The organism is Catellatospora paridis (assembly GCF_009720365.1).
Taxonomy (GTDB): domain Bacteria; phylum Actinomycetota; class Actinomycetes; order Mycobacteriales; family Micromonosporaceae; genus Catellatospora; species Catellatospora paridis.
Genome location: NZ_ML769323.1, coordinates 31541 through 88433 on the forward strand (window position 1 = coordinate 31541; position 56893 = coordinate 88433).

A 56893-nucleotide genomic window follows, 5' to 3' on the forward strand; every position below is an offset into this window, starting at 1 on the left:
CCTCGCCACCCCGGCGGGGGCCCAGGCCCCGTGTTGGGGCCCGCCGGGCGCCCCTCCAGGGGCACCGGGCGTCCACAAAAACGGATCATCCGGCCCGACCGACGGCGACCACGGCGACGGGCCGGTTCGCCATGGAGAGCAGGACCGCAGGCCGCCCGGTGGGGGCGCGCCCGGCGGTGGGCTGCGGCGCGCGGTCAACGTCTGCCGGGCGTACCCGAAGGTGGCGGTGTTGACCGCGCCCGGCAGCGGCCCGGCGGAGCTGGGCGCGGCGCTGGCCGGGTGGCCGCGCACGCTGGTGGTCGCGGAGCGGTTGGGCACGCCGCAGGAGCGCCTGGTGACCGTCGAGGCGGCGCAGGCGCACGCGGCCGACTGGGCCGACCCGAACGTGGTGCTGGTGCTGGACCCGGCCCGCCCGGACGTGCGGCCAGGTCCCGGGTGGATCGCCGGCGCAGGCCCCGGGCCTGCCGGGTGGGCGCTGCCGGAGGCCGCCTACGCCCACCGCGACTCGATGATCACCAAGGCGGAGGTACGCGCGTACGTGCTGGCCCGGCTCGGCCCGCGCCTCGGCGACCTGGTCTGGGACGTGGGTGCCGGATCCGGCTCGGTCGCCGTGGAGTGCGCCCGGTTCGGCGCGGCGGTGATCGCCGTCGAACGCGACCCCGCGGCCCTGCCGCTGATCAGCGCGAACGCGGCCGGCCTCGGGGTGTGGCTGGTCGCGGGCGACGCGCCCGGATGCCTGGCCGGGCTGCCCGAGCCGGATGCCGTGTTCGTCGGCGGCGGGGGCCCGCCCGTGCTGGCCGCCTGCGCCGCGCGGCGGCCGTCCCGCCTGGTCACCGCGGTGGCCGGGCTCGAACGCGTCAGCCCGGCGCTGGCCGTGCTCAGCGCGGCCGGGTACCGGACGGAGGGCGTACAGCTGCAGGCCTCGCGCCTGAGCCCGCTGCCCGATGGAAGCCATCGGCTCGCCGCCACCAATCCTGTCTTCGTCGTCTCCGGGGAGCTGCCATGACCATCGGCCTGATCTGGGCCACCGCCGCCGGCCGAGCCGCCGCGCAGCGGCTGGCCGCCGCGTGGCCCGGCGAGTGCACCATCCACGAGGGACGCGTCCGCGACCAGCTCACCCGCGCCTGGTCCGACTCCGAAACCGTCGTCGCCTTCCTCGCGACCGGCGCCACCGTCCGCCTCCTGGCCCCCCTCCTCACCGCCGACGCCGCCGGGCCAGGCGATCCCGGCCCGCAGTTTCACGGAAACTGCAGTTCAGGACACCCTGATTCGTGCACTTTCCCCGAAAGTGCAGCAACTCCCGGCGGGGCGGTCCCCGCGACGGGGCGTGGCTCGGACGTGGCCCGTGGCAAGCACGCGCAGCCCGGCGTGGTGTGTGTCGACGAGGCGGGGCGGTGGGCCGTCGCGCTGCTCGGCGGGCACGCCGGTGGGGCCAACGCGCTGGCGGCGAGGGTGTCGGACGTGCTGGGGGCGTCGCCCGTGGTGACCACGGGCACCGACGCGACCGGGCTGCCGGGGCTGGACACGCTCGGATTCGCCGTCGCGAACCCGGAGGCGGTCGCGCCGGTGTCGCGGGCGCTGCTCGACGGCGAACCGGTGCACTTGCGGTCTGATCAGGTGTGGCCGCTGCCCGCGCTGCCCGCCGACCTCGGCGACCACCCCGATGCCGCCCACCGGGTGCTGATCACCGACCGCGACACGGCCTGGGACACCGGCTCGGCCGATGGCTGTGCGCCACAGGGCCCCGCGGCGGTCGCCGGTGTCGCGGCTGCGGTCCGGTCGGTGCTGGTGCTGCGTCCGCCGTCGCTGGTGCTCGGCATCGGTGCGAGCCGGGGCGTGTCCGCCGGCGAGATCGCCGAGCTGGTCGCGCGGGTGCTGGCCGAGGCGGGGCTGGCGGCGGAGTCGGTGTGCGCGGTGGCGACCGCCGATGTGAAGGCCGACGAGGCCGGGCTGGTCGCGTACGCCGCGTCGCGTGGCCTGCCGCTGGTGACGTTCCCCGCGGCGGAACTCGCGGCAGTGGCGGTGCCGAACCCGTCCGAGGTGGTCCGGGCCGCCGTGGGCACGCCGAGCGTGGCCGAGGCGGCGGCACTGCTGGCCGCGCGGGCCCGGGGACGTGACGCGGCGCTGGTGGCGGGCAAGACCGCGTCGGCGATGGCGACCGTCGCGGTGGCCCGGCTGGTGCCGGCGGGCCGGCTCGTGGTGATCGGCCTCGGGCCGGGTGCGGCGGATCTGCGCACGCCCCGGGCGACGGCACAGCTGCGCGCGTCCTCGATCGTCGTCGGCCTCGACCAGTACGTGGACCAGGTCCGGCACCTGCTGCGCCCCGGCACCCGGATCGTCGACTCCGGACTGGGCGCGGAGGAGGAGCGGGCGCGGTCGGCCGTGGAGCTGGCGCGGCAGGGCCACGCGGTGGCGCTGATCGGCTCCGGCGACGCGGGCGTGTACGCGATGGCCTCCCCGGCGCTGGAGTTCGCCGGGGACGACATCGAGGTGACCGCGGTGCCCGGGGTGACCGCGGCGCTGGCCGCGTCGTCGCTGCTGGGCGCGCCGCTGGGGCACGACCACATGTACCTGTCGCTGTCGGACCTGCACACGCCCTGGGAGGTGATCGAGCGGCGGCTGGAGGCGGCGGCGCAGGCGGATCTCGTGGTGTGCCTGTACAACCCGCGCAGCGCGCGGCGTACCCGGCAGCTGCCGGCGGCGCTGGCGATCCTGGGCGCCCACCGGCCGCCGGGCACGCCGATCGGGCTGGTCCGCGACGCGTCCCGGGCCGGCGAGCGGATCGCGCTGACCACGCTGGAGGCGGTCGACCCGGCCGACGTGGACATGAACACGGTGGTGATCGTGGGCGCCAGCACCACCCGCACGGTCGCCGGGCGCATGGTCACCCCGCGGGGGTACGCGTGGATGGCGCGGTGAGCCCGGTCCGCTTCGACGGCTGCCAGGGCTGCGGCGCATGCCTGCTGACCTGCCCGACGCACGCGATCCGGCCGATCGGCGGGACGGGCCCGGCCCGGCTGTACGCCCGGCCGGACCTGTGCACGGGGTGCGGCGAGTGCGTCGAGGTGTGCCCGGTCGACGCGGTCGTCCTGGTCGAACGGGAGGCGCGATGACGGTGGTGCGCAGATCGGTGCACCCGATCGAGGCGGAGTCCTACCGCATCCTGCGGTCCGCGGTGGACACCTCGGGCCTGCCGCGGCACAGCCGGGACGTGGCCGAGCGCATCGTGCACACCACCGCCGATCCGGACTGGGCCGCCGACCTGGTGCTGGACGAGGCGGCGCTGGCCGCCGGGGCCGCGGCGCTGGCCGCGGGCGCGCCGCTGGTCGTCGACGTGACCATGGTCGGCGCGGGGATCACCCGCTACCCCACGCGCTGCCTGGTCGCCTCGTCACGCGCGGCGGAACTGGCCGCGGCCGAGGGCGTCACCCGGTCGGCGGCGGCGGTGCGGCTGGCCGCGGCCGAACACCCCACGGGAGCGGTGTGGGCCGTCGGCAACGCCCCGACCGCCCTGTACGAGCTGCTGCGGCTGGCCGCGGCCGGGCGGCTCGTCCCGGCGCTGGTGGTCGGCCTGCCGGTGGGCTACGTCGGCGCGGCGGAGTCGAAGGCGGCGCTACGGGCGTCAGGACTGCCGCAACTGTCCAACGTGAGCGCCCGCGGCGGCTCGGCCGTCGCTGCGGCGGCCGTGAACGCCCTGCTCTACGGCGACCCTCTGGCACTTGCGGAACCCTCGCTCGACCTGGAAGCCCAGGAACCCTAGGCGGCCCGGCCGGCTCCGACGCCACTTCGACGACCCCTGGAGGGAAATACCGTGACCACCACCCCGCCCGCGCTGCTCATCGCCGGGCACGGCACGTCCGACACGGACGGTGCCGAGCAGTTCCGCGCGTTCACCGAACGGGTCGGCAAGCGCCTCGCCCCGCGCGGCGTGACCGTCGGCGGCGGCTTCATCGAGCTGTCCCCACCCCCGCTGGGCGAAGCGGTGGCGGAACTCGTCGCGGGCGGGCACCGCCGGCTGGCGGCCGTGCCGCTGATGCTGGTCGCGGCGGGGCACGCCAAGGGCGACATCCCCGCGGCGCTGGCCCGCGAGCAGTTGCGGCACCCCGGCCTGGCGGTGTCGTACGGCCGCCCGCTCGGCGCGCACCCGACCGTGCTGGCGCTGCTGCGGGAGCGGCTGGCCCAGGCGGAGGCCGCTCCGCCGGATTCCGATCAGAGCGTGACGGTGCTGCTGGTCGGCCGCGGCTCCACGGACCCCGACGCGAACGCCGACGTGGCGCGGGCCGCCCGGCTGCTGGCCGAGACGGCCCGAGTGGGCGGCGTGGAGTACGCCTTCGTCTCCCTCGCGTCCCCCGGCGTGCCCGCGGGGCTGGACCGCTGCGCGGCGCTGGGCGCGCGGCGGATCGTGGTGCTGCCGTACTTCCTCTTCACCGGGGTGCTGCCGCGCCGGGTGGCCGAGCAGGCCGCGGCCTGGGCGGCGGGCCGCCCCGACGTGGACGTGCGCTGCGCCGACGTGCTCGGCGACACCGACGCCCTGGCCGACCTGGTGATCGAGCGCTACGGCGAGGCGCTGGCCGGGGACATCCGGATGAACTGCGACTCGTGTGTGTACCGGGTCAGCCTGCCGGGCTTCGAGGACCGGGTCGGCGCCCCGCAGACCCCGCACCACCACCCGGGTGATGCCGGGCACAGCCACGACCACAGCCATGAGCACGGCCACAGCCACGACCACGGCGTACTTCACGCGGATATTCACCATCGTCACCCCTGAGAAGGTTTGACGGCCGGCGAGCGTAGCTGGCATGGTGAGGGCAACAAGTTCACATCAGACGACGGTGCGCAGGAACCCAGTGAGAATCTGGGACGGTCCCGCCACTGTGACCGGGGAGCGCCCCGCACGAGCCACGGCCGCCGCAGCGGCTGGAAGGCGCGGCAAGCGCGACGAAGTTCCATCCACCCGGGAGTCAGGACACTGACCCGTCGTTGTCCAGTTCGGGGCGGTGAACCCCGAGGAGGAGGTCTGTCATGGGTGCGTTGTCGACGCCCGCGGTGCCGTCGCAGGAGACGGCCTCAATCGCGGGGCGGCTGCGGGATCAGGTCATCGCCGGTGTGCTCGTCGCACTGGCACTGTTCATCCTCTACGCGGTGTTCCTGGACCAGGGCGCGCTGCTGTCCCCGGTATACGGGGAACTCTCCCGTAGCGCCAACTACCTGCACGAGCTGTCCCACGACGGGCGGCACCTGTTCGCCGCCAACTGCCACTGAGCGGGGCGGACATGTCCCTGCTCTCGCTGATGGGGCGGGGTGGGCTGGCCGGCGCGTGCGCCGGGGCCCTCTCCGCCGTGGTGTCCCTGGTGCTCGCCGAGCCGGTCATCGACCGGGCGATCGCCCTCGAACACGCCAACGCCGGTGAAGGCCACGGCGCGGAGCTGTTCAGCCGCGACACGCAGCACGTCGGCATGCTGGTCTCGGTGATCCTGGCCGGGATGGCGATCGGGCTGCTGTTCGGCCTGGTGTACGCGGTGCTGCACCGCCGTGATCCCGGGGCCGATCCGTGGGGCCGGGCGCTGCGCCTGGCCGGGGGCGGCTTCCTGGGCGTGGCGCTGCTGCCGTTCCTGCGCTACCCGACGAACCCGCCGGGCGTGGGCAGCGAGGCGACGCAGCAGGCGCGGACCGCGACCTGGCTGGCCGCGATCGCGATCGGGCTGGCCACGGTGTCCGCGGCGGGCCTGCTGGCGGGCCGTCTCGCCGAGCGCGGGGCGGCGCTGCCACTGCGCCAGCTGGCCCCGGTCGGGGTGGTGCTGATCGGGCTCGCCCTGCTGTTCACGCTGCCGTCGTCGGGCGACGAGATCAGCACGCCGGCCGATCTGCTGTGGTCGTTCCGGTTGCTGTCGCTGCTGGCCTCGGTGGTGCTGTGGGCCGGGATCGGGGTCGGATTCGGACTGGCCGGGCTGCGGGCCGGTGCGGTCGCGGACACCGCCGCCGTGCGGGCGGCCGCGTGAAGGCGAGGGTGACGGTGTGCCGCGACTGCTGTTGCGGCACCGCCAAACACCCGGACACCGATCATGAAGGCCAGCTGCGGCAGCTGGAGAAGGCGGGGGTACGGGTGCGCATCGCGCAGTGCCTGGACGTCTGCGAGCACTCCAACGTGATGGTGGTGCACCCGCGCCCGACCGGTCGCCGCGAGGGCGGCCGCCCGGTGTGGCTCGGCGGCGTCCTCGACGAGTCGACGGTGGAGTACGTCGCCGCCTGGGCCGCGGCGGGCGGTCCGGGCGCCGCCGACCTCCCGGTCGCCCTGATCCCTTACGTCATCGAAGCCCCCGGCCAGACCTGACGGGGGCATGCTCCACGCTCCACGCCGCACGTTGATCGTCCGACTTGCCAGGCACCTGTGCGTATCTTGAGCCCGCATTCGCCCATGTGCCTGGCAAGTCGAGTGACCTTGGTGCGCGCCGCGCCCGGATGGGCGCGTCGGGCAGATGGGCGCGGCGTCGGGGCGGGTGGGCGCGTGGGCCTGGCGGTCAGGGGCGGGTGGGCAGGGCGGTGGAGGCCTGTTCGAAGGACTGGGCGGGGGCGCCGCGGCGGTACATGACCAGCAGGATGATGGCGAACAGGGGCATCAGGATGTCCGACGGCAGCGCCCAGACGTTGGCCGGCGCGTGGTTGTCGTGGAACACCCACTGGTTGAAGTGGCCCCAGGCGTCGCCCCAGAACGAGATGGCCAGCGCGGTCACCGCGGCGGTCAGCCAGGTGCCGCGCAGCCGCCGCCAGGCGCAGCCGATCGCCAGCACGGCCACCGCGATGTCGCCCCAGCCGACCTCCCACTGGAACATCGACTGGGTGTAGCCGATCTGCTCGGCGGTCTGGTCGGACGTCGGGCCGATGTGGCTGAACCCGCCGAGCAGGCCCCAGATGCCCGCCCCGACCACCATGATCCACAGCAGGGCCAGCTCGACGACGCGGTGCTTGGTACGCCGACCCGGGTGCTTGTCCACGGCGACGTGGATCAGCCAGCCGACGACGACGGTGAACCAGATGGCAGCGAAGAACGGCATCACACACCTCCGGACGGCTCCGACGCTACGCCGGGGCCGTCCGGAAGAGGTCTTGTCCTACGATTTCACCGCGCCCGGTCAGGACACTCCGTAGAATCGCCGCGCGCCGGGGTGCAGCTCCAACGGCGACACCAGCGGCGCGATGTCGCGGCTGAAGTTGCCGCCCTCGGGGTGCACTGCGGCCAGTTCTTCCTGGTGGTCGAAGAGCAGCTGGGTGAGCCGGTACGCGACCTCGTCGGGCATGTCCACCGACACCACGACGAGGTTGGGCACCGCGATGGTGTCCACGTCGGCGGTCAGGCCGTACATGCCTTTCGGGATGGTGCCGGGGGCGTAGATGTCGGGGTGCGCCTTGCTGACGGCTTGGCCCAGCTCGTCGAGCGGGACCAGCATGAACACCCCCGGGGACTGGTCGAACAGCCCCTGGATGCCGGTGGTCGGCAGGCCGGCCGAATAGAACATCGCGTCCAGGTCGCCGGTGCGCATCGAGGACGTCATCTGCGACAGCGACGCCGACACCTGGGTGATGTCGCGCTTGAGGTCCAGGCCGGCGACGGTCAGCAGCCGGACGGCCACCTCCTCGCTGCCGGAGTTCTGCGGGCCGGTGCCGACCCGCTTGCCCTTCAGGTCCTTGATGGACTTGATGCCCGAATTGCGACGCACCGCCAGGTGGGTCTGGCCGTTGAAGACCCGGGCCAGCGCCCGGAACTGCACCGGCTTGCCCTCGAACAGGCCCTTGCCGGCGGCGGCGTCCGCGGCCACGTCGGCGAACGTGAACGCGATCTGCACGTCGTCGATGGCCAGCCGCTGCAGGTTCTCGCCCGCGCCGTTGGTCGGCGGGGCGAGCGCCTCGTAGCCGGGCAGGTGACGGTTGATCAGATCGGCGTAACCGCCGCCCACCTGGTTGAACACTCCGTTGGTGGGGCCGGTGCCGATGGTCAGGGTGCCGCCGTGCCAGGCGGGTGCCGCCGCTTCGGCCTCCGCTGTGCAGGCGGCGAGCGCCGGGGCGAGCAGCACGCAGAGCAGCAGGGCCAGCCGGCGGCGCCTCACCACTGGCCGTCCACCCGCGCCTCCGGTTCCAGCGCGTACGCCACGCGGTGCGCCAGCAGCGCCGTCTCGTAGCCGATCTGGCCGAGGTCGCAGCCGGGCGCGGCCACCACGGCGAGGAACGCCCGGTCGCGGACCGCCATGATCAGGAGTACGCCCTCGTCCATGTCCACCACCGTCTGGCGCACCTGGCCGCTGCTCAGGCAGCGCGCCGCGCCGATGGTGAGGCTGGCCATCCCGCTCGTGATGGCAGAGAGCTGGTCGGACAGATCCTGACGCAGCCCGTCCGAGTGGGCGATCGTCAGGCCGTCCACAGAGACGGCCAGCACGTAGGTGACGTCGGCGATCCGTTGGGCGAAGGAGGTCAGCAGCCAGTCGAGGCCGCCGATCTCGTCGGCGCCGGCGAGCTGCGCGGGGTTCTGAGTCATCGAGTGCTTTCCTTCGTTGCTGGCGGGGCTGACAGGCGCTGCTCACGAGCCAGTTCGCGGTGAGCGGCCGCGATACCGCCGGCCAGACCGGACAGCCGGGCCCGGACCGCTTCGGGGTCCAGCAGTCCGGAGCTGTCGGTCCGGGAGGAGGTCGTGGCCGCGCGGCCGGGCGACGCGAGGTCGCCGGGGCGTCGCTGGGGCAGGCCGGAGGGCAGGAGCGGCGGACGGTCGGGGGGTGCCTGCCGGACCGCAGGGATCGCCTGGGTCGGCGCGTCGGCGGCCGCCGCGAAGGTGGCGGCGGGCACGGGCGTGGACGGGACGGGGGAGAGGACGGCGGGTGGTGGGTCGGTGGGGGTAGGGCCGGACGGTGGTGCGGGAACGGGGGGTCGTGCGGTCATGGCCGATGCGCCGGCGACCGGGCGGGCGCCAGGCCGTCGGGTGCGCAGCGTCTCGCCGTCGGGCAGGTCTCCATTGCCGGACGTGACGGTCAGCCTGCTCACCGCGCTGTGCGGCGGGGCGAGCAGCGCCGTCGGCAGCAGCACCAGCGCCACGGTACCTCCGCCGGGGCTGCTGCGCAGCTGCACCGTTATCCCGCGGCGGGCGGCGATCCGGGCGACCACCAGCAGGCCCATGGTGCGGGCCAGCTCACTGGTCAGCATGGACGGCCGGATCAGCCGCTCGTTGATCTCCTGCAGCTGTCCGGGCGGCATGCCGATGCCGGCGTCGAAGATGTTGATGGTGAGACCGTCCACCCCGCGCCTGGTGGTGACCAGCACGCGGCTGTTCGGCGGGGAGAAGTCGGTGGCGTTCTCCAGCAGCTCGGCCAGCAGGTGCACGACGTCGCCCACGGCGTGCGCGACGACGCACAGGTCCGCGATGGAGTTGGTCTCCACCCGGGGGTACTGGTCGATCTCCGCGGCGGCCGCGTGCACGACGTCGACCAGCAGCTCGGCGTTGACGAAGCGGCGGCCCGGCTCACCGCCGGCGAGCACCAGCAGGTTCTCCTCGTTGCGCCGCATGCGGGCGGCGAGGTGGTCCAGGGCGAACAGCTTGGCCAGCGACTGCGGGTCGGTCTCGCCGCGCTCGAACTCGTCGATCAGGTGCAGCTGGCGCTGCACCAGCGTCTGGCCACGGCGGGACAGGTTCACGAACATCTGAGAGATGTCGTGGCGCAGCATGGCCTGGTCCGCGGCCAGGCGCAGCGCCTGCTGGTGCAGGTTGGCCAGCGCCGCGCCGACCTCGCCGATCTCGTCGTTGGGCCCGGCCAGCGCCTTCTCCGCCTGCTCGTTGGAGGCGCGCACCAGGCGGCGCACGGTCTCGACCCCTGGCGCGGAGGAGACCTCGGCGATCGCGGTGGGCAGCTCGCCGCTGGCGATGTCCATCGCGGACCGGCTCAGCCGGCGCAGGCCGCGGCTGGTGCGCACGGACAGCAGCACCGCGATGCCGAGGGAGACGACGATGACCAGGACGGATGCGCCACCGCTGGTCAGCGCGTCACGTTCGGCGGCAGCGTGCTGCCGGGTGGCCTCGGCCTCCAGCGAGCCGATGACCTCCAACTCGAACAGGTACAGCCGGCGCAGCGCGTTGGACTTGGCGATGAACCAGGCGTCCGGGTCGACGCGCAGGCCGGCCGGGGTGCTGTCGGCGGTGAGCGCTCCTTCGAGCAGGGTGCGGGCCCGGTCCACGTCGGCGCCGCGGACGACCTCGCGGTAGCGCGCGGTCAGCTGGGGACCGGACACCCGCTCGAACTGCGCCACCCGTTCGGCCTCGGCGCCGTGCAGCTCGCCGAGCTCGGCCAGCTCGCCGTGCTCGAAGCGGCCCCGGGCGAAGACGGTGCGCAGCAGCCCGCGCTGCTCCGCGGCGTGGTGCTCGACCGCGTTCAGCGCGGCCACCGTCTCGGTCAGCGCGTTGAGCCGGGCATCGGTGGGGGCGGCGGCCAGCGCCTCGCCGACGGCGAACATGGCATGGGTCAGCGGGTCGTAGACGGTCTCCGGGGAGGTCTTGGCGGCAGGCTGGCCCTCCGGCGGGAACTGCGCCGACTCCCGCATCCGGGGCAGTTCGGCGAGCGCGGCGTCGGCGTCGTCGACCAGCCCGCGGATCTCCGGCGCGGCCTGCACCGCGACGGGCACCGTGGCCCGGTAGCGGGCCAGCGCCTCATCGGTGCGCCGCCGCTGCGCGGTGAGCAGCAGCTCGCCCGCCTTGCCACCGCGCTGCAGCAGCGCCTCGGTCTCCGACAGCTCCTGTTCGAGCTGGTGGTTCAGCTTGACGGTGGCGGTCAGCGCCTGTGCCACCGCACCGGACGACTCAGCCTCGCGTGCCTCGTCCATGGCGGACGACGTCTGCACGCCGCCCAGCACGCCGACGCCGATCGTGGCCACGGCGATGGGCAGCAGCAGGCGGAAGCCGATGGAGCGACGGCGGCGGCGTCGTGCCGTGACCATCGGAACATCGGCTTCCTGGACGTACTGGGGTGCCCACGGCGGTGCGCCGCCGGTGACTGCCATCGGCTGTGCCTCTCGACTGATCGGTGGGACTCCCATGAGAGTTACGGGCAACAACCTTCACCACAACCCCCGAAACGTCCACCGGATGGACACATAGGTGTCACATAACGACACGTTCAGCCCTCGACAGCGTTGTCGGCCGTGGTTGCAGCCTCAACTTAGTTATATCCGAATTGGATTCATATCCTCCGGATGGGCGTGTTCTGGCGCGTTTCACCTGTGGAATGTCCCGCGATCACTACGCTTTGTGCCAACTTGTCGGATCCGCCAACGGGGTGGCACCAATGTTCGTACGCCGATTCGCTCTGCTCGCCGCCGTGATCACCGCAGGGGCCCTCGGGGCCTGCGCCGAGAGCACCACCCCGCCCGCCGGGGCGGACGTGGGGGCCGCGGGTGTGTCCGCCGCCCCGGCGGCCGCCTCGCCGTCACCCGTCCGGGCCGCGGTGCGGATCGCCAATGTGGGCGGTCGCAAGGCGCTGGTCGACCAGCAGGGCCGCACGCTCTACGTCTTCCTCAAGGATGCCAAGGGCAAGAGCGCCTGCCTGGACAAGTGCGCGGTGACCTGGCCGCCGATGGTCGGGGACGCGGTCAACGGGGACGGGGTGGACGGCTTCCTGCTGTCCACGCACACCCGGCCCGACGGGACCGTGCAGACCACCTACCGCAACCTGCCGCTCTACCGGTTCCAGAACGACAAGCCGGGCGACGCCCACGGGCAGGGCATGGACGGCACCTGGTTCATGCTCGACGAGAACGGCGAGATGTACCAGTGGTGACCGCCGACCCGACCCTGTGAGATCGCTGCCAACCTGCGCGACGCCGGGCGTGTAACACGCGCCGCCCGGCGCCGTGCCGGTAACCTTGCCCGAATTCGCCGACTTGTCTGCGATGTGGGGAAGATATGAAGAACAGACGCTTTCTGGTCACCGCGACCGTGGTGGCCGTCGTGCTGGCCGGCATCGGCTACCTCTCCTTCCGGCAGGCCTACAGCAGCGGAGCGCCGCAGCCGCCGCCCCGGCCGGTGCGCACACTCGGCACGCCGCTGCCCGGCGCGCCCGCCGTCACCGAACCGCGGGCCGACGGGCACCTGGTCAGCGGTGCCGACGTGCACATGGAGAGCGCCCCGATGCCGACCCGCAAGGACGGCAAGAAGGTCAAGCACGTCTGCACCGAGTGGGAGATCTGGTCGGTCGAGCCCGCCGAGCGGGTCTGGCACTCGCCCTGCGTCGACGGCCCGCAGCTGGTCCACGCCCACCTCGGCGACGGCGAGTTCGAGAACTCCTTCGCGGCCCGCCGCGACCTGGCCGCCGACCGCGAGTACGACCTGCGGCTGCGCTACCGCGACGACAGCAAGGTAAAGGCGAAGCAGTGGAGCCCCTGGGGCTACCGCGCGTTCCGCACCCTCCCGCAGCGTGCCCCGCTCGCCGGGGCCGGCACCTGGCACGTCCGCCAGGACGGTTACCGGGTCGAGGAGGTGGCCGGCGGCTTCCAGCTGCCCGTGCACCTGGCCATGGCGCCGGGGCACACCGGCGACCCGGCGCAGCCGATGTTCTACGTGACCGAGCTGTACGGCCAGATCAAGGTGGTCAAGGGTGACCTGAGCACCCGCGTCTACGCGAAGAACCTGCTGAACTTCAACCCGCGGGGCACCTTCCCGGGCACCGGCGAGAAGGGCGTCACCGGCATCGTCGTCGACCCGAACAACGGCGACGTGCTCGCCTCGGTGCTCTACGAGCGCGGCGGCGTGCACTACCCCAAGGTGGTGCGCTTCTCCAGCAAGGACGGCGGGCTGACCGCGTCGAAGCAGACGACCCTGCTGGACATGCCCGCCGAGGCCCAGTCGGCCGCGCACCAGATCTCCCAGCTCACCATCGGCCCGGACGGCAAGCTCTACGTGCACATGGGCGACGCCATGCTGGCGTACACGGCCAAGGACCTGAACTCGTTCCGCGGGAAGATCCTGCGGGTGAACCTGGACGGCAGCGCGCCGGCCGACAACCCGTTCTACGACGCCGCGGACGGCATCACCGCCCGCGACTACGTCTACGCCTCGGGCTTTCGCAACCCGTTCGGCGGGGCGTGGCGCACCGACGGCAGCTACTACCAGGTCGAGAACGGCACCGCGATCGACCGGCTGTCGCGGGTGGACAAGGGCGTCGACTACGGCTGGGACGGCACCCGCGACAGCATGCTCAAGCCGAAGCTGCACATCTGGTCGCCGTCGACCGCGCCCACCTCGATCGCCTTCGTCGACCCGGACGTGCACCACGGCTCAGGCTTCCCGAAGAGCAAGCACGGGCACATGTTCGTGGCGGAGAGCGGCCCGACGTTCGCCAGCGGCCCGCAGGACAACGGCAAGCGGATCGTCGAGTTCACCTTCGACGGCGGCAAGGTCGGCAAGCCGAAGACGCTGCTGGAGTACAACGGCACCGGCAAGGCCACCGTGGTCGGCCTCGCCGCGGGCCCCGACGGCCTCTACTTCACCGCCCTCTACCCCGACGCCGACACCGCCGCCCCCGACGACCCGAACGCCAAGATCTACCGAGTCCGCTACACCGGCGCCGAGTAGAAAGCAAAGGAAGGGCACCTTCACAACGCTTTGCGTTGTAGAAGGTGCCCTTCCTGACGTGCGTTCACGAAACGTGCAGCTCAGGGCAGGACGACGAACTCCACGCGGCGGTTGACGGCCTGGTTGGCCTCGCTGGTGTTCGGGCGGGCGGGACGGCTCTCGCCGTAACCCTCGGCGCTCAGCCGGTCGGTGGCGACACCCTGCTTCACCAGGAAGTCCAGCACCGTCTTGGACCGGGCCCGGCTCAGCGCCAGGTTGTCCGCGGTCGAGCCGTTGCTGTCCGTGTGGCCCTCGATCCGCACCTTGACCTGCGGGTTGGCGGTGAGGATGCGGGCCGCCTGGGCGAGCGCGGCCCGACCCGCCGCGGTCAGCGTCGTGCTGTTGTCCAGGAAGGTCACCGCCGGCAGCTTGACCAGCTCCTGCTGGACCTTCGCCACCTCGATGCGGTCGACCACGGTCGCGCCGGCCTCGGTCGCGGCGGCCGCCACGGCGTCCTTGGCGGCCTGCGAGGCGACGGTGCCCGCCAGCGACAGGATGCCGCCGCGCAGCTCCACCGACACGTCCTTGGCGCCCTGGCCGTACGCGGAGACCGCGTTGGCGACGGCGTCCAGCCCGGCGTCGGTGACGCTCGGGTCGACCTTGAGCTGGTCGTCCACCGGGCCGGTGCCGGCCAGGAAGGTGGCCGCCTCGACGAGCCGCTTGCGGGCGTCCTCGCCGGGCACCGTGCCGGTGAGCGTGGCACGCCCGCCGGACAGGGTGACCACGACCGTCGGCGGGGTGGCCGCGGCGGTCGCCGACGGCGACGGAGCCGGTGCGGCGACCTCAGGCACATCGGCGACGGCGACGCGTACGCCCTCCAGCCCGCGCACGATCTCCAGCGCCCGGTCGGCCTCGGCGGTCGAAGCGGCCTTCAGTGTGCCGTCCCGCCCGATGAAGTCGACCTGCACCGAGGACAGCCCCGCGGCCTGCAGCGCCTGCTCGGAACGGGTCGTGAGATCGTCCTGGATGTTCTCCCGGAAGGGCAGGTGCTGCGCGGTGACGATGCCGGCCAGGCCGAGCACCGCGACCGCCACCCCGACCACCGGGTGGAACCTGCGAGCGTTGTCCGCCATGCTCATTCCCGTCCCGTGTCGCGGCCGGCGACGAGGCGGCGCTGCAGGTCGGCCAGCCCCTCCTCGTCCCCGTCGACGAGCAGCTGGGCCTGGCGCGACCAGCTGAGCAGCGCGGGCGCGAAGTTGAGCCCGCCCGCCTCGATGGCGTTGCGCAGGGCGTCGTTGTCGGCTGCGGCGACCGCGGCGTACGTGCCCATCCCGGCGGCCGTCAGCGCGGCCTCCATCTTGGGTCCGATGCCCTCGATGCGCTGCAGGTTGTCGCCCGCGGCGACCAGCATGTTCTCGATCGGGGTGAGCGTCGACGCCTCGACCTTGAACGCCTTGTCCTGGGCGGCCTCGACCGCGGCCTCCACCGCGTCGTCGGGCTCGTCGGCGACGGCGACCGGCTCGGTCACCGCGGCGACCGGCTTGGTCTCGGCGACCGGCTTGGTCTCGGTGACCGGCTCGGGCTTGGCGATCGGGGCGACCAGCGACACCGGCCGCTGCTGCACCTCGATCTCGTCGTCGGCGGGTGCGGCGGGGGCGGGCACGGCCTTCTTGGACGGCTTCTTGGCAGCCTTCGGCTGCTCGGCCTTGGGCTCGTCGGCCACGGTGACCGCGGCGACCGGCGCGGCTTGCGCCACGACCGGGGCGGACGGCGCGGCGGCCGCGGCCGGCTGCTCCGCCGGGGTGGACTTGCCGCGCCTGCTGAACAGCAGCCAGCCCACCAGCAGGCCGAGCAGGAACGCTGTCAGGATCATGAGGAGCGACTGGCCGATGAACCAGGCCACGAAGACCTCCAAAGTGAACGCGCGAGGGAAACGCGCTGTCGGAAGGATTGCTGCTCGTCTCGCTGACGCGAGCCGACGAGCTCGAGGCAGCTTCGCACACCCGGTGGAGATCCGACTCAGCGCATCGGCCGGTTGTGGCACCTGCACCGGTCACAAAAGGCGGGATGTCCGCATAGGATCGCGGCTGTGCCGCAGACCGTGACGCATGTGCGCGACCTCGCCGACGTCGTCGGCAGCTTCCTGGGCCACAGCGCGTGGCATGAGATCACGCAGCGCCAGGTGGACCTGTTCGCCGAGGCGACCTGGGACGACCAGTGGATCCACACCGACCCCGAGCGCGCCGCGAGCGGGCCCTACGGCGGCACCATCGCGCACGGCTTCCTCACCATGTCGCTGACGCCGACCCTGCTGGCCGAGATCTGGCGGGTCGAGGGCGTGGACATGACCGTCAACCAGGGCCTGGACAACCTGCGGCTGCGCGCCCCGGTGCCGGTGGGCGCGCTGGTGCGGATGGGCGCGGACCTGCTCTCCACGCGCACCCGCCCGAAGGGCTTCGCCGAGGTCGTGGTGCGGCTGACCTTCGAGCTGGAGCACGACGGACGGCGGCAGCGCGCGGCCACCGCCGACCTGACCATCCTGCTCCGCGAGGCGGCGACCGTCCCGCGCTGATCAGCGGTTCAGGAGGGGTCGCCCTGCCAGCGGGCGTCCTCGTCCTCCCACTCCTCGTTGCGCTCCTTGACCTTGGCCAGCGCCTGCTCGGCGTCGGCGGGGGAGGGGTACGGGCCGAGGAGGTACTTCGACGGGCATCTGTCGTCGCCGTGCTCGACCCTGTTGTGCCTGATGCACCAGAAGTACTGCGGCGGATCTCCGACGTTCGTCATGCCATCACTGTGCCCGTTCACCGGCCCGCTACGCCACCGATCCGCGACAAGCCGTCGGGGGTATACGACAGGGGCGCCCCCCGTGGGAGAGCGCCCCTGCGGTGCTGTCGTGCCCTGGGTCAGAGGATGGACACGTGCACGTGGTTGGTGTGGTCGCCGGCCGGGTTGTCGCCGCAGCTGGAGCCCGCGGAACTGTAGTTCTTCCACCCGCCGTTGATCCAGATCTTGCAGTACCAGATCACGTACATGACGCCTAGGCGGCTGGCGTTCTTGATGAAGAACGAGGCCAGGTTGTTGCCGTAGGTGCGGTCGCCGCCGCTGGCGGAGGAGTTGGTGAACCCGCCGGTGGCCGAGGCGAAGTCGCAGGCTCGACCCTTGGGGTGCTCGCCGCCGCCGCTGGAGCGGTGACACGAGACGTAGCGCGCGAAGCCGTTGGCCTTGGCCTGGTTCATCGCCCACAGGGTGCGCGGGGTGATGCAGCCGCTGGTGGTCGGGTCCTTGATCGAGCAGCCCTCGCTGGGCCAGGACCCGTTGGCGTTGCGCGGGGCGGGCTTGGCCAGCGGGGAGTTCGGGTTGATGTAGCCGCTCGAACTGCGCCCGTCGACGGCGCGCAGGGCCTGGTCGGCCGCCTTCTTGCGCTTCTCGATCTCTTTGAGCGCGTCCTGCTGCAGCTTCAGCTGGATGTCGATCGCGGCCTTCTTCGCGGTGACCTCCTGCTTTCGGGTCCGGAAGTCGTTCATCCGGGCCTCGTCGCGCTGGGTCATCCGGTCCATGGCGCTGGCCTTGGACAGCAGCGAGCCCGGGTTGGTGCCGTTGATCATCAGGCTGACCACGCCGAGCTTGCCGGTCTTGTAGGCCTCCGCCGCGTACTGGCCGACGAACACGCGCAGCCGCTCCAGCTCCGACTCGGCTTTGATCAGCTCGGCGGCAAGCGCCTTCTGCGAGGCCTTGGCGGTTTCCAGCGCCGCCTCCGCCTCCAGGTAGCCCTTGGCCGCCACCTCAAGGTTCTCGCGCAACTGTGCGAGCGTCTTGGAGCTGCCCTCGTTGGGCTCCGCGAACGCGGGCGCCGCCGGTGCCAGCCCGCTCACGACCAGGAACACGGCAGCGAGCAGCAGCGCGAGGTGGGCGGCGCGTCGTCGTCGGGTCCGGGGGACGGTGGGGGTCACGGAGGTGCTTCCTTCCGTCGTTCGCCGCGCGGACGGATCGGCGCGTCGGCGGCGCTGCTGGGGGAGCAGCGGGCCGGGCGGCCGTGCCGTCGTCGGGGATGCGCGACGGTGGCTTCGGCAGATCTTTATGTGAGACAGCCTCGGTGCCGTAGGGGCAGGCGGTCAGAGTACCCGGTATCCACGGGAGCGCTCAAAACGATCGACGAACGTGCACCGCTTTGCCCGAATCGTTGGTTTTCGCGTTGCCCCGTCAGGGAACCGGACCCGTAATAGTGTTATCCGGAGGGGATTGTGTCGTCTCGCGCCGTTTCAGTGCTCTTCACGGCCTGGATGGTGCTGCTTGGCGTGCTCTATTACGTCATCAGGCCGTGGCAGGTGGGATTGTGGGCCGCGCTCGGGCTGAGCGGCGCGGCCGCGATCGTCTACGGCGTGCGCCGCAACCGGCCGCGCCGGCCCCGTCCCTGGTACCTGCTGGCCGGGGCGCTCCTGCTGTTCGTGCTCGGGGACCTCTGCTCCGCCGTGCTCAACAGCGACTACCTGGCGCCCTACGACGTCCCGTTCCTGGTCGACATGGTCTACCTGGCCATGTTCGTCGTCATGAGCATGGGCCTGATGGGTCTGGCCCGCTCCGGCTGGGTGATGCGTGACCGGGCCGGCGTACTCGACGCGGTCACGCTGATCCTGGGCCTGGGCCTGCTGGCCTGGATGTTCATCATCGAGCCGCGCTTCCGTACGCCCGGATTGACGGCGCTGGACCAGATCGCCGCGGTCGCCTATCCCCTGGCCGACCTGCTGCTGCTGGCGATGGTGGTGCGGATCGTGCTGGTCGCGCGCTGGAGCGCACCGGTGGCGCTGCTGGCCGTGGGCGGCGTCGGCATGTTCGTCAGCGACAACCTGCACCTGTTCGCACGGATGGACGGGTTCTGGCACATCGGCGGGTCGCTCGACATCGGCTGGATGCTGCTCTACTGGGGCTGGGGGCTGGCCGCGCTGCTGCCCTCGATGGTCTGGCTGACCGAGCCGCGACCCGCCCCGTCCGCGGAGCTCAGCGGCAGCCGGGTGGTGGTGCTGGGGCTGTCGTCGTTCATCCCGCCGATGGTGCTGCTCTTCCAGGCGCTGCGCGGGCCGGTGCGCAACGCCGAGGGCATCGCGCTGCTGTGCATCGCCATGTTCGTGCTGGTGCTGATCCGGCTGCTGGACGCCATGCGCATCCACCGGCAGGCGCTGGCCCGCGAGCGCATGCTGCGCGAGGCGGGCGTCGGCCTGGTCGCCGCCACCGACATAGCCCAGGTCAGCGACGTCGTACGCGACACAGCGACCGGGCTTATGCCCAGCCACGCCGAGCACCGGGTGATCCTGGCGCTCGAGGAGCCGGAGCGGGCCGGGGCCGAGCGGGAGCAGTCCGGCGGGCCCCGGCCGGCGGTGCTGTGCCGCACCGGCGAACTGCCCCCGGAGCACGCCGACCAGCTGACCGGGTTCGACACCGTGCTGAGCTGCCCGCTCGCGCCGGCGGACGGCACCTCGGGCGGGCACAGCATCGGCACGCTGCTGGTCGCGGCCGAGGAGGACGTGCTGCAGACGTTGCGCGGCGCGATGGAGGTGCTCGCCCTGCAGGCGGCCCTGGCGCTGTCCCGGATCATGCTGAACGACGAGGTCAACCGCCGCGACAGCGAGGCCTACTTCCGCGCGCTGGTGCACAACACGGCCGACGTGATCATGATCGTGGCGGGCGAGGACGAGATCCGCTACTGCAGCCCGTCCGCGGCGGCGATGTTCGGCCGCGAGGCGCTGGAGGGCAACCACCTGCTCGACCTCGTCGTGCCGGAGGAGCGCGAGCGCAGCGCGGGCTACCTGCTGCGGGCGCGCCAGGAGCGGCGCGGCGAGACCACCGACTGGACCGTGTGGGGCTTCGGGGACCGGCGGCTGCAGGTGGAGGTCTCCAGCCGCGACCTGCGGGAGGACCCGGCGGTCGGCGGCCTGGTGATCACACTGCGCGACGTGACGCAGCGCCGCCGGCTGGAGCGGGAGCTGACCCACCGGGCCTTCCACGACTCGCTGACCGGGCTGGCCAACCGTGCCCTGTTCATCGACCGGGTGACCCTCGCCGTGGACCGGGCCCGCCGCAACGGCACCATCGCCGGGGTGCTCTTCATCGACCTCGACGACTTCAAGGACGTCAACGACACGATGGGCCACCCGGTCGGCGACGAGCTGCTGACCTCGGTCGCCGAGCGGCTCAAGGGCGTGCTGCGCCCGCACGACACCGCCGCCCGGCTGGGCGGCGACGAGTTCGCGGCGCTGATCGAGGACTCCGCCGGCACCGGTGCGATCGAGGCGGTCGCCGAGCGGGTGGTGCGGGTGCTGTCGGCGCCCGTGCCCGTGGGCGACCAGCGGGTGCCCGCCGGGGCCAGCGTCGGGGTCGCCACCACCCGGCACGCCCACGACGGCGACGAGCTGCTGCGCCACGCCGACCTGGCGCTGTACTCGGCCAAGGGGGAGGGCAAGGGGCAGTGGCGGCGCTACCAGCCGGCGCTGCACGAGGCCCTGGTCGAGCGGCTCCAGCTGAAGGCCGACCTGGACCGGGCCGTCGCCGAGGAGGAGTTCAGCCTGCGCTTCCAGCCGGTCGTCGGGCTGACCGGCGGCGGCACGGTGGGCTTCGAGGCGCTGGTGCGCTGGGAGCACCCCAGCCGCGGCACGCTGGCGCCCGGCGAGTTCATCGGCCTGGCCGAGGAGTCCGGCCTGATCGTCCCGATCGGCACCCAGGTGGTGCGCCAGGCGCTGGCCACGGCGGCCCAGTGGCCGACCCGGGCCGGGCTGAGCCCGTACATCAGCATCAACATCTCCGCCCGCCAGTTCCGCACCCCCGGCGTGGTCGCCGACCTGCTGCGCGAGCTGGACGAGGCGGGCCTGCCCGCGCACCGGATGATGCTCGAGATCGTCGAGACGCTGCTGCTGCACGAGGACGAGGAGGTCTGGGCCGACCTGGCCGAGCTGCGCGAGGCGGGGGTACGCGTCGCGATCGACGACTTCGGCACCGGCTACTCGTCGCTGAGCTACCTGCGGCAGATGTCGCTGGACGTGGTGAAACTGGACAAGTCCTTCGTCGGCGAGATCGCCCTCTCCGCCCAGCAGCGGGCGCTGGTGGAGGGCATCGTGCGGCTGGCCAACACGCTCGGGCTGGAGGTCATCGCGGAGGGCATCGAGACGCAGGAGCAGCGCGACATCCTCGCCGACATCGGCTGCCCCTACGGACAGGGCTACCTGTTCAGCAAGCCGCTGCCCGGCACGGAGACCTTCGGCTGGCTGGTCGACGACATCGACGACCCGACGGCGCACTAGGGTCGCTCGGATGCGGATCGTCTCCCTGGTGCCGTCGCTGACCGAGGCCGTCGCGGCGACGCTGCCCGAGGCGCTGGTGGGCGTCACCGACTGGTGCACCCACCCGGTCGGGCTGGCCGCGACACGCGTGGGCGGCAGCAAGTATCCGGACCTCGACCGGGTGCTGGCGCTGCGGCCGGACGTCGTCCTGGTCAACGTCGAGGAGAACCGGGAGTCCGACGCCGAGGCGCTGCGGGCCGCGGGCGTCGAGCTGTACGTCACCTACCCGCGCACCGTCGACGAGGCCCTCGACGAGCTGGGCCGGATGCTGACCGCGCTGGGCGCGCCCGCCGAGCCCGCCTGGCTGGCCGCGGCCCGTACCGCGTGGGCTGACCTGCCGGCCACGACGTCTTCGCGGCGCGCGATCGTCCCCGTGTGGCGGCGGCCCTGGATCGTGCTCGGCGGTGGCACCTTCGCCGGCGACGTGCTGCGCCGCCTGGGCGTGACCAACGTGTACGGCGACGACCCCGAGCGCTACCCCCGCCCGGCCGTCGACGAGCTGCTGGCGCGAGACGTCGACCTCGTCGTGCTCCCCGACGAGCCCTACCCCTTCGCCCGCGACGACGGCCCCGAAGCCTTCCCCGGCCGAACCTGCGCCCTCGTCTCCGGCCGCCACCTCACCTGGTACGGACCCTCCCTCGCCGAGGCCCCGACGCTGCTGTCGGCCCAACTCGCCCAGGCACACCACGCCTGATCGCCTGCAGTTTCGGGGAAACTGCGCGAATGGGCCCGCACATACCGGCACTTTCCCCGAAACTGCAGGCCGGCTCCGGGCGGGGTCAGGTCCAGGAGCGCAGCTCCTGGTCGTTCGGGGCGTGGACGAGCAGCGGGGCGGGGACGTCGAAGCGCATCACGGGGCGGGTGTCGTTCCAGCGGGTCCAGCCCGGGTCGCCGGTGGTGGCGAAGTCGACCCAGGCCCGGTGCATGGCGTCGGCGAGTTCCTGCGGCGGGTTCGGGCCGGACAGCGGTAGCCCGTCGGGCGTGCCCAGGGTGTCGAAGACGAAACCGATCTCCAGGGCGTGGCACGCGCCGAGTCGCTCCATCGGGGACGGCCAGGCGAACTCGTACAGCCAGGTGTCGCCCGGCGTCCGGGCGTCGGCCAGCAGGTTGAGCGGCCGCCGGAGCAGCCGGTCGGTGGCGATGACGCCCAGCAGCTCACCCGGTGACGCCTCCGGCCGCGCGGCCCGGTAGGTGCGCGCGGTGCGTGCCCGCACCCGGAACTTGGCCAGGGCCAGCCGCAGCGTGAACCGGTTGATCCGGTCGACCAGGCCGGTCGGTACGAACCACAGCCGGTACTCCTCGGCGTTGTAGCCCAACAGCACGGGAATGTCCGCGGCCGCGCCGTCGTGCAGCGCCACCATCGGGTCGCGGGGCAGCACGTCGCCGTCGACGGCCAGGGTGAACCCGTTGCCGTTGCCGATCGGCGGCCCGCCCCGGGTGATCGACACCTGCGCGGCCAGCAGCCGGGCCCGGTCCACCTGCGCGAACGCCGCGGCGGTCGCCGGTACCTTCAGCCGCTTCGCGATGAGCCGGGTGGAGCGGCCCGCGGCCTCGGGCGGCTGCGCGGTCGGCGCCCCGCTCTGCAGCACCGCCCGGTGGCACAGCCCTCGCGCGTACGGGCTGGTCAGCAGCGCGCCGATCGAGATGGAGCCGGCCGACTCGCCGAACAGGGTCACGTTGGCCGGGTCGCCGCCGAACGCCGCGATGTTGTCGCGCACCCAGCTCAGCGCCGCGATCTGGTCGCGCAGGCCGAGGTTGGCCGGGGCGTCGGGGAAGACGCCGAAGCCCTCGATGCCCAGCCGGTAGTTGATCGACACGAGGACGACGCCGTCGCGGGCGAAGTTGCGCCCGTCGTACGCGGGCAGGCAGTTCGACCCGTTGCGCAGCGAGCCGCCGTGGATCCACACCATCACCGGCCGCCCGGACGCGCCCGCGGGTGCCCATACGTTCAGGTTCAGGCACTCGTCACCGGGGATCGACGGATCCGACAGCAGCCGGTCCATCGGCGGCGGGAACGGCGCCTTGGGCGCGGTGGCCCCGTAGACCAGCGCGTCGCGCACGCCCGTCCACGGCTTCACCGGCGCGGGCGCGGCGAACCGGTGCTCCCCGAACGGTGCGGCCGCGTAGGGGATGCCCAGGAACACCGCGACCCCGTTGTCGACCCGCCCCCGTATCCGTCCGTCCCGGGTCCCGACCACGACCTCCACAGCCGTCTCCGTCATCCCCGCATTCTCCCGCCCCAAGAGAAAGGAAGGGCACCTTCTTAACGCTTTGCGCAGAAGAAGGTGCCCTTCTTAACTCGATCTGTGCGCCTGCCTGCGGCGGGCGGTCATGCCGCGCTAGCGGCCGGGACCCCGTCCGGGCGGGTGGGAAGGGCCGTGGCCGGGTGTGGTCGGCCACGGCCCGGTCACACGGCCGCGGCGGCGGCGCGGCCCGCCTGGCGGCCGGAGAAGATGCAGCCGCCGAGGAACGTGCCCTCCAGCGACCGGTAGCCGTGCACGCCACCGCCGCCGAACCCGGAGACCTCGCCGGCCGCGTACACCCCGGGCAGTGGTGTGCCGTCCGCCCGCAGCACCCGGCCCGCCAGGTCGGTCTCCAGCCCGCCCAGGCTCTTGCGGGTGAGGATGTTGAGCCGGACCGCGATCAGCGGACCCGCCTTCGGGTCCAGCAGCCGGTGCGGCGTCGCGACCCGGATCAGCTTGTCCCCGCGGTAGTTGCGAGCCCCGCGGATCGCGGTGACCTGCAGATCCTTGGTGAACGTGTTGGTCATCTCGCGGTCGCGTGCCTCGACCTGCCGCTGCACGTCGGCGAGGTCCAACAGGCCCTCGCCGGTCAGCTTGTTCATGCCCGCGACCAGCTCGGCCAGGGTGTCCGCGACGACGAAGTCCGCCCCGTTGCGCTTGAACGCCTCCACCGGCCCCGGCGCGCCGGGCAGCGCCCGCTTGAGCACCTGCCGCACGCTCTTGCCGGTCAGGTCGGGGTTCTGCTCGGAGCCCGACAGCGCGAACTCCTTCTCGATGATCTTCTGGGTGAGCACGAACCAGGTGTACTCGTGCCCGGTGCCCATGATGTGCTCCAGCGTGCCGAGCGTGTCGAAGCCCGGGAACAGCGGCACCGGCAGCCGCTTGCCGGTCGCGTCCAGCCACAGCGAGGACGGGCCGGGCAGGATCCGGATGCCGTGCTTCGCCCAGATCGGGGCCCAGTTCTCGATGCCCTCGGTGTAGTGCCACATCCGGTCGCGGTTGATCTGGTTGCCGCCCGCGTCCTCGGTGATGCCGAGCATGCGGCCGTCCACGTGCGCGGGCACGCCGGACAGCAGCCGCTGCGGCGGGGTGCCCAGCCGCTGCGGCCAGTTGCGCCGGACCAGGTCGTGGTTGCCGCCGATGCCGCCGGAGGTGACGATCACCGCCTGCGCGCGGAAGGAGAAATCACCCACCTCGGTACGCGAACTCGCCTCGCCCCGCGCGGCCGCGCTCGGCTCCAGCACGGCGCCGCGTACGCCGTCGACGATGCCGGCGGTCTGCGTCAGTTCATCCACGCGGTGCCGGAATGCGAGCGTGACCAGGCCCTTGTCCACTGCGGCGCGGACCCGGCGGACGAACGGGGCCAGCACGCCCGGACCGGTGCCCCAGGTGATGTGGAAGCGCGGCACCGAGTTGCCGTGCCCGTCGGCGAGGTAGCCGCCACGCTCGGCCCAGCCGACCACGGGGAAGAAGCGCACACCCTGCGCGTGCAGCCAGGACCGCTTCTCGCCCGCGGCGAAGTCCACGTAGGCCTGCGCCCACCGGCGCGGCCACGCGTCGCACTCACGGTCGAACCCGGCGCTGCCCAGCCAGTCCTGCAGGGCCAGCTCGGGGGAGTCCTTGATGCCCATCCGGCGCTGCTCGGGCGTGTCGACCAGGAACAGGCCGCCGAACGACCAGAAGGCCTGCCCGCCGAGCGACGCCTCGGGCTCCTGGTCGAGCAGGATGACGCGCTTGCCCGCGTCGGCCAGCTCGGCGGTGGCGACGAGGCCGGCCAGCCCGGCTCCGACCACGATGACGTCTGCGTCCACGCTGCCACTCTCCTGATGCACGGCGATGTGATCGGCAGCATAGCGAACGCGAAACTCTTTCGCTTCGCTCGGCACCGCAGGAATCGTTTGCGGAACCACGGTGACGACCTCCAACCTCGAGAAGGGCCGCCGCGTATTGGTGGCGGAGGTGGCAGATGAACAGGTATGACGGGTTCCACGAGTTCGTGGTGGCCCGGGGCGGGGCGCTGTCGCGTACGGCGTTCCTGCTGACCGGGGAGCACCACGCGGCCGAGGACCTGGTGCAGTCGGCGCTGGCCAAGGCCGCGACCCGGTGGCGGCAGATCATGGAGTACGGCCAGCCGGAGGCGTACGTCCGGCGCACGATGATCAACGAGCAGATCTCGTGGTGGCGGCGCAGACCGGCGTGGCCGGTGGCCGACCTGCCCGACCTGCCCGGCCCCGACGAGCCGCACCGGATCGTGGACCGGGTGGCCCTGGGGCAGGCGCTGGGCACGCTCACCCCGCGCCAGCGGGCGGTGCTGGTGCTGCGCTTCTACGAGGACCTGTCCGAGGCGGACACCGCCGCGACGATGGGCTGCTCGATCGGCACCGTGAAGAGCCAGACCCACCTCGCGCTGAGCCACCTACGGCGTGCGCTGCCGCTGTTCGCGGAGGAATCCGGCCAGTACGCTGACGCCGCGCAAGCCATGGCCAAGGCCCGGCAGCGGCGCACGCGGCGGGTCGCCGCGGTGGCCGCGCTCGCGCTGGTCCCGCTCGCGCTCGCGACGGTGCTGTACGCCCTGCGCGGCGGTTCGCCCGTGCCGCCGCCGGTGCTGTCCACCCCCTCGCCGGGCCCGTCGGCCACGTCGGCACTCGCGCCGCTGCCGCCGTCGCTGGCGGGGATCAGCGACGACATCCAGGACCTGCCGAAGGACCGCGCCGTCGGCCCGGTCTCGCTGCTGGTCGTCGAAGCGGCGACGCCCGAGGTCCAGACGGCCGAGCTGATCGCCGCCGACGGACGGCGCTACCGCCTGTCCGTGCCGGACGACGACTTCGGCGTCAGCTTCCTGCTGTCGCCGGACGGCCGCTGGCTGGCCTGGACCATCCGGGAGGCGACGATCGTCCGGGACCTGACCGGCACCGCCGAGCACCGGCTGCCCGGTTCCCGGCAGGTGCTGTGGTCGCCGGGCACCAGGTGGCTCTACTCGCAGGTCCCAGGCGGCCGTGACAGCTACGTGGAGCTGGCCGGGTGGACCGTCCACGAGGCGCCGGCGACCACGCCCCCGACGTACCCCGTCGCGGTGCTGGACGACGGCCACGCGCTGGCGTACGACGGGCCACGCACCGCTGCGCGTACGCCGCTGAAGGTGTTCGATCCGATGACCGGCGCGGTGCGCACCCGCTTCGCCGTCGACGCCGCGCCGTGGCTGCGCGCGGGCGAGACCACGATCGCCGTCACCACGCCCGAGCAGGAGCAGGTCGTCGTCGTCATGGTCGGCACCGGCGACGTGGGCACGGTGTCGGTGGTGCAGCAGCGCAGAGAGGTGGCGCTGCTCGAGTTCTCGCTCGCCGACGGGCGGGTGCAGGAGCGGCTCGACCTCGTCGGGCACGGCGCGCTGGGCACGGACGTCGTGTGGCCGATGTGCTTCCGGGGTGGGGAGATGCTCTGGCACGACGGTGTCGCCGTCCGGGTCGCGGGGGACGAGCCGATCCACCGCGCGGTGTTCACGATCGACCACCGCCACGACGCGTACCAGCTGCCTGGTTGTCTGCGGACGGCCTACTGGCGATAGGGGCACGGGTTCAGAACGGCCACCGAGGGCTGCGGTGATCGACCTCCGATCGCCGCAGCCGCGGATTGCCGGAGGATGACCTCCAACCCGGAAGGGTTCCGTCGCGTCATGGGGGCGGAGGTGGCGGATGGACAGGTACGACGGGTTCCACGAGTTCGTCGTGGCGCGGGGCGGGGCGCTGTCGCGCACGGCGTTCCTGCTGACGGGGGAGCACCACGCGGCGGAGGATCTGGTGCAGTCGGCGCTGGCCAAGGCGGCGTCGCGGTGGCGTTGGCTGGTGGAGCACACTCAGCCGGAGGCGTACATCCGGCGCATCATGATCAACGAGCAGATCTCGTGGTGGCGCAGGCGGCCCGCCCGGCCCGTGGCGCAGGTGCCCGAGCGGGCCGGTCCCGACGAGCCGGGGCAGGTCGTGGAGCGCATCGCGCTCGGACAGGCGCTGGGCACGCTCACCCCGCGCCAGCGCGCCGTGGTGGTGCTGCGCTACTACGAGGACCTGTCCGAGGCGGACACCGCCGCGCTGATGGGCTGTTCCGTCGGCACCGTGAAGAGTCAGACCCACCTGGCGCTGGGCCACCTGCGGCGCGCGCTGCCGCGCTATGCCGAGCAGGCGGAGGACTACGCGGACGGCGGGGCCGCGCTGGCCCTGGCGCGCCGCCGCCGGACCGGCCGCACGGTGGCCGCCGCGCTGCTGACCGTGCCGATGCTGGCAGGCCTGCTGTGGTGTGTCGTGCGCGACCCCGACACCGTCCCGCCGCCGGTGGCCACCACACCGTCCGGCGTCCCGGCTCCGGTCAAGCCGTTGCCGGCTCTGCCGTCCCGGCTGGATGTGAATGCCGCTATCGAGGAGCTGCCCGGCGACCGGGGCATCGGACCAGCGGTGCTGCAGGTGCACGACGGTCGGGCGTTCCCAGGTCCGAGAACCCTCCTGGTCACGCTCGACGGCCACTACTACGAGGTCGTGCCGCCCGAGGCGGGTTTCGTGACCGCCCCGACGCTCTCCCCGGACGGCCGCTGGCTCACCTGGGCGACGTCCGCCGCGACGCTGGTGCGCGACCTTACCGGGACCGAGGTGCGCGAGTTGCCCGCCACGTCGAACGCCCCGCTCTGGTCGCCCAGCGGCGACTGGTTCCTGCTGCCCGCATACGCGGGCAAGGGCGAGACCCTCTTCCACCTGCCCGACTGGACGGCCCGTGAGCTCGCGCCCGTGGTGTCCTGGGACAGGTCGACCAAGGTCGTGCTGGACAGTGGCGAGCTGCTGCGCTCCGCCGGCAGCCCCACCGCGACGGCCGTGCCGATGGAGGTCGTGGATCCGGTGACCGGGGCCGGGCGGGCGATCACCGTCGACGTGGCCGGCCGGCTCGGCCAAGGTGAGTCGATCTACAAGTGGTCGATCCTCCCGGCCCCCGGCAGTTCGGCCGCGGTGGAGGTGGTCGGCCTGAGCTCGCACGGGTCCGCCCAGGTGGTGGGGGTGCTCCAGTTCTCCACGGCCGACGGCCGGGTGCTTCGCCGGATCACGGTGCCGCCGGACGGCCTGGCGTTCCCACTGTGCTTCCGGGGTGGGGAGCTGCTGTGGACGGACCTCAGAACCGTCCGCCGGGCAGCGGTGCCCGAGGGCATGGCACTGCTGATGGAACTCGACGACCCCATGCACGTCGTGGAGCCCGCGGGCTGCGGGCGTTCCACGCAGCTCGGCTCGATGGTCCCCTGACGGTGACCGGTCCGCCTCCCGTGACCGTGCGGGAGGCGGACTGATGCCGCGGCACGTGGGCCGTGCTTCCGCCACAACGGCCGTGCCGGATGATCCCAACCTCCGGGCACGCTGCCGCGTAGGGGGAGTGGAGGTGACGGATGAGCCGATACGACGGCTTCCACGAGTTCGTCGTCGCGCGGGGCGGGGCGCTGTCGCGCACGGCGTTCCTGCTCACCGGCGAGCACCACGCGGCCGAGGACCTGGTGCAGACCGCGCTGGCCAAGGCCGCGACCCGATGGCGGCAGGTCATGGAGTACGGCCAGCCGGAGGCGTACGTCCGGCGCATCATGGTCAACGAGCAGATCTCCTGGTGGCGGCGGCGTCCGGCGCGGCCGATGGCCGAACTGCCCGATCGCGCCGGTCCCGACGAGCCCGGCCGGGTGGTGGAACGGGTCCTGCTCACCCGCGCGCTGGCCACCCTCGCCCCGCGCCAGCGGGCCGTGCTGGTGCTGCGCTACTACGAGGACCTGTCCGAGGCGGACACCGCGGCCGCCATGGGCTGCTCGGTGGGCACCGTCAAGAGCCAGACCAACCTGGCGCTGACCAACCTCCGGCGCTCGCTGCCGCTGGTCGCCGAGCACGCCGGGCAGTACGCCGACGCGCAGGCCGCGCTGGCGACGGCGCACCGGCGGCGGACCCGGCTGGCAGGTGCGGCGGCGGTGCTCGCGGTGCTGCCACTGCTGCTGGGCGCGGTCTGGTACGCGCTGGCCGGTGCCACCCCGCCGCCGCCGGTGACCAGCTCGCCGAGCCCGTCCACGCCCGCCCCGTCGATCTCGCCGGTGACGCTGCCGCCGCTGCCCGCCGCCGTGCCACCCGGTGACGTCCTGGACCTGCCCGCGGACCGGGGCGTGCGCGGCGGTGCGCTGCTGCTGACGAAGCAGACCTCGGACGGCCCCGTCTTCGAGTTGCTGGGCGGCGACGGCCGCCGGTACCGGTTGCCGTCCGCGCCGACCGGCGGGTTCACCGTGGAGCCGGTCCTGTCGCCGGACGGCCGGTGGCTGCTCTGGTCGTCGCCGCAGGGGACCGTGGCGCGCGAGCTGACCACGTCGAGCGTGCACCGGCTGCCGTACGAGCTCACGCAGGCCCGCTGGTCGCCCGCCGGGACCTGGCTGTTCGCGCAGCGCTACCCGGAGGTCGGGGAGGTGCTGGTCAGGACCGGCGACTGGTCGGTGCACGAGTTCGTCCCGGCCGACGCGGCCAGGCCCGTCGCCGCCGTGCTGGACAGCGGCGAGCTGCTGCGGCTCGGCGGCCAGATCACCGACGACACCGTCACGCTCGACCGGCTCGACCCGCTGACGGGGGCCGCCCGCAGGATCACCGTGGACCTGCGGGGCCTGCTGCGCGTCGGGGAGTCCGCCATCGCCGTCAAGATCTTCGACGCGGACGGTGAACGCAGCCGGATCGCCTTCGTCCTGCCCGCCGTCGACGGCACCGCGGGCGTGGAGATCATGCGATCCCGGCCGGGCGGCGCCGATACGGTGACCGCCGTGGTCAGGTTCGCGCTCGGCGACGGCCGCGTGCTGCACCGGATCGACCTGTCGTCCGAGGGGTTCGCGCAGCCCCTGTGCTTCCGCGACGCGGATCTGCTGTGGACCGACGGAACGCGGGTCATCGGCACCGGAGCAGACGCCTACCGCCTGCCGCTCGATCCGGTGTACGGCTACTCGCCGCCCGGGTGCACCCGGGTCGCCCGCCTGGTGGCGGGCGGCTGAGCAGCGGCGGCGCGGTCCGCGGCAGGCTGTCAGAATGATCGGATGGGTGCTCTGCCGATCGTCGACCTGTCCGCCGACCGCGCCGCCGTGGCCGTCGGGATCCGCGCGGCCTGCCGCGACAGCGGGTTCTTCTACCTGGCCGGGCACGGTGTCCCGGACGAGCTGCTCGGGCGGCTCGACGCGGCGTCGCGGGAGTTCTTCGCGCTGCCCGAGGACGAGAAGCTGGAGATCGCGATGGTCCGCGGCGGGCGGGCCTGGCGCGGGTTCTTCCCGGTCGGCGGCGAGCTGACCTCCGGGCGCCCGGACCTCAAGGAGGGCCTGTACTTCGGCGCGGAGCTGCCCGCCGACGACGCGCGGGTGCTGGCCGGGCTGCCGCTGCACGGGTCCAACCTGTACCCGCGGCAGGTGCCCGAGCTGGCCGCGGTCGTCCCGGCGTACCTGGCGGCGCTGACCGGGGTGGCGCAGGAGGTGATGCGCGGTGTCGCGGTGAGCCTGGACCTGCCCGAGGGCTACTTCGCCGACGGGTACACGGCCGACCCGACGGTCCTGTTCCGGATCTTCCACTACCCGCCGTCGCCGGCCGGGGACGACGGCTGGGGCGTCGGCGAGCACACCGACTACGGACTGCTCACCCTGCTCGCCCAGGACGGCAACGGCGGCCTGCAGGTGCGTACGCCGTCCGGCTGGCTCGACGCGCCGCCGGTGCCCGGCACGTTCGTCTGCAACATCGGCGACATGCTGGACCGGCTGACCGGCGGGTACTACCGCTCGACGCCGCACCGGGTGCGCAACGTCAGCGGCAACGAGCGGCTGTCGTTTCCGTTCTTCTTCGACCCGGACTTCTCGGCCGAGGTCCCGCCGCTGCCCGGCCGGGCGCGCGAGGGCGCCGACGGCCGTCCCCGCTGGGACGGCCAGGACCTGCGGGTGTTCACCGGGACCTACGGCGACTACCTGCTCGGCAAGGTCGGCAAGGTGTTTCCCGAGCTGCGTGGCGAGGTCCTGTGACCGTCTCTTCGCCCAACGGGGGACATTCTGTTCACCACCAGGACAACAGCCGTCCATCTCGGCGGGAAAGGGTCGACTGATCGGCTCACCGACCGCTGGAGATGACGTTGACCGCTCGGTTCGAGTTCTACGAGCGGGCGTGCGCCGGCGTCACCTGGCGGCTGCTGTCCAGCAACAACCGTGACCTGGGACGGTCGGGTGTGGGCTTCCCCGACGTCGACGCCTGCCTGCGCGCGGTGGACGAGGTGCGCGCCGCGGCCACCGAGGCCGAGCCGGTGATCCATCGGGTGAGCCGGCTGGCCTGGGCGTGGCGGCTGGAGACCGGTCCGGGTGCGGTCGCCGTGGCCAGCCGCGCCTATCAGCGCCGGGTGCAGGCCCAGACGGCCTGCGACCTGTTCCTCCGCCTGGCCGTCGAGGCCCCGGTCAACACCGACGTCCGCCAGACCCGCAACTGACCCGCCTTCAGCGGGGCCGGGTCAGTCGTGGGCGCCGCGGCGCAGTTGCTTGATGGCGGAACGGTGCTTTTTCGCCTGTAGCCGGCGCTGCTTGGCGCCCTTGCTCATCTTGGTGGGACGGCGGGGTGGCGGAGGGGGTGCCAGCGCCTCGCGCAGCAGGCCGGCGAGGCGTTCGCGGGCGGCCTCGCGGTTGGACAGCTGGGCGCGGTGCTCGCTGGCGGCCACGGTCAGCACGCCGGCGACGAGCCGTCCGCCCAGCCGTTCGAGGATGCGTGAACGGAGCTCGTCGGAGAGCGTGTGGGAGCGCTCCACGTCGAAGGACAGCTCCACCCGGCTGTCGGTGGTGTTGACGCCCTGCCCGCCCGGACCGGAGCTGCGCGAGAAGCGTTCGCGCAGCTCGCTGTCGGGTATCACGAGCTGATCGGTGATCGTCAAGTCCTCGGCCACGGCGCTGCGCACCCCCTTCGGCGTCCTCGTGCGGCCCGCTGATCATGCCGTACGGAGAGCGCGTTCACCGCACGGTTTTCCCTCCAGATCAGTGTAGTCATCGATGTACGACGAAGTTGCTTAAGCGGTTTTCATGGTCCACGTCACAGGATCGTCACGAGGATGACGTCCTATTGACACGTTGGGAGCGCACCCATACCGTGTGTGCACTTATCCGGTTCAGTAGACGCTCCGCTATATCTGGGAGCGCTCCAAGTTGTTTCGGAGGACATATGCGACTGCACAGGTCCGGCTGGGTCGTGGCGACCGCGCTCGTCGCGGTCGGCGCCCTCGCGCTTGCCGGCTGCAAGGGCGGCGGCAGTGACGAGCCGTCGAAGCCCGGCGGCGCGGTCGAGCTGAAGATCGCTTTCTGGGGCGACTTCGGCCTCGACGAACTCAAGGCCAAGTACGAGGCCGCCAACCCGAACGTCAAGATCGTCCTCAACTCGGGTGAGTACAACGCCCAGCACGAGGACCTGCAGAAGAAGCTCATCGCCGGCTCCGGCGCTCCCGACATCGCCGCGATCGACGAGGGCTTCATCGTCAGCTTCCGCAGCCAGGCCGACAAGTTCGTGAACCTGCTGGACAAGGGCGCGAGCAAGTACCAGGACAAGTACCTGGGCTGGAAGTGGAAGCAGTCGCTGTCGGCCGACGGCAAGACGCAGATCGGCCTCGGCACCGACGTCGGCGGCCTGGCCATGTGCTACCGCACCGACCTGTTCAAGGCCGCCGGCCTGCCGGTCGAGCGGGACAAGGTGTCCGCCCTGTGGCCGACCTGGGACGACTTCATCAAGACCGGCCAGGACTACACCGCCAAGTCGAAGAAGAAGTTCGTCGACAACGGCACCAACCTGTTCAACCCGATCCTGGGCCAGCAGCCGGTCGGCTTCTACGACGAGTCCGAGACGCTGAAGATGGACGGCGGCCCGAAGGCCGCGTTCGACATGACGCTCAAGGCCGTCGGCGCCGGCCTGTCGGCCAACCTGCCGGCCTTCTCGCCGGAGTGGAACGCGGGCTTCGTCAAGGGTGACTTCGCGGTGCTGGCCTGCCCGGCGTGGATGCAGGGCCACATCAAGAACACCGCGCCGGACACCGCCGGCAAGTGGGACGTCGCGGCCATCCCCGGTGGCGGCGGCAACTGGGGCGGCTCGTTCCTGACGGTGCCGAAGCAGAGCAAGAATGCCGACGAGGCGTACAAGCTGCTGGAGTGGCTGATCCAGCCGGAGCAGCAGATCGAGATCTTCAAGAAGGTCGGCAACCTGCCCTCGCAGCCCGCCCTCTACAAGGATCCCGCCATCGCCGACTTCAAGAACCCGTTCTTCAGCAACGCCCCGGTCGGCCAGATCTTCAGCAAGACCGCTGAGGGCCTGACCCCGCAGTACCTGGGCAAGAAGAACGGCCCGACCCGGGTCGCGGTCGAGAACGTCATCAACTCCGTCCAGGCCGGCACCACCAAGGCCGCCGACGCCTGGGCGCAAGCGCTCAAGGAAGCCGACAAGGCTTCGAAGGCCTGACCCTGCGTCACACGGCGCGTTGCAGTGGGGATCAGAAGGGGTGGGCGTCTCCCTACGGCGTCCACCCCTTCGCCCGCCGCGACGGGACGTGGCCCGCCATGGCGCTCGCCACGTTCCGCATCATATCGACCATCCTCGGTTAATGGAGGTAATCGTGCGCGGGCTGTCGCACCGGCTGCACCGATTCGACGTGAAGCACATGCCTTACGTCCTGATCGCACCGTTCTTCATCCTCTTCGCGATCTTCGGGTTGTTCCCGTTGATCTTCAACGGCGTGGTGGCCCTGCGCACCTGGCGGCTGGACGATCCGGCCCAGGACGGGTGGGCGGGCCTGGCCAACTTCGAGCGCCTGCTGACCGACGAGGACTTCGGGAACGCGCTCTACAACACCTTCGGCATCTTCGTGCTGTCCACGGTGCCGCAGCTGCTGCTCGCCCTGTGCGTGGCGTTCCTGCTCAACCGCAGGCTGCGCGGGCAGACCTGGTTCCGGGTCAGCATGCTGCTGCCGTACATCACCCCGCTGACCGCGTCCACGCTGGTCTTCCTGGTGGTGTTCGGGCGCGACACCGGCGTGGCCAACTGGGTGCTGTCCGTCGTCGGCGTGGACGCGATCGACTGGCGCGCGGGCAAGCTGCAGTCCTGGGTGGCCATCGCCACGATGGTCAACTGGAAGTGGATCGGCTACAACGCGCTGCTCTACCTGTCGGCGATGCAGACCATCCCGCGCGACATCTACGAGGCGTCCGCGCTGGACGGCGCGACCGCCTGGAAGCAGCTGTGGCGGATCACCGTGCCGATGATCCTGCCCGTCGTGATCTTCACCGTGGTGCTGTCCACCATCGGCGGCCTGCAGCTGTTCACCGAACCGATGCTGCTCGACTCGAACCCGGCGTCGGCCAGCGGCGGCTCCAACGGCGAGTGGCAGACCATCGCCCAGCTCATCTACAAGGTCGGCTGGAAGAACCTCAACCTGGGCTACGCCGCGGCGATGTCCTGGGCCCTGTTCCTGATCATCGTGGTCGTCGCGGTCGTCAACACCGTGCTGACCAACCGGCTCGGAGGAGGAAAGCGGTGAGCACCACCACCGACACCCGCGTCGCGAACCCGCCCGGCGCAGACCCCGGCGAGGCCGCGCCGCGCCGCAAGGTCAAGCCGTCCATGTCGGGGCGCGCGCCCCAGGACACCCCGGCCGGCAAGTGGACGTACCTCCTGCTCGGCCTCACCTTCCTGCTGTCGATCTACCCGATCTACTGGATGTTCGTCATCGCGACGAGCACCGACGCGGCGCTGGCCGAGATCCCGCCGAAGTTCCTGCCGGGCGGCGAGTTCATGAAGAACCTCGACGAGGTCTTCTCGCTGCAGGACGTGTACTTCGCCGAGTCGCTGGTCAACAGCCTCATCGTGTCCACCGTGGTCACCGTGTCGGTGCTGTTCTTCTGCTCGGTGGCCGGCTTCGCGTTCGCCAAGCTGCGGTTCCGGGGCAGCCGGATCCTGATGGTGATGGTCGTGCTGACCCTCACCGTGCCCAACCAGCTCGGCATCGTCGCGCTCTACATCCTGATGGGCTACCTGCCCGGCGAGGGCGGCTGGAACGGCAGCCTGCTCGCGGTCATCGTGCCCGGCCTGGTCAGCGCGTTCGGCGTGTTCTACATGCGGCAGTTCATCCTGGGCGCGGTGCCCGACGAGCTGATCGAGTCGGGGCGCGTCGACGGCGCGACGACCATGCGCATCTACTGGAGCATCGTGCTGCCCGCGGTCCGGCCCGCGCTGGCCGTGCTGGGCCTGCTCACCTTCGTCGGCAGCTGGAACGACTTCCAGTGGCCGCTGATCACGCTGGGCGGCACGGACTACCCGACCTCGATGGTCGCGCTGTTCGACCTGGCCAGCGGTAATTATGTGCTGTACCGGCGGGTGCTCGCCGGCGCGTTCGTGGCTACCGTGCCACTGATCATCTTGTTGTTCGTCGGGGGCAGGCAGATCGTCCGCGGCATCATGGAGGGTGCGGTCAAATCGTGATGATGGCGTCTCGGTCCCGAAGCATGGTCCAGCTCCACCACGGCTGGCAGGTGTCGGCGCGCAACACGCCGGTGCCGGTCAGCCGGGTGCCGGCGACCGTGCCCGGGTGCGTGCACACCGACCTGCTGGCGGCCGGTCTCATTCCCGATCCGTTCCTGGACGCGAACGAGACCGAGCTGAACTGGATCGGGCGCACCCAGTGGACGTACGAGACCAGTTTCCAATGGTCCGGCCCGGTCGACGACCGGATCGACCTGGTGTGCGCGGGGCTGGACACCGTCGCCGCCATCTCGCTCAACGGCACCGAGGTAGGGCGCACCGCGAACATGCACCGCGGCTACCGCTTCGACCTGCGCTCGGCGCTCACCCCCGGCCGCAACGACCTGCGCATCACCTTCGACTCGCCGTACGAGTACACGGCGGCGATGGCGCGGCAGGTCGGCTCCCGGCCGGGGGCCTACGACGAGCCGTACAACCTGATCCGCAAGATGGCCTGCAACTTCGGCTGGGACTGGGGCCCGACCGTGGTGACCGCCGGCATCTGGCAGCCGATCGGCCTGCACAGCTGGTCGACGGCGCGGCTGGCGCAGGTGCGCCCGCAGATCACCGTGGACGGCACGACCGGTGTGGTGGACGTGCACGTCGACGTCGAGCGGGCGTCCACCGAGTCGCTGCACGTCACCGTCGAGGTCGGCGGCGTGGTCGGGGTGGCCTCGATCGGCGCGGGCAGCATCGGCGCCACGCTGCGGCTGAGCGTGCCGGACGTGGCGCGCTGGTGGCCGCGCGGCTACGGCGAGCAGCCGCTCTACCCGCTGCGCGTGGTGCTGGCCACCGAGGGCGGCCGGGAGCTGGACCGCTGGGAGCGGCGCGTCGGCTTCCGCACGGTGCGCGTCGACACCACCCCGGACGAGCACGGCACGCCGTACACGGTGGTGGTCAACGACAAGCCGGTGTTCGTGAAGGGGGTCAACTGGATCCCCGACGACGCCTTCGTCACCCGGATCACCCGGGAGCGGCTGGCCGAGCGCTTCCGCCAGGCGTGCGACGCGAACATCAACTACCTGCGGGTATGGGGCGGCGGGCGCTACGAGTCGGAGGACTTCTACGAGCTCGCCGACGAAATGGGCCTGATGGTGGGGCAGGACTTCCTGTTCGCCTGCGCGGCATACCCGGAGGAGGAGCCGTTCGCGGCCGAGGTCGCGGCCGAGGCCCGTGAGCACGTGGTGCGCCTGGCCTCCCACCCCAGCCTGGTGACGTGGACCGGGAACAACGAGAACATCTGGGGCTTCGCCGACTGGGGCTGGCCGGAGCAGCTGCACGGGCGCAGCTGGGGCGCGGGCTTCTACCACGAGCTGCTGCCCTCGATCGTGGCCGAACTGGATCCGACCCGGCCGTACTGGCCGGGCAGCCCCTGGTCGGGCACGCCGGACATCCACCCGAACGACCCGGCGCACGGCACCATGCACATCTGGGACGTGTGGAACCAGATCGACTACACGCACTACCGGGACTACATCCCCCGGTTCTGCGCCGAGTTCGGGTTCCAGGCCCCGCCGGCGTACGCGACGCTGCGCCGGGCGCTGCACGACGAGCCGCTGGCCAGCGACTCACCCGGCATGCGCCACCACCAGAAGGCCGCCGACGGCGACCTCAAACTGCGGCGCGGGCTGGACGCCCACCTGCCCGAGCCGCACGGCTTCGACGACTGGCACTACCTCACGCAGGTCAACCAGGCCCGCGCGATCCAGCTGGCCGTCGAGCACTTCCGCTCCCACCAGCCCGTCTGCATGGGCGCGATCGTCTGGCAGCTCAACGACTGCTGGCCGGTGACGTCCTGGGCGGCGATCGACGGCGACGGGCGGCGCAAGCCGCTGTGGCACGCGCTGCGCGCCGCGTACGCCGACCGCCTTCTCACGATCCAGCCGCGCGACGGCGGCCTGGCCCTGGTCGCGTCCAACGACACCGACCAGCCGTGGCAGGCCGAGGCGACCGTGACCAGTCACGATCTCAGCGGCAAGGCCCTGGCCATGACCACGGTCGACGTCGACGTCGCGCCGCGTTCGGTGACGGTGACGCCTATCCCGGACAGTGTGGCGCTGCCCGAGGAACCCCGGTCCGAGCTGCTGCGGGCCGTCGCCGGGGAGCAGCAGGCCTGGTGGTTCCACGCCGAGGACCGCGAGATCGACTACCCGGTCGCCCGGTACGAGGCGCACGTCGAGCGCACCGCCGTCGGCTACGACGTCACCGTCACCGCCGGAACCATCCTGCGCGACCTGTCCCTGTTCCCCGACCGCCTCGACCCGGCCGCCACCGTCGACCAAGCCCTGGTCACGCTGCTGCCGGGCGAGTCGGTCACCTTCACGGTCCGGAGCGCCCCGGATCTCGACACCGCAGCACTGGCCGCCCAGCCGGTGCTGCGCTGCGTCAACGACATCGACCCGCGGAGCGCCTGACCGCGGCGAGCACGATCTCGGCGGGCCGTGGCCGTTCCGGCGACCACGGACCGCCGAGACCTTCTGATCGGTAAGGCCCCTCTTCCACGGATGCCGACCGGCCACCGCGACCCGCTCGACGCCGTCCCGCCGCACCACCGGCGGCGTGCGGGCGGGCCGCACCGACCGGCGGCGAAAGGAGCACGCACATGAACAGACGGATCCTGGCGGTCGCCGCCGGGGCGCTGATCCTGCTGCTCGGCACCGGCAGCGGCACCGCCGCCGCGGCCGGTGGCCACCACGACGCGGGGTTCGTGACCCGCCACGGCAGTGACCTGAAACTGAACGGCAAGCCGTTCCGGTTCGCCGGGACGAACAACTACTACCTGATCTACTCGTCGCAGGTGATGGTCGACGACGTGTTCGCCCGCGCCGAGGCGGCGGACCTGACCGTGCTGCGCAGCTGGGGCTGGCTCGACATCGGCAACCAGGACGACTCCGGTTCGGTGTCGGGCAAGAAGAACGGCGTCTACCTGCAGTACTGGGACGGCACGCGGCCCGCGTACAACGACGGGCCGGACGGTCTGCAGCGGCTGGACTACGTGCTGTGGAAGGCTGGGCAGACCGGGATCAAGCTGGTCATCCCGTTCACCAACAACTGGTCCGACTTCGGCGGCATCGACCAGTACGTGCGCTGGGCCGGGGCCGACAACCACGACGACTTCTTCACCGACCCGGTCATCAAGGGCTGGTACAAGGACTGGATCAGTCACCTGCTCAACCGGGTGAACCCGCTGACCGGCCTGGCGTACAAGGACGACCCGGCGGTGATGATGTGGGAGCTGGGCAACGAGCCGCGCTGCAAGGGTTCCGGCCTGTATCCGCCGTCGGCCTCGTGCACCCCGGCCACGCTCACCGCCTGGGCCGACGAGATGACCCGCCACGTCAAGAACGTCGACAGCAGGCACCTGGTCGGCGTCGGTGACGAGGGCTTCTACTGCGACGACCCGGCCTCGGCGGACTGGACCACCAACTGCGGCGAGGGCGTCGACTCGGTCGCGCTCGGCAGGCTGCCCGCGGTGGACGTGGTCTCGTTCCACCTCTACCCGGACGGCTGGGGCAACAAGACCGCCCAGTGGGGCGCCGACTGGATCAAGCGGCACAACCGCGACGCCAAGAAGGCGACCAAGCCGTCCATGCTCGGCGAGTTCGGCTGGCGCGACAAGGCCACCCGCAACCCCGTCTACCAGCAGTGGACCGAAGCCGCCGCGAGCGACGGCGGGGACGGCTTCCTCTACTGGATGCTCAACGGCGTCCAGGACGACGGCACCATGTACCCCGACTACGACGGCTTCACCGTGGCCTGCCCCGGCACGGTCTGCCAGACCATCACCAACGCCGGGACCATCATCAGCAGTGGCCGGCGCACCTTCCCGCCGGTCGCCGACCACGACAACGCGGTGGTGCCGTTCGGCACGACGGCCACGCTCAGCCCGGCGGCCAACGACATCGCGTACCAGACGCACGTCCGGGTCGACAAGATCGATCTGGATCCGGCCGCGGACGGGCGGCAGACCAGCGCGGCCGTGCCCGGCGGTGCGTTCACCCTGGCCGCCTCAGGGCAGCTCACGTTCACCCCGAACGAGGGCTTCACCGGCAAGGCGGCGGTGGACTACACGATCCGCGACACGGCGGCCAGGCTGTCCAACGTGGCCACCGTGACCGTGACCGTGCTGCCCGACCCGACCGCCGCCATCCCGCTCGCCTCCTGGGAGACCGGCGTCGAAGGCTGGGCCCCCGGCAACTGGCAGACCAACGCGGGCACCCTCAGCGCGCAGACGACGTTCGCCACCGACGGCACGTCCGGCCTGCACGCCGACGCCGCCGACGGCGGCTGGTTCGGGGTCAGCCTCCCCGCGCCGGTGGACCTGTCGGGCAAGTCGTATGTCAAGTTCGATCTGCGCACCGCCACGGCCGGCACCTCCACCAGCATCGTGCTGCAGACCGGCCCCTCCTGGACCTGGTGCCAGGGCCCCTTCAACTGGGTCAACCAGGACACCGCCCTGGCCACCGTCGAGGTGGATCTCAACACCGGCCTGTCCTGCGACCCGTCCTCCCTCAACGAGGTCCACGCCGTCTACCTCTGGCTCAGCCCCGGCTCCTTCGACCTGGACAACCTCCGCGCCGAGTAGCCCGAGCAAACGAGCGAAAGGAAGGGCACCTTCACATCGCTATGCGATGTAGAAGGTGCCCTTCCCAACGCCTGAGGCCGAATGGGCTGGGAAGACGGGGCTGTCGCAGCCCCTCGCGGGTGTCGCGGCGGTCAGGCGGCCGCGGGCAGGGCGATCGTGTGGTTCGTGTGGGTGACCTTGGCGCGCAGGTAGCGGAGGTTGTCCGGCTTGGCGTGCACGGCGGTGGGGACGACGTGGGCCACCTCGACGCCGTGGTCGCGCAGCTGGCTGGGCTTGTCCGGGTTGTTGGTGAGCAGGTCGATGCGGGGCACGCCGAGGGCGGCCAGCATCTGCGCGGCGGCGGTGTAGTCGCGCTCGTCGTCGCCGAACCCGAGCGCCCGGTTCGCGGCGTAGGTGTCCAGTCCCGCGTCCTGCAGGGCGTACGCGTCGAGCTTGGCGTACAGGCCGATGCCCCGGCCCTCCTGGCGCAGGTAGAGCAGGTAGCCGCCGCGCTCGGTGATGCGCTGCACGGCCTCGCGCAGCTGCGGGCCGCAGTCACAGCGAGCCGAGCCGAAGACGTCGCCGGTCATGCACTCCGAGTGGGCGCGGACCAGCGGGGTGGCCGCGTTCGCGAAGTCGCCGAGGCCGAGCGCGAGGTGCTCCAAGCCGTCGGACAGGCCGGTGAAGGTGAAGACCTCGGCGGTGGTGGCGTACCCGTCGGGAAAGCGCAGCGGAACGGTCACCCTCGTGCGTACACCCAGCTGCTCGGTCATCGCTCACCAGTCTCGTCGTCGGAACGTGCCCATTCAGGTAACGCGCACGTTGCTACTTGATTGTTGAAGCATCAAGAACTGTGTGAAATTCCCTCACCTCCCTCTGTGCGCTACGCCACACGCCGCGTAGCATCCGCAGCCATGACCGTGTCGCCCCCCACATCCTCCGAGGTCACCGCCCCCGACCAGGACCAACCGCTCACCGGCGGGGTACGCGCCGGGTACGCGCTGGGCTCGCTGGCCACCGGAGCCTTCGGCACCGTGCCCGGCCTGCTGCTGCTGCCGTACCTGACCGACAACCTGGGCGTCGCCGCGGGGCTGGCCGGCCTGCTGGTGCTCGTGCCGAAGGCCTGGGACGTGCTGATCAACCCGGTCGCGGGCCGTATCTCCGACCGCACCGTGTCCCGCTGGGGCGCCCGGCGGCCCTACCTGCTGTTCGGCGGGCTCGCCGTGGCGGTGCTGTTCGCGGCGATGTTCGCCGGGCCGTTCGGGGCCGGCTCGGGGGCGGCGCTCTACGTCGCGGTCGCGTTCCTGCTCACCGCCACCGCGTACGCCTTCTTCCAGGTGCCGTACGTGGCGATGCCCGCCGAGATGACCGACGACTACAGCGAACGCACCCGCCTGATGACCTGGCGGGTCGCCGTGCTCGCGGTGGCGATCCTGGTCTCCGGCGCGGTCGCCCCGATCGTGGTGCAGGCCGGGGGCGGCGGCGTGCCCGGACACCGCTGGATGGGCGTGTTCGTCGCCGCGCTCATCGTGGTCGGCGCGCTCGGTTCGTTCTTCGGCACCCGTCGCGCTCCGGTCGGCCGGGTCACCGAGAGTGAGCCGACGCTGCGCGCGCAGCTCGCAGTGGTACGCCGGAACAAGCCGTTCACCGTGCTGCTGACCGTGTTCGTGGTGCAGTCGATCGGCGTCGCGACGATGCTGGCCGGGGTCAAGTACGTCGCCGACCACGTGCTCCAGCGCCCCGAGGACGGCCCGACGCTGCTGTTCGCCTGCTTCGTCGGCCCGGCGCTGCTGGTCATGCCGCTGTGGAGCCGGGTCGGCGCGCGGGTCGGCAAGACGAAGGCGCTGGTGCTGGCCTCGGTGCTGCTGTCCGGCGGTGCGCTGGCGCTGATCGTGGCGGGGTCCGTGCCGCCGGTGGTGGCGTACGTCATCACGGGCGTGATCGGCGTCGGCTACGCGGGCCAGCAGGTGTTCGCGATGGCGATGCTGCCCGACTGTGTCGCGTACGACGCGGCCCGCACCGGCCGCCGCCAGGCGGGCGTGTTCACCGGCCTGTGGACGGCGGGGGAGACGTTCGGCCTCGCACTCGGCCCCGGCCTCTACGCGCTGGTGCTGCAGCTGTCCGGTTACACCTCCTCGGCCGGTGGCGCGGTGGCGCAGTCCGACGGCGCGAAGCTCGGCGTGCTGCTCGGCTTCAGCCTCGTGCCCGCGCTGCTGGTCGGCCCGGTGACGCTGCTGCTGCGCCGCTACGACCTGACCCCGGAGCGCCTGGCATCCGTGCAGGTGGAGAACGGCAGTGCCGCAAAAGATAGTGTGGCCCGATGATCGACGCACTCCCGCCCCAGGGCGTCCCCGCCGACCAGGTGCTCGCCGAGCTGCGCGGGATGCGCGCCGCGGACCTGCCCACGCACGGCGGGCGGCTGTTCGCCTATGTCTACGACCCGGCCAAGGCGGGCCTCGACGAGCTGGCGATGTCCGCGTACGCCCTGTCCGCCCACGTGAACGGCCTGGACCCGACGGCGTTCCCGTCCCTGCTCGCGACCGAGAACGCGCTGGTCGCCGCCGCGGCCCGGGTGCTCGGGGCGGGTCCCGGCACGGACGCGCCGGATGTGGTCGGCTCGGTCACCAGCGGCGGCACCGAGTCGCTGATCCTGGCCGTGAAGACGGCCCGCGACGCGCACCCGGAGATCACCTCGCCGCGCCTGGTCGCCCCGTCGACGGCGCACGCGGCGTTCGCCAAGGCCGCGCACTACCTGGGTGTGGCGCTGGACCTGGTGCCCGTCGACCCGGAGACGTTCACGCCGGACCCGGCCGCGGTCGCCGCCGCGATCACCGCGGACACGGTGCTGGTGGCGTGCTCCGCGCCGTCGTACGCGCAGGGGGTCGTGGATCCGGTCGAGCAGATCGCGGCGATCGCCGCGGAGCGGGGCGTGCGCTGCCACGTGGACGCGTGCTTCGGCGGCTGGGCGCTGCCGTTCCTGCGCCGGGTCGGGGTCGCGGTGCCCGCGTTCGACTTCAGTCTGCCGGGCGTGACGAGCATGTCGGTGGACCTGCACAAGTACGCGTACACGCCCAAGGGGGTGTCGGTGCTGCTGCACCGCGACGCGGGCCTGCGCCGCCCGCAGTACTTCGCCTTCGCCGACTGGCCCGGCTACACCATGGTCAACCCGGTGATCTCGTCGACGCGGTCCGGCGGCCCGATCGCGGCGGCGTTCGCCACGCTGCGCCACGTCGGCGACGAGGGTTACCTGGAGCTGGCCCGGCAGACCCGCGACGCCGTCGCCGGGCTGGCCAAGGCGGTGTCCGAGGTGGACGGGCTGCGGCTGCTCGCCCCGGCCGACTTCACGGTCGTGTGCCTGACCTCGGACGACCCGGGGCTGGACCTGTTCGTGCTGGCCGACGAGCTGGCCGCGCGGGGCTGGCACACCCAGCCGCAGCTGCCGTACGCGGGCATCCCGGCCAGCATCCACCTCACCGTGACCGCGTCGGTGCTGCCGCAGGTGCCGCAGTTCGGCCCCGCGCTGGCCGAGTCGGCCGCCGCCGCCCGAGCCCACGGCCCGGTCGAGCTGCCCACCGAACTCCTGGCCATGGCCGCCCACCTGCCGCCGGACCAGCTCACGGCCGAGATGGTCGCCGGCCTGGCCGACACCTTCGGCCTCACCGGCGGCGAACCCGGCGCGGCCCCCCGGATGGCCGTCGTCAACGCCGTCCTCGCCGCCGCCCCGCCGCGGCTGCGCGAACGCCTCCTGGTCGAGTTCGTCAGTCTCCTCCAGCGTCCGTCGTGGTAGCGGTGAAGTGATCGCCGTTTCGTGTCAGAAACCGTGGTCTACCAGACCTTCTGACACGAAACGGCGATCATGCCACCGCGGCGGCGCGGTTACTTGCGGAGGAGGCAGGTGAGGCGGGCGGTGCAGACGCGCTGGTCGTCTTCGTCGGTGATGACGATTTCGTAGGTGACGATGCTGCCGCCGCGGTGTAAAGGGGTCGCCACACCGGTGACCAGGCCAGAGCGGGCGGCTCGGTGGTGGGTGGCGCTGATGTCCACGCCGACCGCGTACGGCCGCCCGATGGTCGAGCCGTGCAGGGTGGCCCCGATCGAGCCGAGGGTCTCTGCCAGCACGCAGGACGCGCCGCCGTGCAGCAGCCCGAAGGGCTGGGTGTTGCCCTCCACCGGCATCGTCGCGACGAGCCGCTCCGGGGTCGCCTCCAGCAGCTTGATGCCCATGCGCTCGGCCAGCGCGCCCTGCATGGTCGTGTCGTAAGTCATCTCCACCCGCCGCACGTTACCCGCCGGTCAACCCGGCGGGCAGGGGCCCGGAGACGGTTCCGGGGAACCCGCGGCCTCCGGGGGAGCGGAGGGGGCGGATTCCCCAGAAACAGGCCGGGCGGCACAGCCGCGGATCAGGGGGTGGACCCGCGGTAGTGGCCCAGCGTGGCGATTCCGACGATCCAGCCCACGAACAGGCCGTAGATGGCGCCGGAACCGGCCGCCTGGAAGGCGCCCAGCAGCGAGGCGTCCGAGCGGATGAAGGCGGTGAGCAGACCGGCCACCGCACCCGCGAAGATGTACCCCGACCAGCCGGCCAGCAGCTGGCTGAAGCTGCCGCGGGCGCGTCCCAGCTGGGCGTTGGTCGACAGGGCCAGGAACACGGCCGTCAAGATGATGAGAAGGATCGCCTTGAGGTCGGCGGCGAGCACGTCCTGCACCGAGCTGTCTGCGTCGAAGCTCCAGGCAGGCCACGTCAGCAGCTTGAGAAACCAGCCGCCGGCGGTGTTGGTGTCGGCGTTGTCGTTGGCCCAGTCGACGTAGACGGGGCTGCCGAACACCAGCACGAGGATGAGTGCGGCGATGACGCCCGCACCGGTCGCGGTGCGGTATCGCGATGCGGTCAGTACCATGGCGCCCCGATTGCCGAGCGCCACGGTCAGTAAACATCCGTGTCCAGTGTGTACTGATTAATCCTTCGTACCCGGGCGCACAGCGGACGTGCGCCCGGCTCTCAGGGGATCACGGGGCCCGCCGCGGCTGAACCGCCTGCGGGTGGCGTTTGGCCGACATCCGGGCGGCCAGCCAGACGAAGAACATGGCCAGTGCCAGCTGGATGATGTGCCTGATCCAGTCGATGCCTCGGGTCTCGCCGACGCCGAGCCAGGTGGCGATGATGCCGCCCAGCGTCGCGGCCAGGATCCCCGCGATCACCGTCATCAGCGCGGAGATGTTCTGCCGGCCCGGCAGCAGCAGCCGGCCCAGGTATCCGACGATCGCGCCGCCGATGATGCCCCAGAGGATCGCCCCGATCATGTACGCCTCCCGTGATCATGACTGCTACGTGGCCAGTATCGGCCGGTCCCGGGAGGGTATGGAGTTGTTTGGGGATATTCGTCGGCCTCGGGCCCGGCAGGAGGATGCTGCGCGCTCAGGCGCCGCTCGGGGCGGCCACGATGCAGGACGGGTTCGGCACGGCGACGGTCTCGCCGGTCGGCTCGGGCAGTCCGGTGACCGGATCCCGGCGGAACACGGTCACCGTGTCGCCGTCCTGATCGGCCACATAGAGGAAGTCGCCGACCAGCGCGAAGTGCCGCGGCCAGCGGCCGGTCGGCACGTCCGCGACCGGGCGCAGCGTGCCGCCCTGCACCGCGAACACGGTGAGGCAGTCCGCGCCCCGGTTGGCGAGGTAGAGGAACCGCCCGTCGCCGGAGCACTCCAGGTGGCTCGGATAGTTGCGCTCGCCCGGCTCGCCGACGGTCGCCGCGACCGACGACACCGGCCGCAGCCGGCCGTCGGCGGCCTCGCAGACGACCACGGTGGAGTCCAGCTCCCCGGCGACGAAGACCACGCCGGACGGGTGGAACGCCAGGTGGCGCGGACCCATCCCGGCGATCAGCGGGGAGGTCGCCACGTGCCGCAGGCCGTCGGGCCCGGCGGCGTAGCTGCGCACCTCGTCGGTGCCCAGGTCGGTGACGTACAGCAGCCCGTCGGGGGCGAGCAGTGCCATGTGCGCGTGCGGGGACTCCTGGCGCTCGGCGTCCGGGCCGCTGCCCTCGTGCGCCACCAGCTGGTGGTACGGCAGCAGCGCCCCGTCGTCGCCGATCGCGAACACGCTCACCGAGCCGCCGCTGTAGTTGGCCGCCACCACGAACCGGCCAAGCGGGTCGACGGCCAGGTGGCAGGGGTCGGCGCCGCCACTGGGCTGCGCGCCGAGCAGCTGGAGCCCGTCGCCGGTCACCGCGTACGACAGCACCTGCGCGGCGGACTCGGAGGCCGCGTACAGGTGGGTGCCGTCGGGGTGCCAGGCGAGCCACGACGGGTCGACCGCCGCGACGGGGGAGTGTGCCGGTGCCAGCCGACCGGTCTGCGGGTCCTGCCGCCAGGCGGTGATCGCCAGCTCGGGGCCGGCCTTCGCCGTGTAGGAGCCGATGTGGACCAGGTCAGCGGGAACCGAAGGCATGACAGGCAGCTTAGTGCGCGGCGGGCGGCGGCAGCCGGGTCGGTCCCGCCGACCGGAACCGCACCCGCGCCGCGCGCACCCGAACCGCAGGCCCCCCGCGCCGGTGGACGGCCGTCCTCAGGCGGGCGCGGCCGGCAGGTGCACCTCGAACCGGCAACCGGCGGCGGTGTTGGCCACGCCGACCCGGCCGCCGTGCGCCTCGACCAGCCCGGCCACGATGGCCAGCCCCAGCCCGCCGCCGCCGTCGGCGTCCGGGGTGCGCGCCTTGGCGCCGCGGAACGCGACGTCGAAGACGTGTGGCAGGTCCGACTCGGCGATGCCGCCGCAGGTGTCCGCGACGGCCAGCCAGCCGCCCTCGGCGTCACGTCCGCCGGTCACTGTCACCGTGCCGTCGGCGGGGGTGTAGCGCACCGCGTTGAGCAGCAGGTTCGCCACGATCCGGGACAGCTCGCGCTCACCCGCCCGCACCACCGGCCAGTCGCCGTCGGCGACCAGGCGCACGCCCCGCGTGGCGGCGACCGGCGCGGCCGCGGCGACGGCGTCGGAGACCACCTCGCCCAGCGGCACGTCGACGGGGGACAGCTGCAGCGCCCCGGCGTTGATCCGGGACAGCTCGAACAGGTCGTCGACCAGCGCGGCCATCCGGTCGGTGCCGGTGCGGATGCGGCGGTGGTACTCGGCGACGGCGGCCGGGTCGCTGACCACGCCGTCCTCCAGCGCCTCGGCCATGGCCCGCATCCCGGCCAGCGGGGTGCGCAGATCGTGCGACACCCAGGCGACCAGGTCGCGGCGGCTCGCCTCGACCTGCCGCTCGCGCTCGCGGGCGTCGGCCGCCCACATCGCCGAGCGGGCCAGCCGCCACGCCACCCAGCCGCCGATCAGCAGGCTCACCAGCCCCGACAGCGGCACCACGACGAGCAGCACGTGCAGGTCGTGCGGCGAGATGAACATGCCCTCGGCGACCGCCAGCACCCCGGCCAGCAGCGCCAGCACCGTGGCCACCAGCAGCACGCACACGTTCAGCGTGAGCGAGCGGCGGTGCAGCAGGCGCAGCAGCAGCGCCGCGGGCAGCCAGACGACGGCCGCGCCGGCCAGTGCGGCGAGCAGGATCAGCAGCACGTCACGCACCGTCGGCCGCCCGCACCGGTTCGTACCGGTAGCCGACGCCCCAGACGGTGTGGATGCGCTGCGGCATGGCGGGGTCGGGTTCGATCTTCTCCCGCAGCCGTCGCACGTGGACGGTGACCGTGGACTGGTCGCCGAAGGTCCAGCCCCACACCGACTCCAGTAGCTGAGCCCGGCGCAGCGCCTCGTTCGGGTGCGCCATCAGGTACCCCAGCAGGTCGAACTCGCGCACGGTCAGCGCCAGCTCGCGGCCGTCGAGGTGGGCGGTGCGGCGCACCGGGTCGACGACGAGCCCGCCGTCGGTCAGCACGGCGGACGGCACGGCCTGCGGCGCGGTGCGGCGCAGCACGGACTGGGCACGCAGCACCAGCTCGCGCGGGGAAAACGGCTTGGTCACGTAGTCGTCCGCGCCGACCTGCAGGCCGACGATGCGGTCGACCTCCTCGCCGAGCGCGGTCAGCATGATGATCGGCACGCCGGGGCCGGGCTTGGCGCGCAGCCGCCTGGCCACCTCCAGCCCGTCGATGCCGGGCAGCATCAGGTCCAGGATGATCAGATCCGGGCGTTCCCGGGCGTACGCGTCCAGCGCGGACGGCCCGTCGGCGGCCAGCACCACCCGGTGCCCGGCGTGCTCCAGGTAGCGGCGTACCACGTCGCTGACGGTCGGGTCGTCGTCGACGACGAGCACGCTGGTGGCCATATCGCGAGCGTACGTCGTGATCATCGGCGGCGACCGCGTGCCGGCGCATCGGATCCTTACGATCCGCGAACGTGGGACCCCACCGCGTCGGCGTGGGCCTTAGCGTCAGGGCATGACGAGGTTGTTCCGCAAGCCCGCCTTCTGGGCGGTGGCCGCGGTGGCGGCCGTGGGCCTGGCGTTCGGCCTGTACTGGTTCCAGCCCTGGAAGCTGCTCACCTCGAAGACCGTCAACGACGCCGCCCCGGTGGTGGTGGCCACGAGCGCGACGCCGTCGCCGGACTCCTCGCCGGCCGCGGGCGCGCCCTCGCCGCCGGCCGTCGCCGTGCTGGTCGCCGAGGGAAGGCTCGTCACCCACGAGCACGACACCTCCGGAACCGCGCAGCTCGTGCGGCTGCCCGACGGCGCCTACCAGGTGATCCTTCGCGATCTGGCCACATCGGACGGGCCCGACCTGCGGGTCTGGCTCACCGATCAGCCCGTGCTGCCCGGCCGCGACGGCTGGCACGTCTTCGACGACGGCAGGCACGTCGAGCTGGGCCGCCTCAAGGGCACGCACGGCACCCAGGTCTACGCCGTGCCCGCGACGGCCGACCCGACCGAGCTGCGCAGCGTGACCATCTGGTGCGCCCGCTTCAAGGTCTCCTTCGCCGCCGCGCCGCTGGCGGCGTGACCGGGCTGTCCGCGGCTCAGGCCGGGACGGAGCGGGCCGCGTCGGGGTCCCAGCACCAGCCGGGCAGCAGCACCCCGCCGACCCAGCGGGGGAAGGTCTGCCAGGTCGCGTCGCCGTGCAGGATCCGCTGGCCGTACGCGGTGAGCTGGTAACCGCCGTCGCGCAGCGCCAGCGCCGGGCGCTCGGCGTCGTGCAGCCGCCGCAGCACCGGCAGCAGCATGACGTCCCCGAGATAGGGCAGCGGATCGCCCTCCTGGTGCGCCTGGTAGACAGCGGGGAACGGCAGCGGCCCGGCGCTGACCGCGCGCAGGCACAGCCGCTCCGACAGGGACAGCCCGTCGGTGGTCCACGGCAGCTCCGCCAGGTGCCGGCGCACCGCCCGGGACAGGAAGGGCAGCGCGTCGCCGCCGACCCCGGCCAGCGCGACCGGATCCGGCGCGGACAGCGCGGCCCAGGCCCGTTCCGCGGCGGCGAACTGGTCCGGACTGACCGGCCGCTCCCGTCCGGCGAGCGTCGCCAGCTGAGGTGCGGACAGCTGCCCGAACCCGATGAACGGCTCCTCGCCGGGGAACGCATCGATCGACAGCAGCCGCAGCCGTTCGTGCAGCGCGGGCCGGTGCGCCAGCAAGGCCAGCAGCCGGATGAGGATCGCCTGGTCGAACCAGTCGTGCTCGAACCACAGCAGTACGCGGTCGTAGGTGTCGAGGGTGTCGAGCGCGGCGCGCTCCTGCGACAGGCGCTCGCGGACATGCGCGACGTCGAGGTCGTACGCCGGCGCGAGCCACTGCGCGCGTACGGCGTCGAACTCGGCGGGGTCAGCCGTGCGGGGGACCGGGCCCTGGCACACCGGGTCCGTGAACGGCACGAAGTCTCCGCGGAAACCGGCCGGCCCGAGGGTCTCCCGGAGGTCGTCGCCGCAGCGTACGTGGGCGGTGCGCATGGGCGTCAGTCTAGGTGCGACAGCCGTCGGCGACCGGTCGACGGGCTGAGCGGGCAGGTGTTACCGACGGTATGACCCATCGACATATGCGTGCTTGGGAACCTATCATTTCGTCATGGCGCGGACTCGTACGGTGACAGGTGCCGGGATCATCGCAACCGTGGCGCTCGTCCTTCTGTTCGGTAATCAGCCCTTCGTGGAGTGGGTGTCGAGGCACACCAGCTCCGACAATGCGTGGGGCTGGTTCCTGCGTGTGCTGACCTGGCCCCGGTGGGCCTTCGGTCCCGTCGACGGATCCAGCGGCGCGATGCGCCGGCTGCTCGCCGACGACCTGCGCGCGCTGCTGCTGATCCTCTTCGTGGCCCTCATCCTCGGCGTGGTCAGCAAGGCGGTCACCGGTGGCGCCGGCGGCTTCCTGCTCGGCTGGTCGGCACTGATCTTCGGATCGGCGCTGGCGGCCTTCATTACCTCCTTCATCATCAGCGACCCGACCTTCGTCGGGGCGCTCCAGGCCGCCGCCGCCGGTTCGGCCTACGGGCTGTTCGTCGGCTGGGTCGTCGGGGCGCTGACCGGCACCGCCAAGGGCGCCGGCTCCTAGCGCACACCTCGCGGTGCCCGCGGCCGAGGCGGGCACCGCGAGGTGCGACCTGGCCGGCGTACGTGCACGTCGTTCACAAAATTGTGAATACTCATAAGCTTGTTATGATCGTCCTTGATGAGCGACAAGGTTGACGCGGTGACACCGCGTGATGAGGACGGTGTGCGCCGGTCCGTGGAGCACATGGCCATGATGCTGGCCGACATGGGCTTCCCTCGGATGCCGTCCCGGGTGCTGATGACCATGATGAGCGCCGAGGACACCTCGCTCACCGCCGGTGACCTCGCGGAGCGGCTGGGCGTGAGCGCCGCCGCGATCTCCGGTGCGGTCCGCTACCTGATGCAGATGGGCTTCCTCGTCCGCGAGCCCGCACCCGGTTCCCGTCGCGACCACTACCGCCTGCCCGACCAGCCCTGGTACGGGGTGACCACCGCCAAGCGCGGCTTCTACGGGCAGTTCTCCGACGAGGCGGACGTCGTGATCGACGCCGCGGGCGGTGCGCGGACGCTGGCCGGCGAGCGCATGACTGACATGCGCGACTTCTTCCGCTTCGTGGAGGAGCAGGTCGGCACCGCGCTGCAGCGCTGGCAGGAGCAGCGCCCACCCCGCACCTGACCCCCGCCCCGGCGACCGCCGACGGCGCACCGGTCCACGATCATTCGGCTTGCCGGGCATATGGGCGAAAGCGCGTCCAAGATACGCGCAGGTGCCAGGCAAGTCCGATGATCATGGTGATCAGCGCGCCCCGCGGAGGGGTTTCGCCGGCAAGGGGCGAACTTTTCGCCGCGCCGGGCATGAATCGGGTGCGTTCACCCGCGCGTCCGGGCGTCTTCCGGGGTGCCGGAGAGACCCTCGCGGCCCGATCTGTCCGGCCGTTCCGGCGAGGTCTGGGCCGACGCGCGGCGACGCCTGCCGGCCGCCTCGTTCCCGGCGCGGGCGATCCGGGGGCCGGTCGGATCGAAACGATCCAGCGCGCGTCCGCCCGCCCACCACCCCCACGGTCGTGATCAGACAAGCCTTGACCTGCCCCGATGCCCCGCCGTACCGCGGTGATGCCGATGCCGCCCGCAACTCTGGCGGAGTCGCGGTGTCGAGACCGTTATAAGACCGCGACTTTTTAAGACTTGCGCAGTAGAGGAGGGGGTGTTCTGGATGGTCATGGCTAACTTCTGCTAGATCAAACAAAAGTTATGCAGATTTAGCGAGAAGCTATGGACACGATTGTCGAAAGCTCGTAACCTGTGCGACACACCACATCGGTGGAGTCCTATCAGGTGGAGGAACGAGCGGATGAGCCTCGCGCGGACGCTCTGGGACCCGCTGCACGTCAGAGTGCTGCGGCTGCTGCGGGACGAGGGTGCGCTGTCGCGCGCGGAACTCGCCGACCGGCTGGATATCCCGCGTCCGCGGCTGCTCGGCGAGCTCGACCGGCTCGTCGCCGGGGGCCACGTCGCCGAGGCGGGTCCGGCGGAGTCGCGCGGCGGTCGCCGCTCGACGCTGGTGGAGCTGAACCCCGGCATGCGCTTCGCGGGTGTCGACCTGGGCGCGACGTCCATCGACGTCGAGGTGACCAACGGCCGGCTGGAGCCGGTCGCGCACTACAGCGAGACGGCCGACATCCGCAGCGGCCCGAAGGTCACCCTGCAGCGGGTCAACGAGCTGCTCGCCAAGGCCAAGGTGGAGGGCGCGTTCGCGCACCTCGACGGCATCGGCATCGGCGTGCCCGGCCCGGTCAGCTTCCGCGACGGCGTGCCCGTCTCCCCGCCGATAATGCCCGGCTGGGACCGCTTCCCCGTGCGCGAGCTGCTCACGCGGGAACACGGCTGCCCGGCCGTGGTGGACAACGACGTGAACATCATGGCGGTGGGCGAGCGCAACGCCGGCGTGGCGCACTCCGTCGACAACTTCCTCTTCGTGAAGATCGGCACCGGCATCGGCTGTGGCGTCTTCCTCGGCGGTGAGGTCTACCGGGGCACCGACGGCTGCGCCGGCGACATCGGCCACATCCAGGTCGACAGCCACGGGCCGGTCTGCTCGTGCGGCAACATCGGCTGCCTGGAGGCCGTGTTCAGCGGCGCCGCGCTGGCCCGCGAGGCCACCGCCGCGGCCCGCTCGGGCACCTCGCCCGCGCTGGCCGAGCGGCTCGCCACCAACGGCGTGGTCACCGCGATGGACGTCGCGATCGCCGCGGTCGAGGGCGACGTGGTCTGCGTGCAGCTGATCCGCGACGGCGGCCGCCGCATCGGCACCGTGCTGGCCGGGCTGGTCAGCTTCGTGAACCCTTCGATGATCGTCATCGGCGGCGGCCTGGCCCAGCTGGGTCACATCATGCTCGCCGAGATCCGCAGTGTGGTCTACCGGCGGTCGCTGCCGCTGGCCACCGGGAACCTGCCACTGGTGCTGTCCGAGCTGGGTCCCCGCGCCGGTGTGGCCGGCGCCGCGGTGCTGGCCAGCGAGATCGCCTTCGAGCAAGCATGAGCGAGCGCAGCGAGCGAATCCCGGGGCCCAGGGCGGCTCATGCCGTCGACGAGCGCAGCGAGGAGCAGGCATGAGCGGGGAGTCGAGCATGAGCGAGCAGCCGGTCGAGGCGGCGGGCACCGACGAGGTGGTCCTGCGGCTGTCCGGTGTGGTCAAGACCTTCCCCGGCGTGCGCGCCCTCGACGGCGTCGAGCTGGAGGTCCGCGCGGGCGAGGTGCACTGCCTGCTGGGGCAGAACGGCGCCGGCAAGTCCACGCTGATCAAGGTGCTGGCCGGGGTGCACCGCCCCGATGAGGGTGACGTGCAGTGGCTGGGCGAGCAGGTCGCGTTCAGCGGCCCGCAGGCCGCCATGAAGGCCGGCATCGCCACCATCTACCAGGAGCTCGACCTCGTCGACTACCTGTCGGTGGCGGAGAACATCTACCTCGGGCACGAGCCGCGCAGCCTGGGCTTCGTGCACAAGGGACAGGCCGCGCGCCAGTCCCGGGAGCTGCTGGGCCGGCTCGGCCACGGCGAGATCCCGCCGCACCGGCTGGTGAAGTCGCTGCCCGCCGCGGGCAAGCAGATCGTCAGCATGGCCCGCGCGCTCTCGCACTCGGCCAAGCTGATCATCATGGACGAGCCCAGCGCGGTGCTGGCACACGACGAGGTCGGCAACCTGTTCCGGATCATCCGGGAGCTGACCGCGCAGGGCATCGCGGTGGTCTACATCTCGCACCGGCTCGAGGAGATCCGCGAGATCGGCGACCGGGTCACCGTGCTCAAGGACGGGCGCACCTCGGCGGTCAACCTGCCGGCCCGCACCACGCCGACCCGCGACCTGGTGAGCCGGATGACCGGCCGCTCCATCGAGTACGTCTTCCCGCCGCGGCCGGACACCGAGCCGGGCGAGAAGCTGCTGGAGGTGCGCGGGCTGGGCCGCTCCGGCGAGTTCACCGGCGTCGACCTCGACGTGTGCTCGGGCGAGATCGTCGGCATCGCGGGCCTGGTCGGCTCGGGCCGTTCGGAGCTGCTGGAGACGGTGTTCGGCGCGCGCCAGGCCGAGGCCGGCACGGTGGTCATGGACGGGCGCGGGCTGCCGCCGGGCAATGTCGCCGCGGCGGTGCGGGCGGGCCTGGGCATGGCCCCGGAGGAGCGCAAGAGCCAGGCGCTGCTGCTCGGCCAGCCGATCTACCGCAACATGACGCTGACCAACTTCAGCTCGTACGCGACAGCCGGGTTCACCGACACCGGCAAGGAGCAGGCCGAGGCCATGCGGGTCGCGGACCAGCTCGAACTGCGCCCGCGCGACGTGCGCCGGGCCGTGCGCACGCTGTCGGGCGGCAACCAGCAGAAGGTGGTCGTCGGCCGGTGGCTGCTGGGCGGCACCCGGCTGCTGCTGCTCGACGAGCCGACCCGGGGCGTCGACGTGGGCGCGCGGGCGGAGCTCTACCAGGTGATCCGCGACCTCGCCGCGAGCGGCGTCGGGGTGCTGCTGGTCTCCAGCGAGGTGCCGGAGGTGCTCGGACTGTCCGACCGGGTGCTGGTCATGCGCGAGGGCCGGGTGGTGCGCACCGCGCCCGCGACCGAGCTCAGTGAAGAGGACGTACTCGATCTGGTGATGGCGGGATCGCTGACCGCCGCGACGACTGAAGAGGTGGCCGCGTGAGCGAGCGACGCGGGCGAACTAGCGGGCTCGGCAGCCATGCCGTCGACGAGCGAAGCGAGGAGAGGGCATGAGCGAGCATCGCGAGCGAATCAACAGGCTCGGCAGTCATGCCGTCAACGAGCGAAGCGAGGAGAGGGCATGAGCGTGTCCAGCGAACAGAAGGTGGAGCAGGCGGTGCCGGGCCACGCGCCCCACGCCGCCCCGGCCGCCGGTGGGACGAGCTGGTGGAAGGACGAGGCGCAGGAGCCGTTGCGGCGTAACCTGGGCCTGGTCGGGGTGCTGCTGGCGCTGTTCGCGATCGGCGCGTACATCCGCCCCGACCTCTACAGCGACGCCGACTGGGTCATCAACAACATCATGGTCATCCTGACCCAGGCGGCCGCGATCGGCGTGATCACGGTCGGCATGACCTTCGTGATCATCGGTGGTGGCATCGACCTGTCCGTCGGCGCGCTGATCGCGCTGTCGGGAGTGTGGGCCACGACGCTGGCCACGCAGAGCTTCGGCCCGGTCGGCATGATCTTCACGGCGGTGGCGGTCGGCATCGGCGCGGGCCTGGTCAACGGCGCGCTCGTGGCGTACGGCAAGCTGGTGCCCTTCATCGCCACCCTGGCCATGCTGGTCGCGGCCCGCGGTCTGGCCGCCCAGATCTCCGGCAAGCAGACCCAGATCTCCACCGACCAGATCATCAACGGCATCGCCACCACTCGGATCGGCGGCATCCCGCTGCTGGTCATCATCCTGCTGGTGGTCGCCGGGCTCGGGTGGGTGCTGCTCAACCGCACCACCTTCGGCCGGCGCACCGTCGCCATCGGCGGCAACGCCGAGGCGGCCCGCCTGGCCGGCATCAACGTCCGCGGCCACACCATGCTGCTGTACGCGCTCTCGGGCCTGTGCTGCGGCATCGCCGCGATCATGCTCACCTCGCTCGCCACCTCGTCCCAGGCGGCGGCGGCCGAACTCTACGAACTCGACGCGATCGCCGCGGCGATCATCGGCGGCACGCTGCTCTCCGGCGGCCGCGGCACCATCGTCGGCTCGCTGTTCGGCGTGATCGTGTTCTCCGCGATCACCAACCTGTTCGCCATCGCCAACCTGCCCACCGAGGTCCAGAACATGGTCAAGGGCGCGATCATCGTGGTCGCGGTCCTTCTCCAGCAGGTGCGGTTCTCGTCCGTCACGCAGTTCGCCCGAAGGCACGGTCTCACTCGGGCCAAACCGCAGACCTGACCGCCCCCTGTGTAACAGGTTCCATCACCGCACAGCCCGCTCCATCTGGGGTGACCGTCGAACGCGACGGTCGCCGGACCGAATGCACCCTCGCGACGACCAGGAGGTCGTGATGACCAACCCGATTCCGGACACGTCCCGCCGCCGGCTTCTCTTCGGCGGCACGGCGATCGCCGCCGGCGCTCTGCTCACCGCATGCACCAGCAACGAGCAGACGCCGACCCCGGCGCAGACCAAGGGCGCCGACGACACCAACCCGAACGCCGCCGCCGGCAAGGCGGTCACGATCGGTTTCTCCGCTCCGGCCGCCGACCACGGCTGGATCGCGGCGATCACCAACAACGCCAAGGCGCAGGCCGGGGCGTACAAGGACGTCACCTTCAAGCAGGTCGAGGCGGGCAAGGACGCCGCGGCCCAGCGCGCGGCGCTGGACACCCTGATCGCCGAGAAGCCCGACGTGATCGTGCTGCTGCCGCACGACGGCAAGGAGCTCAACGCGTTCGGCCTCAAGGCGATGGAGGCGGGCATCCCGGTCGTGAACCTGGACCGTGCCTTCCCCGACGCGCTGGCGTACCGCCTGCAGATCAAGGGCGACAACTACGGCATGGGCGTGGCCGCCGGTCACTACATCGGCAAGGCGCTCAAGGCCAAGAACGTGGCCAGCCCGATCATCGGCGAGATCGCCGGCATGGACGAGCTGGAGCTGACCCAGGAGCGCAGCGCGGGCTTCAAGGCCGCGCTGGCCACCTACGGCTTCACCGTGGCCAACCGTCGTGCGGCGCGATTCACCGCCGACT

At 72.1% G+C, this 56893-nt stretch carries 47 protein-coding genes, 4 pseudogenes and 1 riboswitch (1 of these 52 only partly in view); of the genes and pseudogenes, 32 read left to right on the top strand and 19 right to left on the bottom strand.

What is annotated here, in order from left to right; genetic code table 11:
• The 8 genes and pseudogenes from F9C41_RS40830 to F9C41_RS26245 all read left to right on the top strand — a co-directional run.
• A partial coding sequence (locus F9C41_RS40830) for a bifunctional cobalt-precorrin-7 (C(5))-methyltransferase/cobalt-precorrin-6B (C(15))-methyltransferase (RefSeq protein ID WP_407924735.1) occupies positions 1-1006 on the top strand: 1006 nt, incomplete at its 5' end.
• Positions 1003-2919 carry a precorrin-3B C(17)-methyltransferase gene (cobJ, locus tag F9C41_RS26215; protein ID WP_155389663.1) on the top strand — a complete coding sequence of 639 codons (1917 nt, stop codon included), beginning with the start codon at positions 1003-1005 and terminating at the stop codon, positions 2917-2919. The genes F9C41_RS40830 and cobJ, both read left to right, overlap by 4 nt.
• A pseudogene (locus F9C41_RS26220) lies at positions 2904-3086 on the top strand (4Fe-4S binding protein); the annotation flags it as partial. The gene cobJ and the pseudogene F9C41_RS26220, both read left to right, overlap by 16 nt.
• Positions 3087-3118: 32 nt before the next feature.
• Entirely contained in the window at positions 3119-3760 is a 642-nt protein-coding gene (locus tag F9C41_RS26225; protein ID WP_230690050.1) for a precorrin-8X methylmutase, read from the top strand.
• Between the two features lie 51 nt (positions 3761-3811).
• A complete protein-coding gene (locus F9C41_RS26230) occupies positions 3812-4768 on the top strand; it encodes a sirohydrochlorin chelatase (RefSeq protein WP_155389518.1) in 957 nt (318 codons plus the stop codon).
• Positions 4769-4796: 28 nt separating this feature from the next.
• Positions 4797-4992, top strand: a riboswitch (cobalamin riboswitch).
• Positions 4993-5022: 30 nt separating this feature from the next.
• Positions 5023-5262, top strand: coding sequence for a CbtB-domain containing protein (locus F9C41_RS26235; protein WP_155389519.1), 240 nt, complete (start codon positions 5023-5025; stop codon positions 5260-5262).
• A gap of 11 nt (positions 5263-5273) precedes the next feature.
• Positions 5274-5999 (top strand): CbtA family protein, encoded by a 726-nt coding sequence (locus F9C41_RS26240; protein ID WP_155389520.1) that lies wholly within the window; start codon positions 5274-5276, stop codon positions 5997-5999.
• Positions 5996-6331, top strand: coding sequence for a (2Fe-2S) ferredoxin domain-containing protein (locus F9C41_RS26245; RefSeq protein WP_155389521.1), 336 nt, complete (start codon positions 5996-5998; stop codon positions 6329-6331). The genes F9C41_RS26240 and F9C41_RS26245 overlap by 4 nt, the downstream gene beginning before the upstream one ends.
• 187 nt (positions 6332-6518) lie before the next feature.
• Here the strand turns inward: F9C41_RS26245 and F9C41_RS26250 are convergent, their stop codons facing one another.
• From F9C41_RS26250 to F9C41_RS26265, 4 genes are all read right to left on the bottom strand, one after another.
• On the bottom strand, positions 6519-7052 hold the full coding sequence (locus F9C41_RS26250; protein WP_155389522.1) for a DUF6790 family protein: 534 nt from the start codon (positions 7050-7052) through the stop codon (positions 6519-6521).
• 78 nt (positions 7053-7130) lie between these two features.
• Positions 7131-8105, bottom strand: coding sequence for a TAXI family TRAP transporter solute-binding subunit (locus tag F9C41_RS26255; RefSeq protein WP_196279956.1), 975 nt, complete (start codon positions 8103-8105; stop codon positions 7131-7133).
• Positions 8099-8527 (bottom strand): roadblock/LC7 domain-containing protein, encoded by a 429-nt coding sequence (locus tag F9C41_RS26260; protein WP_144125048.1) that lies wholly within the window; start codon positions 8525-8527, stop codon positions 8099-8101. Before F9C41_RS26260 ends, F9C41_RS26255 begins: the two co-directional genes overlap by 7 nt.
• A complete protein-coding gene (locus F9C41_RS26265; protein WP_196279957.1) occupies positions 8524-11031 on the bottom strand; it encodes a nitrate- and nitrite sensing domain-containing protein in 2508 nt (835 codons plus the stop codon). The genes F9C41_RS26260 and F9C41_RS26265 overlap by 4 nt, the downstream gene beginning before the upstream one ends.
• Positions 11032-11315: 284 nt before the next feature.
• Between F9C41_RS26265 and F9C41_RS26270 the strand changes: the two genes are divergently transcribed.
• Positions 11316-11807, top strand: a complete 492-nt coding sequence (locus F9C41_RS26270) for a COG4315 family predicted lipoprotein (RefSeq protein WP_155389524.1) — start codon at positions 11316-11318, stop codon at positions 11805-11807.
• A 125-nt stretch (positions 11808-11932) separates the two neighbouring features.
• Positions 11933-13600 carry a PQQ-dependent sugar dehydrogenase gene (locus F9C41_RS26275; protein ID WP_155389525.1) on the top strand — a complete coding sequence of 556 codons (1668 nt, stop codon included), beginning with the start codon at positions 11933-11935 and terminating at the stop codon, positions 13598-13600.
• An 80-nt stretch (positions 13601-13680) separates the two neighbouring features.
• On the opposite strand, the gene F9C41_RS26280 is transcribed toward F9C41_RS26275, so the two are convergent.
• Together F9C41_RS26280 and F9C41_RS26285 are read right to left on the bottom strand one after the other, a co-directional pair.
• Positions 13681-14712, bottom strand: a complete 1032-nt coding sequence (locus F9C41_RS26280) for an OmpA family protein (protein ID WP_196279958.1) — start codon at positions 14710-14712, stop codon at positions 13681-13683.
• A gap of 2 nt (positions 14713-14714) precedes the next feature.
• Positions 14715-15482 (bottom strand): helix-hairpin-helix domain-containing protein, encoded by a 768-nt coding sequence (locus F9C41_RS26285; RefSeq protein WP_155389527.1) that lies wholly within the window; start codon positions 15480-15482, stop codon positions 14715-14717.
• Positions 15483-15668: 186 nt separating this feature from the next.
• Between F9C41_RS26285 and F9C41_RS26290 the strand changes: the two genes are divergently transcribed.
• Positions 15669-16151 (top strand): MaoC family dehydratase, encoded by a 483-nt coding sequence (locus F9C41_RS26290; RefSeq protein WP_155389528.1) that lies wholly within the window; start codon positions 15669-15671, stop codon positions 16149-16151.
• Between the two features lie 8 nt (positions 16152-16159).
• Here F9C41_RS26290 and F9C41_RS26295 read toward each other — a convergent pair whose 3' ends face one another.
• Together F9C41_RS26295 and F9C41_RS26300 are read right to left on the bottom strand one after the other, a co-directional pair.
• Entirely contained in the window at positions 16160-16363 is a 204-nt protein-coding gene (locus tag F9C41_RS26295; RefSeq protein WP_155389529.1) for a hypothetical protein, read from the bottom strand.
• Between the two features lie 119 nt (positions 16364-16482).
• Positions 16483-17529 (bottom strand): coiled-coil domain-containing protein, encoded by a 1047-nt coding sequence (locus tag F9C41_RS26300; protein WP_155389530.1) that lies wholly within the window; start codon positions 17527-17529, stop codon positions 16483-16485.
• Between the two features lie 330 nt (positions 17530-17859).
• On the opposite strand from F9C41_RS26300, the gene F9C41_RS42065 reads away from it, so the two are divergent.
• Both F9C41_RS42065 and F9C41_RS26310 read left to right on the top strand, forming a co-directional pair.
• Positions 17860-20868, top strand: a complete 3009-nt coding sequence (locus tag F9C41_RS42065) for a putative bifunctional diguanylate cyclase/phosphodiesterase (protein ID WP_155389531.1) — start codon at positions 17860-17862, stop codon at positions 20866-20868.
• A gap of 10 nt (positions 20869-20878) precedes the next feature.
• The gene (locus tag F9C41_RS26310; RefSeq protein ID WP_155389532.1) at positions 20879-21601 is read left to right on the top strand and encodes a helical backbone metal receptor; all 723 of its coding nucleotides are present in this window, start codon (positions 20879-20881) and stop codon (positions 21599-21601) included.
• 85 nt (positions 21602-21686) lie between these two features.
• Here the strand turns inward: F9C41_RS26310 and F9C41_RS26315 are convergent, their stop codons facing one another.
• Both F9C41_RS26315 and F9C41_RS26320 read right to left on the bottom strand, forming a co-directional pair.
• Positions 21687-23129, bottom strand: coding sequence for a carboxylesterase/lipase family protein (locus tag F9C41_RS26315; RefSeq protein WP_155389533.1), 1443 nt, complete (start codon positions 23127-23129; stop codon positions 21687-21689).
• 185 nt (positions 23130-23314) lie between these two features.
• A complete protein-coding gene (locus tag F9C41_RS26320; protein ID WP_196279959.1) occupies positions 23315-24961 on the bottom strand; it encodes an FAD-binding dehydrogenase in 1647 nt (548 codons plus the stop codon).
• A gap of 155 nt (positions 24962-25116) precedes the next feature.
• On the opposite strand from F9C41_RS26320, the pseudogene F9C41_RS26325 reads away from it, so the two are divergent.
• From F9C41_RS26325 to F9C41_RS26345, 5 genes and pseudogenes are all read left to right on the top strand, one after another.
• A pseudogene (locus F9C41_RS26325) lies at positions 25117-25575 on the top strand (SigE family RNA polymerase sigma factor); the annotation flags it as partial.
• A 1267-nt stretch (positions 25576-26842) separates the two neighbouring features.
• A pseudogene (locus tag F9C41_RS26330) lies at positions 26843-27301 on the top strand (SigE family RNA polymerase sigma factor); the annotation flags it as partial.
• 1265 nt (positions 27302-28566) lie between these two features.
• A pseudogene (locus F9C41_RS41520) lies at positions 28567-29025 on the top strand (SigE family RNA polymerase sigma factor); the annotation flags it as partial.
• A 1197-nt stretch (positions 29026-30222) separates the two neighbouring features.
• A complete protein-coding gene (locus tag F9C41_RS26340; protein WP_155389536.1) occupies positions 30223-31185 on the top strand; it encodes an isopenicillin N synthase family dioxygenase in 963 nt (320 codons plus the stop codon).
• 107 nt (positions 31186-31292) lie between these two features.
• Positions 31293-31640, top strand: a complete 348-nt coding sequence (locus F9C41_RS26345) for a hypothetical protein (RefSeq protein WP_230690031.1) — start codon at positions 31293-31295, stop codon at positions 31638-31640.
• Between the two features lie 21 nt (positions 31641-31661).
• Here F9C41_RS26345 and arfB read toward each other — a convergent pair whose 3' ends face one another.
• On the bottom strand, positions 31662-32087 hold the full coding sequence (gene arfB / locus F9C41_RS26350) for an alternative ribosome rescue aminoacyl-tRNA hydrolase ArfB (protein WP_155389538.1): 426 nt from the start codon (positions 32085-32087) through the stop codon (positions 31662-31664).
• 272 nt (positions 32088-32359) lie between these two features.
• Between arfB and F9C41_RS26355 the strand changes: the two genes are divergently transcribed.
• The 5 genes from F9C41_RS26355 to F9C41_RS26375 all read left to right on the top strand — a co-directional run bounded on the left by F9C41_RS26355 (position 32360) and on the right by F9C41_RS26375 (position 40280).
• The gene (locus F9C41_RS26355) at positions 32360-33640 is read left to right on the top strand and encodes an ABC transporter substrate-binding protein (RefSeq protein WP_155389539.1); all 1281 of its coding nucleotides are present in this window, start codon (positions 32360-32362) and stop codon (positions 33638-33640) included.
• Positions 33641-33782: 142 nt separating this feature from the next.
• Complete coding sequence (locus F9C41_RS26360; protein WP_155389540.1) at positions 33783-34715, top strand: carbohydrate ABC transporter permease; 933 nt, start codon at positions 33783-33785, stop codon at positions 34713-34715.
• Positions 34716-34798: 83 nt separating this feature from the next.
• Positions 34799-35656: a carbohydrate ABC transporter permease gene (locus tag F9C41_RS26365; RefSeq protein WP_155389665.1), complete on the top strand. Its 858-nt coding sequence runs from the start codon at positions 34799-34801 to the stop codon at positions 35654-35656.
• Positions 35657-35679: 23 nt separating this feature from the next.
• Positions 35680-38109 carry a glycoside hydrolase family 2 protein gene (locus F9C41_RS26370; RefSeq protein WP_230690032.1) on the top strand — a complete coding sequence of 810 codons (2430 nt, stop codon included), beginning with the start codon at positions 35680-35682 and terminating at the stop codon, positions 38107-38109.
• Between the two features lie 188 nt (positions 38110-38297).
• On the top strand, positions 38298-40280 hold the full coding sequence (locus F9C41_RS26375) for a cellulase family glycosylhydrolase (protein WP_155389542.1): 1983 nt from the start codon (positions 38298-38300) through the stop codon (positions 40278-40280).
• 131 nt (positions 40281-40411) lie between these two features.
• Here the strand turns inward: F9C41_RS26375 and F9C41_RS26380 are convergent, their stop codons facing one another.
• Positions 40412-41032 (bottom strand): GTP cyclohydrolase II, encoded by a 621-nt coding sequence (locus F9C41_RS26380; RefSeq protein WP_155389543.1) that lies wholly within the window; start codon positions 41030-41032, stop codon positions 40412-40414.
• Between the two features lie 141 nt (positions 41033-41173).
• On the opposite strand from F9C41_RS26380, the gene F9C41_RS26385 reads away from it, so the two are divergent.
• Together F9C41_RS26385 and F9C41_RS26390 are read left to right on the top strand one after the other, a co-directional pair.
• Complete coding sequence (locus F9C41_RS26385) at positions 41174-42583, top strand: MFS transporter (protein WP_155389544.1); 1410 nt, start codon at positions 41174-41176, stop codon at positions 42581-42583.
• Complete coding sequence (locus tag F9C41_RS26390) at positions 42580-44046, top strand: pyridoxal phosphate-dependent decarboxylase family protein (protein ID WP_155389545.1); 1467 nt, start codon at positions 42580-42582, stop codon at positions 44044-44046. Before F9C41_RS26385 ends, F9C41_RS26390 begins: the two co-directional genes overlap by 4 nt.
• A gap of 89 nt (positions 44047-44135) precedes the next feature.
• On the opposite strand, the gene F9C41_RS26395 is transcribed toward F9C41_RS26390, so the two are convergent.
• The 6 genes from F9C41_RS26395 to F9C41_RS26420 all read right to left on the bottom strand — a co-directional run bounded on the left by F9C41_RS26395 (position 44136) and on the right by F9C41_RS26420 (position 48532).
• The gene (locus F9C41_RS26395) at positions 44136-44525 is read right to left on the bottom strand and encodes a PaaI family thioesterase (protein WP_155389666.1); all 390 of its coding nucleotides are present in this window, start codon (positions 44523-44525) and stop codon (positions 44136-44138) included.
• 134 nt (positions 44526-44659) lie between these two features.
• Positions 44660-45157, bottom strand: a complete 498-nt coding sequence (locus tag F9C41_RS26400) for a hypothetical protein (RefSeq protein ID WP_155389546.1) — start codon at positions 45155-45157, stop codon at positions 44660-44662.
• A 109-nt stretch (positions 45158-45266) separates the two neighbouring features.
• Positions 45267-45560, bottom strand: a complete 294-nt coding sequence (locus F9C41_RS26405) for a GlsB/YeaQ/YmgE family stress response membrane protein (RefSeq protein ID WP_120316620.1) — start codon at positions 45558-45560, stop codon at positions 45267-45269.
• A 115-nt stretch (positions 45561-45675) separates the two neighbouring features.
• Entirely contained in the window at positions 45676-46707 is a 1032-nt protein-coding gene (locus F9C41_RS26410) for a lactonase family protein (protein WP_155389547.1), read from the bottom strand.
• Positions 46708-46824: 117 nt separating this feature from the next.
• Positions 46825-47835: a sensor histidine kinase gene (locus tag F9C41_RS26415; protein WP_155389548.1), complete on the bottom strand. Its 1011-nt coding sequence runs from the start codon at positions 47833-47835 to the stop codon at positions 46825-46827.
• Entirely contained in the window at positions 47828-48532 is a 705-nt protein-coding gene (locus F9C41_RS26420) for a response regulator transcription factor (protein WP_155389549.1), read from the bottom strand. Before F9C41_RS26420 ends, F9C41_RS26415 begins: the two co-directional genes overlap by 8 nt.
• Positions 48533-48644: 112 nt before the next feature.
• Between F9C41_RS26420 and F9C41_RS26425 the strand changes: the two genes are divergently transcribed.
• Positions 48645-49202: a DM13 domain-containing protein gene (locus F9C41_RS26425; protein WP_155389550.1), complete on the top strand. Its 558-nt coding sequence runs from the start codon at positions 48645-48647 to the stop codon at positions 49200-49202.
• Between the two features lie 16 nt (positions 49203-49218).
• On the opposite strand, the gene F9C41_RS26430 is transcribed toward F9C41_RS26425, so the two are convergent.
• Positions 49219-50142, bottom strand: coding sequence for a DUF1835 domain-containing protein (locus tag F9C41_RS26430; RefSeq protein ID WP_155389551.1), 924 nt, complete (start codon positions 50140-50142; stop codon positions 49219-49221).
• 160 nt (positions 50143-50302) lie between these two features.
• On the opposite strand from F9C41_RS26430, the gene F9C41_RS26435 reads away from it, so the two are divergent.
• The 6 genes from F9C41_RS26435 to F9C41_RS26460 all read left to right on the top strand — a co-directional run.
• Positions 50303-50740 (top strand): hypothetical protein, encoded by a 438-nt coding sequence (locus F9C41_RS26435; RefSeq protein ID WP_155389552.1) that lies wholly within the window; start codon positions 50303-50305, stop codon positions 50738-50740.
• A gap of 117 nt (positions 50741-50857) precedes the next feature.
• Complete coding sequence (locus F9C41_RS26440) at positions 50858-51355, top strand: GbsR/MarR family transcriptional regulator (protein ID WP_155389553.1); 498 nt, start codon at positions 50858-50860, stop codon at positions 51353-51355.
• Between the two features lie 675 nt (positions 51356-52030).
• Positions 52031-53218, top strand: coding sequence for an ROK family transcriptional regulator (locus F9C41_RS26445; protein ID WP_155389554.1), 1188 nt, complete (start codon positions 52031-52033; stop codon positions 53216-53218).
• A 70-nt stretch (positions 53219-53288) separates the two neighbouring features.
• Positions 53289-54866 carry a sugar ABC transporter ATP-binding protein gene (locus F9C41_RS26450; RefSeq protein ID WP_230690033.1) on the top strand — a complete coding sequence of 526 codons (1578 nt, stop codon included), beginning with the start codon at positions 53289-53291 and terminating at the stop codon, positions 54864-54866.
• A 138-nt stretch (positions 54867-55004) separates the two neighbouring features.
• On the top strand, positions 55005-56096 hold the full coding sequence (locus F9C41_RS26455; protein ID WP_155389555.1) for an ABC transporter permease: 1092 nt from the start codon (positions 55005-55007) through the stop codon (positions 56094-56096).
• A gap of 112 nt (positions 56097-56208) precedes the next feature.
• On the top strand, positions 56209-56893 hold the 5' portion of the coding sequence (locus F9C41_RS26460; protein ID WP_155389556.1) for a substrate-binding domain-containing protein. The gene runs 371 nt beyond the window's last position; the window shows 685 of its 1056 coding nt (coding positions 1-685); the start codon lies at positions 56209-56211; its stop codon lies beyond the right edge, outside the window.

What these genes read in the sequence shown, in the direction of transcription:
- cobJ (WP_155389663.1), top strand. Translation starts at nt 1,003, where the DNA reads ATGACCATCGGCCTGATCTGGGCCACCGCCGCCGGCCGAGCCGCCGCG.
- F9C41_RS26235 (WP_155389519.1), top strand. Translation starts at nt 5,023, where the DNA reads ATGGGTGCGTTGTCGACGCCCGCGGTGCCGTCGCAGGAGACGGCCTCA.
- F9C41_RS26240 (WP_155389520.1), top strand. Translation starts at nt 5,274, where the DNA reads ATGTCCCTGCTCTCGCTGATGGGGCGGGGTGGGCTGGCCGGCGCGTGC.
- F9C41_RS26250 (WP_155389522.1), bottom strand. Translation starts at nt 7,052, where the DNA reads ATGCCGTTCTTCGCTGCCATCTGGTTCACCGTCGTCGTCGGCTGGCTG.
- F9C41_RS26260 (WP_144125048.1), bottom strand. Translation starts at nt 8,527, where the DNA reads ATGACTCAGAACCCCGCGCAGCTCGCCGGCGCCGACGAGATCGGCGGC.
- F9C41_RS26265 (WP_196279957.1), bottom strand. Translation starts at nt 11,031, where the DNA reads ATGGCAGTCACCGGCGGCGCACCGCCGTGGGCACCCCAGTACGTCCAG.
- F9C41_RS26270 (WP_155389524.1), top strand. Translation starts at nt 11,316, where the DNA reads ATGTTCGTACGCCGATTCGCTCTGCTCGCCGCCGTGATCACCGCAGGG.
- F9C41_RS26275 (WP_155389525.1), top strand. Translation starts at nt 11,933, where the DNA reads ATGAAGAACAGACGCTTTCTGGTCACCGCGACCGTGGTGGCCGTCGTG.
- F9C41_RS26280 (WP_196279958.1), bottom strand. Translation starts at nt 14,712, where the DNA reads ATGGCGGACAACGCTCGCAGGTTCCACCCGGTGGTCGGGGTGGCGGTC.
- F9C41_RS26295 (WP_155389529.1), bottom strand. Translation starts at nt 16,363, where the DNA reads ATGACGAACGTCGGAGATCCGCCGCAGTACTTCTGGTGCATCAGGCAC.
- F9C41_RS42065 (WP_155389531.1), top strand. Translation starts at nt 17,860, where the DNA reads ATGGTGCTGCTTGGCGTGCTCTATTACGTCATCAGGCCGTGGCAGGTG.
- F9C41_RS26310 (WP_155389532.1), top strand. Translation starts at nt 20,879, where the DNA reads ATGCGGATCGTCTCCCTGGTGCCGTCGCTGACCGAGGCCGTCGCGGCG.
- F9C41_RS26315 (WP_155389533.1), bottom strand. Translation starts at nt 23,129, where the DNA reads ATGACGGAGACGGCTGTGGAGGTCGTGGTCGGGACCCGGGACGGACGG.
- F9C41_RS26340 (WP_155389536.1), top strand. Translation starts at nt 30,223, where the DNA reads ATGGGTGCTCTGCCGATCGTCGACCTGTCCGCCGACCGCGCCGCCGTG.
- F9C41_RS26355 (WP_155389539.1), top strand. Translation starts at nt 32,360, where the DNA reads ATGCGACTGCACAGGTCCGGCTGGGTCGTGGCGACCGCGCTCGTCGCG.
- F9C41_RS26360 (WP_155389540.1), top strand. Translation starts at nt 33,783, where the DNA reads ATGGAGGTAATCGTGCGCGGGCTGTCGCACCGGCTGCACCGATTCGAC.
- F9C41_RS26365 (WP_155389665.1), top strand. Translation starts at nt 34,799, where the DNA reads ATGTCGGGGCGCGCGCCCCAGGACACCCCGGCCGGCAAGTGGACGTAC.
- F9C41_RS26370 (WP_230690032.1), top strand. Translation starts at nt 35,680, where the DNA reads ATGGTCCAGCTCCACCACGGCTGGCAGGTGTCGGCGCGCAACACGCCG.
- F9C41_RS26375 (WP_155389542.1), top strand. Translation starts at nt 38,298, where the DNA reads ATGAACAGACGGATCCTGGCGGTCGCCGCCGGGGCGCTGATCCTGCTG.
- F9C41_RS26380 (WP_155389543.1), bottom strand. Translation starts at nt 41,032, where the DNA reads ATGACCGAGCAGCTGGGTGTACGCACGAGGGTGACCGTTCCGCTGCGC.
- F9C41_RS26385 (WP_155389544.1), top strand. Translation starts at nt 41,174, where the DNA reads ATGACCGTGTCGCCCCCCACATCCTCCGAGGTCACCGCCCCCGACCAG.
- F9C41_RS26390 (WP_155389545.1), top strand. Translation starts at nt 42,580, where the DNA reads ATGATCGACGCACTCCCGCCCCAGGGCGTCCCCGCCGACCAGGTGCTC.
- F9C41_RS26395 (WP_155389666.1), bottom strand. Translation starts at nt 44,525, where the DNA reads ATGACTTACGACACGACCATGCAGGGCGCGCTGGCCGAGCGCATGGGC.
- F9C41_RS26400 (WP_155389546.1), bottom strand. Translation starts at nt 45,157, where the DNA reads ATGGTACTGACCGCATCGCGATACCGCACCGCGACCGGTGCGGGCGTC.
- F9C41_RS26405 (WP_120316620.1), bottom strand. Translation starts at nt 45,560, where the DNA reads ATGATCGGGGCGATCCTCTGGGGCATCATCGGCGGCGCGATCGTCGGA.
- F9C41_RS26410 (WP_155389547.1), bottom strand. Translation starts at nt 46,707, where the DNA reads ATGCCTTCGGTTCCCGCTGACCTGGTCCACATCGGCTCCTACACGGCG.
- F9C41_RS26420 (WP_155389549.1), bottom strand. Translation starts at nt 48,532, where the DNA reads ATGGCCACCAGCGTGCTCGTCGTCGACGACGACCCGACCGTCAGCGAC.
- F9C41_RS26425 (WP_155389550.1), top strand. Translation starts at nt 48,645, where the DNA reads ATGACGAGGTTGTTCCGCAAGCCCGCCTTCTGGGCGGTGGCCGCGGTG.
- F9C41_RS26430 (WP_155389551.1), bottom strand. Translation starts at nt 50,142, where the DNA reads ATGCGCACCGCCCACGTACGCTGCGGCGACGACCTCCGGGAGACCCTC.
- F9C41_RS26440 (WP_155389553.1), top strand. Translation starts at nt 50,858, where the DNA reads ATGAGCGACAAGGTTGACGCGGTGACACCGCGTGATGAGGACGGTGTG.
- F9C41_RS26445 (WP_155389554.1), top strand. Translation starts at nt 52,031, where the DNA reads ATGAGCCTCGCGCGGACGCTCTGGGACCCGCTGCACGTCAGAGTGCTG.
- F9C41_RS26450 (WP_230690033.1), top strand. Translation starts at nt 53,289, where the DNA reads ATGAGCGGGGAGTCGAGCATGAGCGAGCAGCCGGTCGAGGCGGCGGGC.
- F9C41_RS26455 (WP_155389555.1), top strand. Translation starts at nt 55,005, where the DNA reads ATGAGCGTGTCCAGCGAACAGAAGGTGGAGCAGGCGGTGCCGGGCCAC.